This is a genomic window from Aquimarina sp. AD10 (genome assembly GCF_003443715.1).
Classification (GTDB): Bacteria; Bacteroidota; Bacteroidia; order Flavobacteriales; family Flavobacteriaceae; genus Aquimarina; species Aquimarina aggregata.
Map to the genome: position 1 here is coordinate 460,001 of NZ_CP031965.1, position 57,671 is coordinate 517,671.

52 protein-coding genes and 1 other RNA gene (1 of these 53 cut by a window edge) are annotated in these 57,671 nt (G+C 31.8%); 24 read left to right on the forward strand and 29 right to left on the reverse strand.

The features are described 5' to 3' along the window. Positions 1 to 26: 26 nt before the first annotated feature. The 5 genes from D1816_RS01640 to D1816_RS01660 form a co-directional block, all read right to left on the reverse strand. Positions 27 to 827, reverse strand: coding sequence for a hypothetical protein (locus tag D1816_RS01640; protein WP_066313091.1), 801 nt, complete (start codon positions 825 to 827; stop codon positions 27 to 29). 160 nt (positions 828 to 987) lie between these two features. Further along, complete coding sequence (locus D1816_RS01645) at positions 988 to 3,201, reverse strand: ATP-binding protein (RefSeq protein WP_118500922.1); 2,214 nt, start codon at positions 3,199 to 3,201, stop codon at positions 988 to 990. A gap of 261 nt (positions 3,202 to 3,462) precedes the next feature. After that, the gene (locus D1816_RS01650) at positions 3,463 to 3,891 is read right to left on the reverse strand and encodes a DUF4268 domain-containing protein (RefSeq protein WP_118500923.1); all 429 of its coding nucleotides are present in this window, start codon (positions 3,889 to 3,891) and stop codon (positions 3,463 to 3,465) included. A 1-nt stretch (position 3,892) separates the two neighbouring features. Then, on the reverse strand, positions 3,893 to 4,570 hold the full coding sequence (locus D1816_RS01655; protein ID WP_066313083.1) for a ZIP family metal transporter: 678 nt from the start codon (positions 4,568 to 4,570) through the stop codon (positions 3,893 to 3,895). Then, the gene (locus D1816_RS01660) at positions 4,570 to 5,301 is read right to left on the reverse strand and encodes a bifunctional 2-polyprenyl-6-hydroxyphenol methylase/3-demethylubiquinol 3-O-methyltransferase UbiG (protein WP_066313080.1); all 732 of its coding nucleotides are present in this window, start codon (positions 5,299 to 5,301) and stop codon (positions 4,570 to 4,572) included. The genes D1816_RS01655 and D1816_RS01660 overlap by 1 nt, the downstream gene beginning before the upstream one ends. Positions 5,302 to 5,427: 126 nt before the next feature. Here D1816_RS01660 and D1816_RS01665 point away from each other — a divergent pair, with 126 nt between their 5' ends. Beyond that, on the forward strand, positions 5,428 to 6,570 hold the full coding sequence (locus tag D1816_RS01665; protein WP_118500924.1) for a class I SAM-dependent RNA methyltransferase: 1,143 nt from the start codon (positions 5,428 to 5,430) through the stop codon (positions 6,568 to 6,570). Between the two features lie 16 nt (positions 6,571 to 6,586). Here the strand turns inward: D1816_RS01665 and D1816_RS01670 are convergent, their stop codons facing one another. From D1816_RS01670 to rlmD, 3 genes are read right to left on the reverse strand one after another with little or no spacing between them, the layout of a single operon-like run. Next, positions 6,587 to 7,300 (reverse strand): DUF6048 family protein, encoded by a 714-nt coding sequence (locus D1816_RS01670; RefSeq protein WP_066313076.1) that lies wholly within the window; start codon positions 7,298 to 7,300, stop codon positions 6,587 to 6,589. Beyond that, positions 7,266 to 7,802 (reverse strand): DUF6452 family protein, encoded by a 537-nt coding sequence (locus tag D1816_RS01675; RefSeq protein ID WP_118500925.1) that lies wholly within the window; start codon positions 7,800 to 7,802, stop codon positions 7,266 to 7,268. Before D1816_RS01675 ends, D1816_RS01670 begins: the two co-directional genes overlap by 35 nt. A 3-nt stretch (positions 7,803 to 7,805) precedes the next feature. Continuing rightward, positions 7,806 to 9,215, reverse strand: coding sequence for a 23S rRNA (uracil(1939)-C(5))-methyltransferase RlmD (gene rlmD / locus D1816_RS01680; protein ID WP_118500926.1), 1,410 nt, complete (start codon positions 9,213 to 9,215; stop codon positions 7,806 to 7,808). A 115-nt stretch (positions 9,216 to 9,330) separates the two neighbouring features. On the opposite strand from rlmD, the gene D1816_RS01685 reads away from it, so the two are divergent. The 3 genes from D1816_RS01685 (at position 9,331) to rocD (ending at position 11,661) form a co-directional block, all read left to right on the forward strand. Next, positions 9,331 to 9,891: an RNA polymerase sigma factor gene (locus tag D1816_RS01685; RefSeq protein ID WP_118500927.1), complete on the forward strand. Its 561-nt coding sequence runs from the start codon at positions 9,331 to 9,333 to the stop codon at positions 9,889 to 9,891. Next, the gene (locus tag D1816_RS01690) at positions 9,881 to 10,267 is read left to right on the forward strand and encodes a DUF6768 family protein (RefSeq protein ID WP_118500928.1); all 387 of its coding nucleotides are present in this window, start codon (positions 9,881 to 9,883) and stop codon (positions 10,265 to 10,267) included. Before D1816_RS01685 ends, D1816_RS01690 begins: the two co-directional genes overlap by 11 nt. Before the next feature lie 116 nt (positions 10,268 to 10,383). Next, positions 10,384 to 11,661, forward strand: coding sequence for an ornithine--oxo-acid transaminase (rocD, locus tag D1816_RS01695; protein WP_118500929.1), 1,278 nt, complete (start codon positions 10,384 to 10,386; stop codon positions 11,659 to 11,661). A gap of 59 nt (positions 11,662 to 11,720) precedes the next feature. Here rocD and D1816_RS25510 read toward each other — a convergent pair whose 3' ends face one another. The 6 genes from D1816_RS25510 to D1816_RS01720 form a co-directional block, all read right to left on the reverse strand. Beyond that, the gene (locus D1816_RS25510; protein WP_158597789.1) at positions 11,721 to 11,891 is read right to left on the reverse strand and encodes a hypothetical protein; all 171 of its coding nucleotides are present in this window, start codon (positions 11,889 to 11,891) and stop codon (positions 11,721 to 11,723) included. Positions 11,892 to 11,908: 17 nt separating this feature from the next. Beyond that, positions 11,909 to 12,115, reverse strand: coding sequence for a hypothetical protein (locus tag D1816_RS01700; RefSeq protein ID WP_118500930.1), 207 nt, complete (start codon positions 12,113 to 12,115; stop codon positions 11,909 to 11,911). 193 nt (positions 12,116 to 12,308) lie between these two features. Further along, positions 12,309 to 12,617, reverse strand: a complete 309-nt coding sequence (locus D1816_RS01705; protein WP_066313059.1) for a CCC motif membrane protein — start codon at positions 12,615 to 12,617, stop codon at positions 12,309 to 12,311. Positions 12,618 to 12,622: 5 nt separating this feature from the next. Continuing rightward, entirely contained in the window at positions 12,623 to 12,916 is a 294-nt protein-coding gene (locus D1816_RS26255) for a DUF2752 domain-containing protein (RefSeq protein WP_118500931.1), read from the reverse strand. A 67-nt stretch (positions 12,917 to 12,983) separates the two neighbouring features. Beyond that, positions 12,984 to 13,313, reverse strand: coding sequence for a CCC motif membrane protein (locus D1816_RS01715; RefSeq protein WP_066313056.1), 330 nt, complete (start codon positions 13,311 to 13,313; stop codon positions 12,984 to 12,986). Positions 13,314 to 13,325: 12 nt separating this feature from the next. Beyond that, positions 13,326 to 13,598, reverse strand: a complete 273-nt coding sequence (locus D1816_RS01720) for a DUF2752 domain-containing protein (RefSeq protein ID WP_066313054.1) — start codon at positions 13,596 to 13,598, stop codon at positions 13,326 to 13,328. Between the two features lie 123 nt (positions 13,599 to 13,721). On the opposite strand from D1816_RS01720, the gene D1816_RS01725 reads away from it, so the two are divergent. Together D1816_RS01725 and D1816_RS01730 are read left to right on the forward strand one after the other, a co-directional pair. Continuing rightward, positions 13,722 to 13,916: a hypothetical protein gene (locus D1816_RS01725; RefSeq protein ID WP_118500932.1), complete on the forward strand. Its 195-nt coding sequence runs from the start codon at positions 13,722 to 13,724 to the stop codon at positions 13,914 to 13,916. 2 nt (positions 13,917 to 13,918) lie between these two features. After that, positions 13,919 to 14,467: a DNA mismatch repair protein MutS gene (locus D1816_RS01730; RefSeq protein WP_118500933.1), complete on the forward strand. Its 549-nt coding sequence runs from the start codon at positions 13,919 to 13,921 to the stop codon at positions 14,465 to 14,467. A 10-nt stretch (positions 14,468 to 14,477) separates the two neighbouring features. On the opposite strand, the gene D1816_RS01735 is transcribed toward D1816_RS01730, so the two are convergent. Both D1816_RS01735 and D1816_RS01740 read right to left on the reverse strand, forming a co-directional pair. Continuing rightward, a complete protein-coding gene (locus D1816_RS01735; protein ID WP_120702460.1) occupies positions 14,478 to 15,005 on the reverse strand; it encodes a hypothetical protein in 528 nt (175 codons plus the stop codon). A gap of 13 nt (positions 15,006 to 15,018) precedes the next feature. After that, complete coding sequence (locus D1816_RS01740; RefSeq protein ID WP_118500935.1) at positions 15,019 to 16,050, reverse strand: hypothetical protein; 1,032 nt, start codon at positions 16,048 to 16,050, stop codon at positions 15,019 to 15,021. 265 nt (positions 16,051 to 16,315) lie between these two features. Here D1816_RS01740 and D1816_RS01745 point away from each other — a divergent pair, with 265 nt between their 5' ends. Next, the gene (locus D1816_RS01745) at positions 16,316 to 17,464 is read left to right on the forward strand and encodes a cysteine desulfurase family protein (protein WP_118500936.1); all 1,149 of its coding nucleotides are present in this window, start codon (positions 16,316 to 16,318) and stop codon (positions 17,462 to 17,464) included. A gap of 5 nt (positions 17,465 to 17,469) precedes the next feature. Here D1816_RS01745 and D1816_RS01750 read toward each other — a convergent pair whose 3' ends face one another. Genes D1816_RS01750 through D1816_RS01760 form a run of 3 tightly spaced genes read right to left on the reverse strand, consistent with a single transcriptional unit; the run spans position 17,470 to position 22,753 of the window. Further along, positions 17,470 to 19,944, reverse strand: a complete 2,475-nt coding sequence (locus D1816_RS01750) for a carboxypeptidase-like regulatory domain-containing protein (RefSeq protein ID WP_118500937.1) — start codon at positions 19,942 to 19,944, stop codon at positions 17,470 to 17,472. 13 nt (positions 19,945 to 19,957) lie between these two features. Then, positions 19,958 to 21,646 carry a M23 family metallopeptidase gene (locus D1816_RS01755; RefSeq protein ID WP_118500938.1) on the reverse strand — a complete coding sequence of 563 codons (1,689 nt, stop codon included), beginning with the start codon at positions 21,644 to 21,646 and terminating at the stop codon, positions 19,958 to 19,960. Positions 21,647 to 21,706: 60 nt separating this feature from the next. Continuing rightward, the gene (locus D1816_RS01760) at positions 21,707 to 22,753 is read right to left on the reverse strand and encodes a beta-1,6-galactofuranosyltransferase (protein ID WP_118500939.1); all 1,047 of its coding nucleotides are present in this window, start codon (positions 22,751 to 22,753) and stop codon (positions 21,707 to 21,709) included. 284 nt (positions 22,754 to 23,037) lie between these two features. Between D1816_RS01760 and glf the strand changes: the two genes are divergently transcribed. From glf to rny, 5 genes are all read left to right on the forward strand, one after another. After that, the gene (glf, locus tag D1816_RS01765) at positions 23,038 to 24,090 is read left to right on the forward strand and encodes a UDP-galactopyranose mutase (protein WP_233565313.1); all 1,053 of its coding nucleotides are present in this window, start codon (positions 23,038 to 23,040) and stop codon (positions 24,088 to 24,090) included. Between the two features lie 89 nt (positions 24,091 to 24,179). After that, complete coding sequence (locus D1816_RS01770; protein WP_066313028.1) at positions 24,180 to 24,470, forward strand: hypothetical protein; 291 nt, start codon at positions 24,180 to 24,182, stop codon at positions 24,468 to 24,470. 7 nt (positions 24,471 to 24,477) lie between these two features. Continuing rightward, a complete protein-coding gene (locus D1816_RS01775; RefSeq protein WP_066313025.1) occupies positions 24,478 to 24,768 on the forward strand; it encodes a cell division protein ZapA in 291 nt (96 codons plus the stop codon). Between the two features lie 52 nt (positions 24,769 to 24,820). After that, a non-coding RNA gene (ssrS, locus tag D1816_RS01780) (6S RNA) lies at positions 24,821 to 24,927 on the forward strand. 54 nt (positions 24,928 to 24,981) lie between these two features. Then, on the forward strand, positions 24,982 to 26,547 hold the full coding sequence (gene rny, locus D1816_RS01785; protein ID WP_066313024.1) for a ribonuclease Y: 1,566 nt from the start codon (positions 24,982 to 24,984) through the stop codon (positions 26,545 to 26,547). An 88-nt stretch (positions 26,548 to 26,635) separates the two neighbouring features. Here the strand turns inward: rny and D1816_RS01790 are convergent, their stop codons facing one another. The 3 genes from D1816_RS01790 to D1816_RS01800 all read right to left on the reverse strand — a co-directional run bounded on the left by D1816_RS01790 (position 26,636) and on the right by D1816_RS01800 (position 30,168). Then, positions 26,636 to 27,013, reverse strand: a complete 378-nt coding sequence (locus D1816_RS01790) for an STAS/SEC14 domain-containing protein (protein ID WP_066313021.1) — start codon at positions 27,011 to 27,013, stop codon at positions 26,636 to 26,638. 97 nt (positions 27,014 to 27,110) lie between these two features. After that, the gene (locus tag D1816_RS01795) at positions 27,111 to 27,488 is read right to left on the reverse strand and encodes an STAS/SEC14 domain-containing protein (RefSeq protein WP_120702458.1); all 378 of its coding nucleotides are present in this window, start codon (positions 27,486 to 27,488) and stop codon (positions 27,111 to 27,113) included. Positions 27,489 to 27,612: 124 nt separating this feature from the next. Next, positions 27,613 to 30,168: an ATP-dependent Clp protease ATP-binding subunit gene (locus tag D1816_RS01800; RefSeq protein WP_118500942.1), complete on the reverse strand. Its 2,556-nt coding sequence runs from the start codon at positions 30,166 to 30,168 to the stop codon at positions 27,613 to 27,615. Between the two features lie 372 nt (positions 30,169 to 30,540). Here D1816_RS01800 and gyrA point away from each other — a divergent pair, with 372 nt between their 5' ends. Beyond that, complete coding sequence (gyrA, locus tag D1816_RS01805; RefSeq protein ID WP_118500943.1) at positions 30,541 to 33,084, forward strand: DNA gyrase subunit A; 2,544 nt, start codon at positions 30,541 to 30,543, stop codon at positions 33,082 to 33,084. Positions 33,085 to 33,111: 27 nt separating this feature from the next. Continuing rightward, the gene (locus D1816_RS01810; protein ID WP_118500944.1) at positions 33,112 to 34,386 is read left to right on the forward strand and encodes a tetratricopeptide repeat protein; all 1,275 of its coding nucleotides are present in this window, start codon (positions 33,112 to 33,114) and stop codon (positions 34,384 to 34,386) included. Between the two features lie 402 nt (positions 34,387 to 34,788). Here D1816_RS01810 and D1816_RS01815 read toward each other — a convergent pair whose 3' ends face one another. Both D1816_RS01815 and pheT read right to left on the reverse strand, forming a co-directional pair. Continuing rightward, complete coding sequence (locus D1816_RS01815; protein WP_118500945.1) at positions 34,789 to 36,651, reverse strand: PQQ-binding-like beta-propeller repeat protein; 1,863 nt, start codon at positions 36,649 to 36,651, stop codon at positions 34,789 to 34,791. Positions 36,652 to 36,793: 142 nt separating this feature from the next. Beyond that, positions 36,794 to 39,220: a phenylalanine--tRNA ligase subunit beta gene (pheT, locus tag D1816_RS01820; protein WP_118500946.1), complete on the reverse strand. Its 2,427-nt coding sequence runs from the start codon at positions 39,218 to 39,220 to the stop codon at positions 36,794 to 36,796. A 233-nt stretch (positions 39,221 to 39,453) separates the two neighbouring features. Between pheT and D1816_RS01825 the strand changes: the two genes are divergently transcribed. Beyond that, a complete protein-coding gene (locus tag D1816_RS01825) occupies positions 39,454 to 39,816 on the forward strand; it encodes a hypothetical protein (RefSeq protein ID WP_118500947.1) in 363 nt (120 codons plus the stop codon). A gap of 69 nt (positions 39,817 to 39,885) precedes the next feature. Further along, the gene (locus tag D1816_RS01830) at positions 39,886 to 41,115 is read left to right on the forward strand and encodes a peroxiredoxin (RefSeq protein ID WP_118500948.1); all 1,230 of its coding nucleotides are present in this window, start codon (positions 39,886 to 39,888) and stop codon (positions 41,113 to 41,115) included. 73 nt (positions 41,116 to 41,188) lie between these two features. Here the strand turns inward: D1816_RS01830 and D1816_RS01835 are convergent, their stop codons facing one another. Continuing rightward, entirely contained in the window at positions 41,189 to 44,158 is a 2,970-nt protein-coding gene (locus D1816_RS01835) for a PKD domain-containing protein (protein WP_118500949.1), read from the reverse strand. A gap of 455 nt (positions 44,159 to 44,613) precedes the next feature. Between D1816_RS01835 and D1816_RS01840 the strand changes: the two genes are divergently transcribed. From D1816_RS01840 to D1816_RS01860, 5 genes are all read left to right on the forward strand, one after another. Further along, complete coding sequence (locus tag D1816_RS01840; RefSeq protein WP_118500950.1) at positions 44,614 to 45,714, forward strand: DUF2911 domain-containing protein; 1,101 nt, start codon at positions 44,614 to 44,616, stop codon at positions 45,712 to 45,714. A 207-nt stretch (positions 45,715 to 45,921) separates the two neighbouring features. Then, positions 45,922 to 46,305 (forward strand): lipocalin family protein, encoded by a 384-nt coding sequence (locus D1816_RS01845; protein WP_118500951.1) that lies wholly within the window; start codon positions 45,922 to 45,924, stop codon positions 46,303 to 46,305. A gap of 9 nt (positions 46,306 to 46,314) precedes the next feature. Continuing rightward, positions 46,315 to 47,397, forward strand: coding sequence for a hypothetical protein (locus D1816_RS01850; protein WP_118500952.1), 1,083 nt, complete (start codon positions 46,315 to 46,317; stop codon positions 47,395 to 47,397). A 240-nt stretch (positions 47,398 to 47,637) separates the two neighbouring features. Next, on the forward strand, positions 47,638 to 49,731 hold the full coding sequence (gene pta, locus D1816_RS01855) for a phosphate acetyltransferase (RefSeq protein WP_066312977.1): 2,094 nt from the start codon (positions 47,638 to 47,640) through the stop codon (positions 49,729 to 49,731). A 54-nt stretch (positions 49,732 to 49,785) separates the two neighbouring features. Continuing rightward, positions 49,786 to 50,970 (forward strand): acetate/propionate family kinase, encoded by a 1,185-nt coding sequence (locus D1816_RS01860; RefSeq protein ID WP_118500953.1) that lies wholly within the window; start codon positions 49,786 to 49,788, stop codon positions 50,968 to 50,970. 251 nt (positions 50,971 to 51,221) lie between these two features. On the opposite strand, the gene D1816_RS01865 is transcribed toward D1816_RS01860, so the two are convergent. The 4 genes from D1816_RS01865 to D1816_RS25515 form a co-directional block, all read right to left on the reverse strand. After that, positions 51,222 to 51,404 carry a hypothetical protein gene (locus tag D1816_RS01865; RefSeq protein WP_118500954.1) on the reverse strand — a complete coding sequence of 61 codons (183 nt, stop codon included), beginning with the start codon at positions 51,402 to 51,404 and terminating at the stop codon, positions 51,222 to 51,224. A 100-nt stretch (positions 51,405 to 51,504) separates the two neighbouring features. Beyond that, positions 51,505 to 51,690 (reverse strand): hypothetical protein, encoded by a 186-nt coding sequence (locus D1816_RS01870; protein WP_066312967.1) that lies wholly within the window; start codon positions 51,688 to 51,690, stop codon positions 51,505 to 51,507. A gap of 274 nt (positions 51,691 to 51,964) precedes the next feature. Continuing rightward, positions 51,965 to 52,171 carry a hypothetical protein gene (locus tag D1816_RS01875; protein ID WP_118500955.1) on the reverse strand — a complete coding sequence of 69 codons (207 nt, stop codon included), beginning with the start codon at positions 52,169 to 52,171 and terminating at the stop codon, positions 51,965 to 51,967. 208 nt (positions 52,172 to 52,379) lie between these two features. Then, positions 52,380 to 52,553 (reverse strand): hypothetical protein, encoded by a 174-nt coding sequence (locus D1816_RS25515; RefSeq protein ID WP_158597780.1) that lies wholly within the window; start codon positions 52,551 to 52,553, stop codon positions 52,380 to 52,382. A gap of 153 nt (positions 52,554 to 52,706) precedes the next feature. Here D1816_RS25515 and D1816_RS01880 point away from each other — a divergent pair, with 153 nt between their 5' ends. The 3 genes from D1816_RS01880 to D1816_RS01890 all read left to right on the forward strand — a co-directional run. Further along, positions 52,707 to 53,438 carry a nitroreductase family protein gene (locus tag D1816_RS01880; RefSeq protein ID WP_118500956.1) on the forward strand — a complete coding sequence of 244 codons (732 nt, stop codon included), beginning with the start codon at positions 52,707 to 52,709 and terminating at the stop codon, positions 53,436 to 53,438. Positions 53,439 to 53,650: 212 nt separating this feature from the next. Further along, on the forward strand, positions 53,651 to 56,224 hold the full coding sequence (locus D1816_RS01885; protein ID WP_118500957.1) for an endonuclease: 2,574 nt from the start codon (positions 53,651 to 53,653) through the stop codon (positions 56,222 to 56,224). A gap of 139 nt (positions 56,225 to 56,363) precedes the next feature. Next, a protein-coding gene (locus D1816_RS01890) for an AIM24 family protein (RefSeq protein ID WP_118500958.1) crosses the window boundary here: on the forward strand, positions 56,364 to 57,671 show its 5' portion. The gene runs 654 nt beyond the window's last position; 1,308 of the gene's 1,962 nt are visible here — the first part of the coding sequence; its start codon is at positions 56,364 to 56,366; the stop codon falls past the right edge of the window.

Here is a 57,671-nt window from a genome sequence, read left to right on the forward strand (position 1 = left end):
TTTTATATGATTTTTGATTATATATTTTACCCTCTACATCCTCGAATAACTCCAAAAATGTAATCATCGGCAGCTTCGTTAAACTCATCACCACAGTTACGATCACTACCGCCACCACTTGCATTGTTTACATTACTGCATTGGTCATGATCCATACAATCTTTGGTCCATGCACTTGGAATCCACCATCTACCGCAATCACCACCACATCTACCCATACATCCATAGTTCGCTCTAGGCTTACTTCCAACTTTTACTCTATCACGATGATTTCCTCTTGAGTCATCATATTCGGCATTAACATAAGAGTTCTTTTTTATACAAGTAATACCTTCATTTCTACTTTTAAGATTGGTTGTGTTTAAGGGAGTTGTAACCTTTCTTTTTGAATATTGATAATTTTTAGGTGATTTGGACCAGTATTCCAGAAAACTTAAGAGCGTATACTCTGCCATCGATATATCTCCTTCCTTTGTATCTAAAAGATAATCTGCGATTGTTTTACCTAGTAAAAGTGTATGGTCTTTTTCTTGCTCTGTTAATATATTATCGTAACCATTAATACTAATACTTTCATCTTCAAAGTTTACAGAGGCTTGAATTTCTTTTTTATTAATAACTAAAGAAACATTAAATAGTAGTTCTGATTTTGCAATTATAGAGTATGATATTACAGAGTTATCAATAGTGGTTTTACCATAAAATGCATCCTCGTTTTGTTGTTCAATACCTATTTCCTGTGCCTCAGGGCTAACAGAATTTGTTGTACATTTTGTAAAAGCGAATACTAGTAGCAATAGAGATATTGCCCTTTTAAGAAATTTCATAAGTGTTGAGTTTGTATTAATTATTCTTAAAAATAACAAATAATATAACAAAAACTTAAATTATAGTTAATATAATTAAGAATATGATATTTTAAATATCAACAAACAAACTTGATTTGTAAGGAGTATATAGGTCAAAAAAGACTAGTGTACTCAGTTTTTAAGAAGCCTTAGAAATAGTGGTAGTTATAAGGGATTCTATTTTTATAAAAAATTCTTCCTTTTTGTAAGGCTTCCTCATATAATCACTAAAACCAGAATCAGGATTCAGTATTTGATTTATAGTATCTTTAGTGTCCGAGGCTGTCAGAGCAATGATTGGTATATCAAGATTAAATTCTCTTATTTTTTTTGTTGACTCAATACCACCCATTTTGGGCATGTTGAGATCCATTAAAATAAGATCGTAAGTATTGTTTTTTACCATATCAATGGCAATAAGGCCATTATCTGCAATTTCAGAACTATAACCTCTAGTTTTCAGAATGTTTTGTGTTACTATTTGGTTTATTTTGTTATCCTCAACCACTAGAATATTATAATCTTCATTATTTTTTAAGGAAATGAAAGTTTGCGGAACGTCTTTTTCGATTTTTTCTTCTTTGGATTGATTAATTTCAAATGGAATAGTGAAATAGAATGTAGATCCTTTTCCTAATTCGCTTTTTAGTTTAATCTCACCTCCATGTAGGTTTACTAATTTTTTTACAATATTTAACCCTAGACCGGTTCCGTTAGTATGGTCTTTGGAACTTGCCTGGGAAAATTTTTCAAATATTATTTCTTGTTTATCCGCAGGAATTCCTCTTCCATCATCCCTTATTTCAAATGTGATATCTACTTTGTTTTGTGTAATCACAGGGTTTTTAAAGTTTAACCAAATATTTCCATTTTGAGTAAATTTATTAGCATTACTAATAAGATTAATAAAAATTTGAGATAACCTTACAGAATCTCCTATTAGCATTGTCGGAATAGAAGAGTCAAAATTTAGATGTAGTGTATTTCCGTTTTTTTCAGCTTGATACTCAAATGAATTTTTAATGTCGTCTGCTAGACTTTTTATATTGTAAGTTGATTTATCTAGACTTATTTCGTAAGACTCCATTTTAGTGACTTGAAGTACATCATTAATAAGATTCAGAAGATGGTCTGCAGAAAACTTCATGAGCTTAATAAATTTGTGATTTTCTTCATCGTGGATTCTTTCCATTAGTATAGATGACAAACCTATTACTCCATATAAAGGTGTTCTAAGTTCGTGACTAACGGTAGATATAAATTTGGTTTTTACAGCAGCTAAGCGATCAGATTTTTCTTTCGAAATTTTAAGTTCTTTATTTCTTAATGCTAATGATTCTCCAAGTACTTTTGTTTTTTTATGATTATAGATAAAAAAACAAAATAATATTAAACATAATAAAAGTAATGAAAGCGTAAATATTGATATGGTTTTGGATTGTTGTGCTTTTTGGGTTTCAATAGTATTTTTTTCTTCACTTACAATTAATTGTTTTTTAAATTGATTTGCCTCTAGCTTTTCATTTTCAAGTGCAGTTTGATGATGTTTAGTGTATTTTTTTAGAATAACATAGGCTTTGTCTTCTCTGCCTATTTTGATTAATAGTTCTTCGTATTTTTGATAAATAATCATCGCTTGACGGTACAATTGATTTTTTTCGGCAATAGACGCAGCTACTTCAAAATATTTAATTGCTTGACTATAATGTCTATTACCATCATAGTATTCACCAAAACTAGTATACGTGATTGCTAATTTTGATGCATGTTGTTGATTACTACTAAAGAATTTTTTGCACTTTTCTAACAACTTATAGGCCTTTCTGTAGTGTTTGGTTTTTATATAGATATTAGCAAGATTTAACTCAAGAATATGTTGAGAATAATCATTTAAATCCTCAGAGTTTTCATAGATATATTTTATTCTTTTAAGAGCTCGTCCTGGTTTATTAAATCCATTTAAATATACTAATGCTATATTGTTGTTTATATCTATAGCCAATTCTGAAAAGCCCTTAAGTTCTTTTACAAAGAGATCAGCTATTTTGTAGTTTTCGAGTGCTAATTTATATTCTTTTGATGAAAAGTAAACTTTGCCAAGTAGATTGTATAAACTTCCTTTTAGGTAATATTCTTGTTTAGTGTTGAATTTTTCTGAAACATCTATAATTGTTTCAATAATCATAAGGCTATTCGCTCTTCCAATAGAATTTAGATGTTCTTCGGTATGAATAATTGCACTTTCTAATTCAGAAAATGACATTTCTTCATATTGTTGAGCTGTAGTGATAGAAAAAAATAGATGTATCCATATAAAGCATATATGATGCTTCTTAATTTTAAGACTATTCATTTTTTAATTCAGATTTGGGGCACGTAAATATATTCAAAAAATATTAAATATTAGATAAAATACATAAAAAACATGATGAATAACCGTAATATTTAGATTTTTAACGTAAATAATGTAGGATTTAAGCTTCTTTTGAGTTAGGGAAAGCAAAATCTAGTGTTACCAAATGATAGACAACTTGTAATCTTATAATCTATTGTTTATAAATATATACGAACTGTAAATGAAGAAGAGATGAAAATTAAATTTTCAATAAACTGTTTAGCTTTTAATGTAATCTGAATATTCAATAAAGAATTCTTCAAGTTTTGTCATGTTTTGAGATAAAAATTGCATGGTTTTCTCCCAGGTATTCCTGTTATGAATACTTACATTATCTAATACGACATAAACACGTGAAATAACTTTTTCGTTATCCAATTGGTAGTTTTGATCATAAATAATGTCAGAAATATATTCTGAAATTAATATATTTTTTAGACTTACTAGTTTATCGTAGTAATACTCTTTAATAATTTCATCATACGGTTCTACGTCTATAGATACCAGAGCTTTTTTGGTTGTAAATGTAAATTTTAAGGATAAATCTTTGATTTTGGTGTTGTACAGAACCCATTTTTTTGGATATTCCTTGCCAAAACTTGTCCAGAATTCTTGACGTATTTGTTTTGATTCGTCCTTGCTAAACATATTAAATAATATATGCGGTGGCTGTTGCTGCTAGAATAACTAACAGTTTGGTAATATTAAATTTATGCCCTTCATTACTTTCAAAAAGTATGGTAGTTGAGACATGCAAAAATATTCCTATTACCAAAGCATTTATTTCTCTATAATATTGTAGAATAGCTTCAAAGTTTTCACTAATAAATGTTCCTAAAGGAGTCATTAATGCAAAAATAACCAATGTAATAATAACGACTGACTTTTTTATTTTTGTATTTAGTAAAAAAGTGGATAAAATCATCGCTATTGGAATTTTATGAATGATTATTCCAGCTAAGACACCATCATTATGATGTATAGGGAATCCCTCTAACAATGCATGTAAGCCTAAGCTAATAAAAAGTACAGTAGGAAGTTGATTAGTTTCTTTATTTAGATGAATATGACCATGTTCGGCTCCTTTAGAGAAATACTCTAATATTTTTTGTAACAAAACTCCAATCATTATCCATACTCCAGTTCGTTTTGCAAAGGGGTTGTCTTCAAAAACTTCCGGTAGTAAATTAAAAATTGTGATCGCTAATAGAAAAGCACCACTAAAAGCTAATAGTAGTTTTAGATTTTTCTGATTAGAGGGTTTGAAAATAAAAACAATCAATGCTCCTATGAAAACGGCTGCTATGGATAAAATATAATTATACACTACTTAAATATCAGTATAAGTCTAGTTGAAGTCTTTTTGTTAAACTTTTGTAATTGATAATCACCAAAAACATCCAGTAGGTTTACGTCGGCTTGGTCGAAATAATTTTCAAAGTCTGACATGGTAATAGCTTTAACACGTTCGGTAAAGAAGAAATCTTCATTATTGTCATTAAATCTAATTTCTTTATAAATATAACCGTCTTCTAAGAATCGTTTTATTTTAAACTTAATGCCATTGACTTCTTTTACCTCTTCAGGAACCAGATTTTCAATAACATATTCTGAATTCATAAAATCTATTACACCAAAGCCATGATCGTTAAGATCTGATTTAATAGCTTTAATAGTATTTAGATTATCTTCTTCCTTATCAAAATACCCAAAACTAGTAAATAAGTTAAAAACAGCAGAAAACTTTTCACTGTAAGGTTTGCACATATCATGTACCTTAAACCTTAGAGTTTTGTTAGTATATTGAGAAGCATACTCAATACTGTTTTTAGAAAGGTCTACTCCAGTTACATCATACCCCAATGTATTAAGATATATACTATGGCGACCTTTGCCACAAGCAAGATCTAAAATTTTTTCTCCTTGTTCTAGACTAAGATAATTGGTCAGGGTATCCATAAAACTCCTAGCCTCAATGTCATTTCTGTCTTTATATAGTATATGATAGTATGGTGTGTCAAACCATGATGCATACCACATTTTTGAATCTTTTAGCATAAGGCGCAAAATTAATGTATTTTTGCGGTTTAATTACAGAAGAAGTTTACACTTTTTACAGTACCAATTATAAAATTTGTAAACCACTTTACTTTGAATCAATAAATAGTGAACAATTCATTTAAAATGGTAGCCAAAACCCTTTTCGGTTTTGAAGAAGTCCTTGCTAGAGAACTTAGGCATTTAGGAGCTCAAAAAGTACAGATAGGCAACCGAATGGTTAGTTTTTATGGTGATACAGGGTTTATGTATAAAGCGAACTTATGTTTAAGAACTGCAATTAAAATACTAAAACCAATAACTTCTGGAAGAGTACGAAATGAAAAAGATTTATATAATTTTATTCAACGTACAAAATGGGAGGAGTATCTAAGTAACCATGATACTTTTGCAATTCATGCTACTGTTAATTCAACTATTTTTAGTCACTCGCACTATATATCCTTAAAAACTAAGGATGCTATTGTCGATCAATTTAGAGAAAGAACGGGAGAAAGACCTAGTATAGAACTTGATCATCCTGATCTTGCTATAGATGTTCATATTCAGAATGACATGTGCACAGTATCCTTAGATAGTTCAGGTGGGTCATTGCATCATAGAGGATATCGAACAGCAACTAATATTGCACCTATTAATGAAGTTTTAGCAGCAGGGTTGCTATTACTTTCGGGATGGGATGGGCAATGTGACTTTTTGGACCCTATGTGTGGTAGTGGTACTATGGCTATAGAAGCGGCTATGATTGCATGTAATATCCCTGCGAATCTTAATCGTAAAGAGTTTGCTTTCGAGAAATGGTTAGATTGGGATATGGATTTGTTTGAGAAAATTGAAGAAGCATGTCTTAATAAAACCAGAGAATTTAACCATTCTATTATTGGGATGGATAGGGAATACTCTGCAGTAAGAAAAGCGAATGTAAATGTAGAAAATGCCAACCTTACTGATTTTATAAAAATCAAAGAAGGAGATTTTTTTGAAAGCAATAAAGAAGTAGAAGGACCATTACATATGATATTTAACCCACCATATGATGAGCGATTAGAAATTAATATAGAAGAGTTTTACTCTCAAATAGGGGATACGTTAAAAAAGAGTTACCCAGGAACTAATGCATGGTTTATAACAGGAAATTTAGAAGCTCTTAAACATGTAGGGTTAAGACCTTCTCGAAAGATAAAAGTATTTAACGGTAAACTTGAATCTCGCTTGGTAAAATATGAGATGTACGCAGGTAGCAAAAAAGCAAAATTTCAAAATAAATAGTTTAGCGAATAGTAGGTTAGTTCTTCCTTTTAAAAAATGGAATTAGATAACTTAACGAATACCCATAGCCTACACCTATACTATTTATGTCGTTCGTTTTTCCAAATCCAGGAATGTAGAGATTGTCAAACCTTTCTGGAGTTTTTTCGCTGACCATACTTCTTAGGGATACATTAATTCCTAAATACAAATTTGCAAAAAGTTCTGCTTTAATACCTACTACTAATTCTATCCAACTGGCTGTTAAACCATCTTCAGAAATACTATCCGTAATTCTATTTTCACCAAAAAAATTGGTTCCTGTAAAAACAGCGTACTCGTTTAGTGTTTGATCAAAGGTTGAAAAGCCATAACGCAAACCTGCATATATACTGTTTTGCATCCCGTACCAATTACTATAACTATTATAATCAGCACCAATTCTTATGTAACTACCAGAACCTTCTGCATTTACATTATCTTCTTCTCGTAATAAAGATTCGTTTCCGATCTCTGCAGCAATAAAAAACTTTTTGGAAATTCTGTAGTCTCCTACAATTTCGAAACCTTTATACTCATCTTCAGCAGCTGTTCTTATAAGTCGACCAATATCTGCACCAACTCTAAGTCCATACTTTTCTGACGGAGGCAAAGTATCTCTAGGAGAAATCTTTTTTGGCTCATCTTGTGCTTGAATTAGACAAGTAAAAAGTATATTAATGAAAAATAAGTATATGTGCTTCTGTTTCATTTGTTACGTCTTCTGTTTGTATTGTAATATTTTTAATCCAATTGGCGCCTCCTGTTTCAATAACCAAATCTCCATCGAAATCTCTAAAATTAACTTTAAATCCGCATGCACTACTTACATATTCATCATCTGTGGTATACGTAAAATTAATAGTATCTGAGTTTGAAGGAACGGGAGTGGTACCATCATTTGTTGTAATAGAATTGATTACAAATTCATAGCCTGTAGTGGTCATGTCTGTTCGTAAGGGAATAAAAATAGAATCTGTTAAAGTGGGTAATGGAAAAACAGGATCTATACCTTCACCAAGATCTCCAAGAGCTCTCACCTCTAACTCTGAAGGCGTTTTGATTTCAGTTTGGGTATCATCATCTATAAATTTGATAATTAGAAATGGAGTAGTACCATCTCCTGTACAGATATCATCTCGCTCACAACTATAGTTAAGGTTGATCATAATCATAATACCAACACAAACAAACAGGTTTTTAAATAGTTTCATGCATTATCTTTTTTCTAATAGTACTACATTTTCTACATGATATGTTTGCGGGAACATATCTACAGGTTGCACTTTAGTAACTTTGTATGTCTCATCTAATAACGCCAAATCACGTGCCTGTGTTGCACTATTACAACTTACATAAACAATTTTGTTGGGCGAAATGTTTAATAGTTGTGCAACAACGTCTTTATGCATTCCATCTCTTGGCGGATCTGTAATCACCACTTCTGGTTGTCCATGTTGGGTAATAAAATCTTTTGTAAATACTTTTTTCATATCACCAACATAAAACTCTACATTACTAATATGATTATTTTTTGCGTTCTCTTTTGCATTTTCTATAGCTTCAGGAACTGCTTCTACACCAATTACTTTTTTTGCTTTTTTGGCCACAAATTGGGCAATGGTCCCAGTACCAGTGTATAAATCATATACTAATTCTTCACCAGTTAGTTGGGCAAAATCTCGGGTAACCTTATATAACTCGTACGCTTGTTTAGAATTTGTTTGGTAAAAAGATTTGGCATTAATTCTAAATCGCAATCCTTCCATTTCTTCTTCGATATAATCTTTTCCTTTGTAGCAAATAACTTCTTGATCGTAAATAGTATCATTGCCTTTAGGGTTTACAACGTATTGTAAAGATGTAATTTCAGGGAATTCTTGAGCGAGATAATCTAATAAAAGCGTACGTTTTTCAATATCTTCTTTAAAAAACTGTACAAGAACCATTATTTCTCCTATAGAAGAGTTTCTTATCATTAGTGTTCTTAAAAGACCTTCCTGTTTTCTTGGGTTATAAAATGCAAGTTCGTTTTTTGTTGCAAATTCATTTACACTATTTCTAATAGCATTGCTAGGATCAGCTTGTAAGTGACATTGATCGATATTTAGAATCTTATCCCACATACCAGGCATATGAAATCCCAGGGCATTACGATTTTCAATTTGAGTATCGCTTTGGATTTCTTCTAAGGTTAGCCAACGACTATCACTAAATGAGAATTCCATTTTATTTCTATAGAAAAACTGCTCTGATGATCCTAGTATCGATGTAACCTCTGGTAATTCGATTTTACCCAGTCGCGTAAGATTATTTATAACTTCTTGTTGTTTGTAACCAAGTTGATGTTCATACCCCATAAACTGCCACTTACAGCCACCACAAGTTCCAAAATGTTCACATTTAGGAGCAACGCGTTTTTCAGATTGTTTATGAAATACGGTTGCTGAGCCTTCGTAAAAAGATTTCCTTTTTTTTGTAGTTTGAATATCTACAACATCTCCAGGGACTGCATTATTAATAAATATTACTTTTCCGTCAGGAGCTTTAGCTATACTTTTACCTTTAGCGCCTGCATCAATCACTTCGATATTTTCAAAGATTTGTCTTCGATTTTTTCTTGCCATAGCGCAAAAATAAGAATAGAAAACGTATTGCACTTAATTATTGAACATATCTTACAAAAGAAATATAAAAAATGAACCTATTTAAAATAGTAACGTCTATAGTATAAAGGACCTAATGATCAACACCAATAAAACATATGATTCTTTGTTGGTATTACGATACCAATCCGGAAGTAAAAAAGCATTCGCAATTCTTGTTAAAAGATGGCATGCAAAATTATGTAAACAGGCATATTGGTATACTAAAGATATAGAGGTGTCAAAAGATATTGCACAAGAGAGTTGGCGTGTCATTCTTTTAAAAATAGAGATGTTAAAGGATCCTAATAGTTTTGGGAGTTGGGCATTAATGATTGTAAATAGAAAAGCTATTGATTGGTTACGAAAACAAAACAAAGAACAAGAAAGGTTAAGAAACTATACACATTATTGTAATAATGTGGTAAATGATATTACCGAAAATGATACTCAAGAAGCTATTATAGTTTTACGAAAAGCTATAAATAAACTACCTAATACCCAACAGCAAGTATTAAACCTTTTTTATACAGAAGAGTATAGTGTAAGACAGATAAGTGAAATTATGGGCGTTTCAACAGGAACGATTAAATCTCGTTTGTTTACTGCTAGAGAAAAATTAAAGTCAATTTTAAAAAGTAAAAATCATGAAAAATAAAATGGAAGATATTGATCGATTAATAAAAGAAACGCTCTCTCGCGAAGAAGCAAAATTTTATGATGAGTTAGATGAGCAAAACCTTTTAGAAATGATAGGAGGGTTATTTAAAACAAAAAATCGATGGTTAATTGTCGTTATGAATATAGTAAATATAGTAGCATTTATTACTCTTATTTATTGCATTGTTCAATTTTTGAATACAAATACTACGGATATGTTAATTAAATGGTTTGCAGCTGGATTTGTTTGTATTACATTCATGATAATGATAAAATTATTTTCTTGGATGCAAATGGATAAAAATGCCCTATTGAGAGAAATTAAAAGGCTGGAACTTCAAATCTCATCTTTGTCCGGAAAAATACCTGAATAAGATTTTAAGGAGAAACTTATATTTAGTACTTTGCGGCTAACTTCATTAGGATGATTTCTCTCCTGAGTTATTGAATCAAAGTAGGAATTGTAAAGTTTTATTTTAATACGTGAATAATGGCAATTTTAGAGAAAAAGTCATCACAACATTCAATTGAATTAGAAGACAAGTACGGGGCACATAACTATCACCCACTACCCGTTGTTTTAAACAAAGGAGAAGGTGTATATGTTTGGGATGTAGAAGGAAAAAAGTATTATGATTTTTTAAGTGCATATTCTGCAGTGAATCAAGGGCATTGTCATCCAAAAATAGTTGGTGCTATGACGAGCCAAGCACAAACTTTGACTTTAACCTCAAGAGCATTTTACAATGACAAACTAGGAGAATACGAGAAATTTGCCAGTGAGTATTTTGGTTTTGACAAATTATTACCAATGAACACTGGTGCAGAAGCTGTAGAAACAGCTTTAAAAATTTGTAGAAAATGGGCGTACGAAGAAAAAGGTATTTCTGAAAATGAAGCACAAATTATAGTTTGTGAAAATAACTTTCATGGTAGAACGACCACAATTATTTCATTTTCTAATGACCCTATTGCCAGAAAAAACTTTGGTCCCTATACTGCGGGATTCATTAAAATAGAATATGATAATCTTAATGCTTTAGAAGTTGCTTTAGAAAATAATGCTAATGTTGCAGGTTTCTTAGTAGAACCTATACAAGGAGAAGCGGGTGTTTATGTTCCATCTGATGATTATTTAGAAAAAGCAAAGGCACTTTGTAAAAAACATAATGTACTTTTTATAGCAGATGAAGTGCAAACGGGTATTGCACGTACTGGTAGATTATTAGCCACATGTGGTGATTGTTCTTGTTCTGATAAAAATTGTTCGGGAACTCCAAATGTTAAACCAGATGTGCTGATATTAGGTAAAGCACTAAGTGGTGGTGCTTATCCTGTATCTGCAGTATTGGCAGATGATCATATTATGAAGGTTATCAAACCAGGAAATCATGGAAGTACTTTTGGTGGTAATCCTGTAGCAGCTGCAGTTGCTATTGCTGCTTTAGAAGTAGTTAGAGATGAAAAGTTAGCAGAAAATGCTTTTGTTCTGGGAGAATTGTTTAGATCTGAGTTAAATAAATATATCGAAGGATCTAAAATAGTGAACCTTGTACGAGGAAAAGGATTACTTAATGCTATTGTAATAAATGATGATGAAGAGAGTGAAACTGCTTGGAATATTTGTGTAGCTCTTAAAGAAAACGGTCTTTTAGCAAAGCCTACTCATGGTAATATTATTCGTTTTGCACCTCCTTTAGTAATGAACAAAGAACAATTATTAGAGTGTGTAGCTATTATAACAAATACATTGAAAGAGTTTGAATAGTTTTTAAATAGAAGTAAGGGAACTCAATTCAAGAATTCCCTTACTTTTCAAATATTATCTTATTGCTGATTTTCTTCTATTGCATCAAGGATACCTTCTCCAAGACCAACAAGGGCGGCATGACTTAAACTTACATACTTTAGTAATTTTCCAGCTTCTCTTAGTGCTCCTATAAGATCTCCACCATTAATAATGTTAAGTTCTTCTTGATTAAGACTTTGTAATTTCATAATTGTTTTTTTTTAGATTAATTGATTATTTCTGTTGCAATACCGTTGCCTGCTGCATATGCAGCATCGTATACTGCATCTACTGCTTTATCCCACGCTACTACAAAACCAACTATGGCTGCAGCAATACCAAGACCTGCTGAAAATCCAAAATCTCCACCATTAATATTGTTAACTTCTAAAGAGTCTAATTTCTGTACTCCAATTGTTTCTAAATTTTCCATAAAAATTTGTTCGTAATTAATAATTATTTTAAGAATATCATTTTGTGCACTTTGATTTCTTATGGCAAGATTACGAAGTTAGCGTCTCAAATTATGAGATAGAATTATGAATATAAAAAAGAGAAGAGTATACAAAAAAAGAAGCTCTTAAAAAGAGCTTCTTTTTTTTGTATATTATGTAATTAAAATATCTTTATTGATTTATAATTTCAGACCACGGCATCATAGCGCCTAAAAAGATGATATACACAGCAATAATAAGCAAGTATATTGAACTTAATATAGTACCCACTATGGCACAAATTCTACCTGCTTTTAGATTTTCATATCCAGTATATAATTCAGGATTTGCATGATATATTTCCTTGGCTTTTTTAGCAAGAACTAATGCTATGATTCCAAAAATTAACCCCAGAATCCCGTAACAAAAACAGGTTACTATAGATGCGATTCCAAATATTAAAATTAAAGTAGCATTTGGCAATTGTTGCTTGATTTCCATAAATATTAGTAGAGTTTCATAAAATAATTTACAATGATAAGTATACTATTTAAAATATAAAAATAGGTTAATATTTTAGCCCCGTTTTTAAAATTAAATAGGATATGTAATATTAGATACCCAATCATGATTAATAAGGGTAATATAGCAGGGTACATTAAAAGAGATGATATAATATCTCCTTTTAGAAGGAGAATAAAACTTCGCTGAAGACCACAACCCAGACAGTTAATATCAAGTAACTGTTTAGTTGGGCAGTATAATAAGTTAGATTCAAGAAAATCAATAAAACTTTTCATGATACTACTTCTTCTAAAATAAAAAATCCTGTCTTAAATGGACAGGATTTTTTACTAGTGTAACAAACTATTGTGCGTTACTATATCCTTGAGAAAAATCTTCAATCATTTGCTGATATCCATCTAAACCTACTGTTGATAACACATAGATACTCCAGATGAAACTAATTGCACTAAGAATTAATCCAATTATAGCTAGTATTTTTCCTGTTTTTACGTTTTGATACCCAGAGTAGATTTCTGGATTTTCAGTATACAGGGCAGTAGCTTTTTTTGCCATAATAATAGCAATAATAGCAAAAATAATTCCTAAAATTCCATAACAACAACATCCTACAATAGATAGAATACCAAAGACTAAGATTAGGGTAGAGTTAGGTAATGTCTGTTTTTCCATAATTTAAATTGATTAGTTAAAAATTAAATTCATTTTTACAACATAACTTACAATCATAGTAACTGCAGTTAAAATCATAAGGGTCACTTTAATGTACCAATCATTTTTAAATTGTACAAAAAAGTTAAAACCAATAAATATAAGTGATAATAATAAAGGATATATCGCAGGATACATGTAAAATGCGTCTATAAATTCTCCTTTAAATAGAAGAGAAATTGATCTTTGCATACCACAACCTAAACAATCAACACCAAATAGTTTCTTGTTTAAGCAAGGGAGCATATACTTTTCCAAAGGCAAAAATTTTCTGTTTCGTTTGTGCAATATACATAATTAAGTTATTTCTGCTGTTTTTCACCTAGAAATTCTAATATTTGATACTTTTGCAAAATCAATTATTCAAAAATGAAAAAAATAATAAGTGTAGTCCTAATTGCGATTGGAGCAATAGCTTTACTCTCAGAAATAGCTACAAGTACAAAGAACTATTATATACAAATTGTAGGAGTAATTGCATTAATGTTGGGGGTGTTTATGGTTAATTCTAAGGTGAATTCTAAGACCAAACACGTTCAAGATGAATATTTTGAAGAAGAATAAGTATGATTACTATTGGAGACATGGTGTCTGTATTAGATGAACCCATAACTGGCAGGGTTTTAAATATTAAAGACAGTGAGGTGGTTATTGAAACTGAGGATGGTTTTGATATGACATTTCATATTAAAGAGGTTGTAAAGGTTCAATCAGGAGAAATGGTTATTCCTTCTTATGATGAAATACATAAGAACCTTCAGGAAAAAGATGTCTTTAAGAAAAAACCAAAACGACCAATTCAACGACCAAAAGAGAGAAGTGTACCGGCTATGGAAGTGGATTTACATATTCATAAACTAGTAAAATCTACTAAAGGTATGGCAAATCATGATATGATTATTTTGCAACTAGATACCGCAAAGAGACAGCTTGATTTTGCAATCCATAAAAGAATACCTAAAGTGATTTTTATTCACGGAGTTGGTCAAGGGGTGCTTAAAGAAGAATTAAAGTACTTATTTGGGAGATACGACAATGTTAGAGTTTCTGATGCGGATTATAAAAAATACGGTCTAGGTGCGATGGAAATCTATATTATTCAAAATCCAAGATAGTGCGTTTGTATTATGGTTTTGGAATTGTAAATTGATCAGTTCCTAAATTGAAAACTTCTTGTCGTAGTTCTATATCTTCACCTTCAAAAGTAACACTAGAAAACATAAAATTTCTATCATAAACAATTTCAGTATCCGTTTCTGATGCTATAGTGTAGTTTATAGATAAGGTTCCGTTATTACTTATTAGTTCTTGAGTCACGTTAACATTAGCAGGTGGTATACTTGCGCAAAAATATGTAGCATTAATTGCAGTGTCAAATTGTCTTGAGATTAATAAGTTGGTTGTGGTGTTTAATTGAATTGTTAAGGGTACAGTGATATCCGCAGGAACTGTATTGAGTTCAAAAGTAGTACTAGTAAAACTTAATGATATTGCCTGATTAATCGCACTATCTATTTTAAAAATCACAAAGTTATCGCCATTAGAACAGTTTTGTAATGGAGCAGTAAAATTAATGTTGTTTTCAATTATGTCACCTTCACTACAACCAATAATCATTAAAATTAAACTAAAGAGGTAAAATGATTTTTTCATGTTTTTATGATTATTATTCTAATAGGTTCCTAGTTACTTCAACATCTCTTGTTCCAAAAATATCGTTTTCGAAATTTTGTTCATTACCATCAAACATCATATTCGTAATTCTGATTATGGTTCTAAATGTAGTTCTTACTGTGCTGTTAGCTAGACTGGGAGTAGCTGTATCATTTCTTTCTGTAGAATCAGCATCAAGATAATTATCAATACCATCTTCGTCACTATCGTCATCTCTGGGATTATTATTTCCTATAGAGCCATCTGCATTAACGGTTAGATCTTCATTAATAGTTGGAATACCATCAGCATCATCATCATCATCTAAATAATCTGGAATCATATCACCATCCGTATCCTGAAATACATTATTATTTGCGGTTAAATTTCCTAATTCGGCACTAGTTAGTACATTGTCATTGTCGTCATCTTGATCTTTAAAGTTAGGTAAGCCATCTCCGTCGGCATCAAATATTTTTTCTAGGGTATCACAAATGCCATCATCATTTACATCTGGACAAGAGGGAGCAGTGCCACTTCCATTATTTTTACTGTCTTGGTAATTTGGTATTCCATTACCATCGATATCTGCAGTGGGATCAATTCCACCTGATTCTTCTATAGGATCTACACCATCTTGATCATCTTCAGCGACAATTTCAGTTGTGATTGCTGCATTTCCAGAAGTAGCGATAAGCTCATCTGTTACTCTTATTGAGCTAGAAGGTATATTTGCACAATAGTAATCACTTGTAACGGTAACATTAAATTTTCTGTAAATTAAACCATTAGATTCTCCTGTAGCTAAGTCTATATTTATAGGCATTTCCGAAACAACATTTTCTTGATATGCTCCTATAAAATTAAAGGATATTGCTTCATTATTTGTAGGATTAATTTTAAAAAACACAAATTCGTTTTCTTCTGCTCCGCTACAAACTTGAAGAGCCACATCGTCAAACTCAAAACTGGTGACAATAATGTCTCCGTCATCACATGAGACTATAGATACTAAAGAAAAAATAAGAAAAAACAACTTTTTCACACGTTCAAAATTTATGAATTATTAGACTAGACATTACATACTTTCATTCTAAAGACGAAAGAAAATATAAAATGTTTTTATCAATGTATTTTTTAACATTATTTGACAAAAATAAAGTAATTGAAAGATTATAACGTATGTGCTCTAAAATAATTTCAATTAACTATTTTTGTAACCATAAAAATTACGAATATTGTAATAGATTCAATTCGTTGTTATGAATACCTTTTATTTTTCTTATTAAGCTTCTAATTATTTGATTTTTATGCAAAAAGTTTATTTTGATAGTGCCGCAACAACAAAGGTAAGACCAGAGGTTATTACCAAAATGGTATCAGTTTTGGAAGAAGATTTTGGAAACCCTTCTTCGACTCATGGTTTTGGTCGTTCTGCCAAGAATCATATCGAACAAGCTCGTAAAAATATCGCTAATTATTTAGGTGTTAGGGCATCAGAGATTATTTTTACTTCAGGAGGTACAGAAGCGGATAATTTGGTACTACATAGTGCTGTTCGTGATTTAGGAGTAAAACACATTATTACTTCTAAAATAGAACATCATGCAGTTTTACATACTGTACAGGAAATAGAGTCTTTTACAGGAGTAGAGGTAAGTTATGTAAATATTACAGAAAAAGGTGCTATTGACTATACTCATTTAGAAACGTTATTAAATAGTTCTCAAGAAAAGGCTTTAGTTAGTCTTATGCACGTTAATAATGAAGTTGGTACTTTATTAGATATTGATAGAGTAGGTGATTTGTGTAAAACACATGATGCCCTTTTTCATAGTGATATGGTACAATCTATTGGGCATTTAGAAGTAAAACTAAATGAACTAAATGTAGATTTTACAGCAGTAAGTGCACATAAATTTCATGGTCCAAAAGGGGTTGGTTTCGCATATATTAGAAAAAATTCTGGATTAAAACCTTTGATTTTTGGAGGAGAACAGGAGAGAGGGTATCGCGCGGGTACAGAAAGTGTTCATAATATTGCAGGAATGGATGAAGCGCTGCGTCTGGCCTACGAAAACCTAGACGAAGAAAAGGCTTATGTATTAGACTTAAAAAAATATTTCATAGATGTATTAAAAAAAGATATTCCTGGAGTTAAATTTAATGCTAGTTGTTGTGATCATGATTACAGTACGTATACTTTAATTAATGTTTGTTTACCAGTTTCTCAAGAAAAAGCAGGGATATTATTATTTCATTTAGATATTAATGGAATTGCTTGTTCTAAAGGTAGTGCTTGCCAAAGTGGCAGTAGTAAAGGGTCGCATGTGTTAACCGAGATTTTATCTCCTGAGGATTTAGAAAAACCATCTGTTCGTTTTTCTTTTTCAAAATACAACACCAAAGATGAAATAGATTATGTTGTTGATGTATTAAAGAAATTTATGAATGAATAGAAATATTAAAATTTCATTCCTAGACGTACATTGAATACGCGAGGAGTTAAAAAATTAGGAACAGCAAATTGCTGCTGACTAGATGCATCACGCACAAATGTATTTGTTATAGCATTTTGAGAATCAAATAGGTTATAAATTACAAAACCAAGGCTTAATTCTTTAAAATTGTTAAAGAAACTTCCTTGGGATAATCGTTTGTCACTATCTACTACAATATATGAAATTCCTAAATCAGCTCTTCGATAATCTCTTAGTCTTGATTGATCTGCAAAATCATATGGATCTGCAAAACCGGGCGAACCACTAGGTAACCCTGTTTGATATACCATGTTTAAATACATTTTTAGGCTTGGTATAGTAGGAACGTAGTCCTGAAAAAGGACACCAACTTTTAAACGCTGATCTGTTGGTCTTGGGATGTAACCTCGATTATCTATATTTTCTTCGGTTTTTAAATAACCAATACTTACCCAGCTTTCAGTTCCTGGAACAAATTCACCATTCAGACGTAAATCTAAGCCATAGGCAAATGCTTCAGCATTATTATTAGCACGATACCGTATTCTAACATTTTCGATAGTATATGGGTTTACATCTGTTAGTTTTTTATAATACCCTTCTGATGACAGAACGAAAGGGCGTTTCCAAAGTTTAAAACTATAATCATGGCCAAGTACTGCGTGGATAGATTGCTGTGCTTTGACTTCGGGAACTACAACTCCAAATTGATTTCGTAGCTCTCTGTAAAATGGCGGTTGATGATACCATCCTCCTGACAGTCTAAAAATCATATTTTGTTTCCAATTTGGTTTTATGGCAAATTGTGCACGCGGGCTAAATACTATTTGAGAATCACTACTCTCTACAGTAGGTCCCGAAATATTCCAGTTGTGTGCTCGAACTCCTATATTTGTCCAAATCTCATGATCGTTAATAGAAGAACGTAGGTTGTATTGTGCATATCCTGAAATTCGATCAATTTTGGCATTATTAATAGCTCTTACACTCTCGAAAGGTACAATAGGAGAGGCAAAAGGAGTACGAGGTTCATCATTTCGAATATCTAGAATAATAGGTCGCAATGAGAAACCAGCAGAGTCGATAATCTCGAATTCCTCTAAACGATCTCTAATATCTTCAGAAGTATATTTGATACCCCAATCAAACTGATGTTGATCCTGAATATAAGTTCCTTTATGTTCTGCATTTACAATTACAGCATCCAAATCATTACGAGCATGCGTTAATTGTGAACCTACTCCTTCACTAAATTCGATTTCTCCTACATTTTCACTTCCAATATCCGTGTTTACTGTTCCTAGTGCATAATTTGCAAAAATATCAAAATGCTCTTGCTCTTGGGTTTGATAAGCAGATGCTATAAACTTTAAGGTTAGATTTTCGTTAGGTCTATACGTTCCTTTAAGTGCTCCAAAATAAGTTTCGTACTTATCATTTTCTTGACCTTGATATGAAACCGTTAATGCTTGTACAAATTGTAAGGTACCAAAATTTACCTGTTCAGTTAATGGTTCGTAGTCGTATGTGTTTAAAGCCAAATTTCCTAAAAAACCTAATTCAAATTTATCTGTAACATTGTAAGATATATATGTCTGAATATCCGCAAAACTAGGTTTAAAATTAACTTCAGTATTTCGGGAGTTTACCAATAAACTATTGTCTCTATATCTTAAACCGATAATAGCTGCTAACTTTTTACTTTTAGATATACCTCCGGCAGATACACTTGCTCCTAACAAGCTTAAATCTGCTGTAGCTCCTAGTTTTGTAGGTCTTTTGTACGTAATGTCAAGCACAGATGATAGTTTATCTCCATATTTAGATTGAAACCCTCCTGCAGAAAAATCAACATTACGAACCAGATCAGTATTAACAAAGCTTAGTCCTTCTTGTTGTCCAGATCTAATTAGAAAAGGCCTGTATACTTCAATTTCGTTAACATAAACAAGATTTTCATCAAAATTACCACCTCTTACCACATATTGAGTACTTAATTCATTATTAGAACTTACCCCAGGTAAACTTTTAAGTAAACCCTCGACACCTGCATTTGCAGAAGGTGTAGCTCGTATAGTTTCTGGGTCTAAAATAGTGATTCCTTGTACCGTTTTTCTTTCCCTACCGGATATAACGACTTCACTTATTTGTTCTATACTTGTTTTTAAAACCGGATTAAGTTCATATTCTTGATTTTCATCAAGTTTGATGATGAATCGAAGGTTTTTTAAGCTTATATGTGAAATATTTACTTGAATCTCTTGATTTGCAGGTATAGTTAATTCATAAACACCATTTTTGTCGGATTGTGTACCAGAGTTATCATAAGATATGTTTGCTCCTGCTATAGGTGTATTATTTTCATCTAAAACAACCCCTTTTAGTGTGGCCGTTTGTGCTGTTGAATAAATGCTCGCAAAGAGTAATGGGATCAGAAAAAGGAAAAATTGATTTTTCAAGAATTAAGAGTATTTAAGGTTTTCTATAGAATGTCGTTTCGAATGTTGCTCTATTATCTAGATTATCTAACACAACAAGTTTAAAATTATTTTCTGAATCTGAAATAATATCATCGTTAAAGTCATAAATTAACATTCCTGTTTTGTAATCATACTCCATAAGGATAAACTTCCCATTAAGAGTACCTCTATAACTTTTAATACCAGATTCTGAATCATTGATTTTTACTTTTAAATGTGTTGCTTTAGAAATCCATTTTTTACTTGAAACATTTATCGGAACAATTGTTGGTTTTTGCGTATCTGTAAATAAAGAATATTTCCCGAATGTACGAGTTCGAGTAGAGAATCGACTTCCTTTTTTTGAAGTCCTTGAATATGAAATTTTGTCATTATTATACATACGACCGATATACAACTTTTTTTTATCCTCTTCTTTATAATGTGAAACATCAAAAACTAAAGTCATATTTTTGTGAAGCGGAGTTTGGTCGTTATGTATGTGCGCAATTTCTCCTGTGACAGACAAATCCAAATATGTATCATCATATAAACTTCCTTTCGGTATGAGTAGGTCAACAATACCTGAATTAAATGTATAATTCTCTGAAGTAGTTGCAAGATTTGGTGTTATATTTTTTTCTTTTTTTATAATAGAAGAGGAGTGTTTACCTAGTATAGGAACTTCGATCGTAGTGGTATTATTTTTAAAATCTTTAATATGAATTTTATAATTATAAGAAAGACTATCTTCTATATTTAGAAAACCATTATTTGATTTGGTTTTATAGACCGTTAAAGGGTTGTTTTTTTCAACAAACAATTTACTAATTCTAGTGCGGTTCTTTTTGTAGTACGAGTAATCTATTAGTCTATTAGCATATCGAGTTTCTGAAAAAGAAAAACGATTCATTTCTAGTTTTAGATTTTCTTGTCCATTAATTTCTGTGGTAATCTGATATACACCATTATTGTTGTTGGCGAGATCTTGTTTGTCTATTGTTGAAACGCCAAATCCAATTTTACCTAGCGCTTCTATATTTTCAGCTATAAAAGTTCCATTTTCATTGGGTGACAATTTAAGTTGAAATGTTTTTTGATGCCCATTTACATGTGCGTTTTTATCTAGAGTATATGCCCAAAGACCTTTTACAATTGGTTTTCTAGTATCCTTTACTTCGATTCCAAAATTCATTGGGTTCATAGGGCGGGACCTTGTATCTCTGATTTCAAAATGAAGATGAGGCCCAGAACTACCTCCGGTATTTCCACTATATGCTATAATGTCTCCTTTTTTAAGTAACAAAGAATTGGATTTAGGAAAAAGTTCTATCTCATAGGATTCTTTGGCATACTGTTTTTCTTTTACAAAATCTTCAATTTCTGGAGCGAATTTTTTTAAATGAGCATATACGGTAGTATAGCCGTTGGGGTGCACAACATAGAGAGCTTTACCATATCCCCCATGAGAAATTTTTATTCTACTGATTCTTCCATCTGCTGCTGCATAAACATTCAAACCCTCTTCGCCATTGGTTTTCATATCTAATCCAGAATGAAAATGGTTAGATCGTAACTCACCAAATGTACCAGATACAACCATAGGTATATCAAGGGGGTTCATGAAATAATCTTTAGTGACATCTTTTTGTCCATAACAAAAAGTCAAACTAGATATAAATAAAAGTGTAATTGCACGCATAGACGGTTGTGTGGATGATTTTTTATACACAAAGTATAAATCTACTTATTTTTTTTGAAGTTAGATGCTCTGTAAAGCTTCATTAACTGCATTATTTAAATAACCTCCTGATATTATTTTAGATCTTACTTGATTTACGTTATTTTTCATGGTTTGATATTCTTCAGGAGATAAGTTCTCTAATTTCTCACTTAAATCTTTTAAATTAGAAATGGTTAATCCTAATTTATTTTCCATTATAAATTTGCCAATTGCTGCTTTCTCCCATACGATAACCGGAAGTCCACATAAGATGTAGAGTGAAGTTTTGTGCGGGTTGTTAAATTTTAAATATTGTCCATATTGCCCACTACATTCTTCTGTAGAGTTGCCGTCCCATACTAATCCGAATGATCCTTCAATATGATACGCAACTACATCTGATGGAAAAGCACCTTCATAAGATAATATTGATTCTTCTTTATTTACTTTAAGCTTATTGTGATCAAAACCTAAGCCATAAAGTTTCATTTTAAAGTTATTCTTGGCAAGAGTGTCAAGGTCAAAAATATAAGAATTTTTACCATCTCCAAAACCACCGGCATATACTATTTCATATGGTTGTTGACCTGTGTTATTGTTATTTTGTGCAGGTAATCCTTTAGTTAAAGTATAGTCAAATATACCTAGAACAATTATCGGTATTTGCACATTTTGGGAAACAAACCAATCTTTCATCGCAGGATTATGAACAATAATTGCATCAGAAGTGATGATTTTTTTTAATTCCTTATCGGCACTGCCAGTTCTGCCTTTTAGGTATCTTACATCATGGACAATGGTGATAATTTTGCATCGCTTTAAATGAGCGATAAATAAAACATATTTTCTGAATTTGTTCAAAGGGTATTGCGTACATAAAACACTTTTAAATGGCAACCGAAATAATGCCATGGTAATTCCGAAGAAATTTTTAATCGTTCCCATTGCAGAATTAGGAATAGATGATTGCTTAAACCCCAGGTTTTTAAAGCCCATTTCTTGTAAAACAAATTCACAATCGGTTTTTGCTTTTCCGGCTGCGTTAAAAAGAGATTTGTAATTTCTTGAGATATAATACCCTATCATAATTATAGTCACATTTCTGGTAGGAAAGATACATACATTTTATTTTTTGAGAACATTTATTGTTAAGATAATTATGGCAATTACAATTTGATTTAGGTAAATCATTATAAAGTATTAGCTTTGACCATTATTTAATCTAGAAGGTGAATGATGAAATAAGAGATGATCTATGAAGTACCTTAAAATACGTTTGAAAATAACTTAAAATAGTAAGAGTGGCTAATAAAAAGTATGATTACCTTATTGTTGGGGCTGGTTTGTTTGGAAGCGTTTTTGCTCATGAAATGACAAAGCGAAATAAAAAGTGCTTAGTTATCGATAAGAGAAATCACTTAGGAGGTAATGTATATTGTGAAGAACAAGAAGGGATTAATGTGCATAAATATGGAGCACATATTTTTCATACAAACGACAAAAGAATTTGGGATTATGTAAATCAATTTGCTGAGTTTAATAATTATATAAATTCCCCATTGTCTTTATCAAAAGGTAAACTCTATAATTTACCTTTTAATATGAATACATTTTATCAATTATGGGGTACAAAAACACCAGAAGAAGCCCGAGATATTATAAATAAACAAATAGCAAAATACGGAACCAAATCTCCAAAAAATTTAGAAGAACAAGCGCTTTCTTTGGCAGGTAAGGATATTTATGAGACTTTTATAAAAGAATATACAGAAAAACAATGGGGTAAAAAGGCAAAAGAACTGCCTGCTTTTATAATTAAACGCTTACCAGTACGTTTTACGTTTAATAATAATTACTTTAATGATAAATATCAAGGTATACCAATAGGAGGGTATAACGTTATTATTAATGGATTATTAAAAGGAATAGATACCAAAACGAATATTGATTTTTTTGAAGATAGAGAACAACTAGAGTTACTAGCCGATACCATTGTGTATACAGGTAAAATAGATGAATTTTTTGACTATAAATACGGACAATTAGAATACCGATCACTACGTTTTGAAAATGAATTATTAGGAATTGATAATTTTCAAGGTAATGCAGTAGTGAACTATAATGATGCTTCTTATGATTTTACACGTATTATAGAGCATAAGCATTTCGAATTTGGAACTCAAGATAAAACGATTATTACTAGAGAATATCCTGAAGCTTGGGATAGAAGTAAAGAGGCCTATTACCCAATAAATAACGATGAAAACCAAAAACTGTTTAAAAAATATAAAGCAGAATCTCAAACTTTAAAAAATGTGATTTTAGGAGGTAGATTAGCCGAGTATAGATACTATGATATGCATCAAATTATAGCCTCTTCATTGGCTAAAGTAGAAGAAATATCTTCAAATAGTAACGAATAAAACACGCTATCAAAATTAGTTTAAAAACTATTGGGTTTTTTCAATTGGTATGTTAACTTTGTGTAACGTGTATTGTGTAAAACATATTAATGAGTGATTTAATTGAAATTGTTGATTCTCTTGAGAATAGGATAAGTAAGCTGCTGCATAAGTATGAATTAATGAAGCAACAGAATGCAGATTTAAAGCTTAAAATTCAGGAATTAGAATCAGAATCATCACTTCAAGTAGATCAGTTACAGCAGTGGGAAGAAAAATTTAGCTCACTTAAAAATGCAAACGCAATGCTGGGCAGTGATAAATATAAAAGGGAGACCAAGCTCAAGATAAACGCTTTAATAAGAGAGATTGATATGTGTATAGCACAGCTCTCTGAATAAGTATACTATGGCAGATAAGCTTAAAATTAAACTATCAATTGCGGATCGTGTATATCCATTAACCATTAATCCTGATCAGGAAGAGGGTTTACGTAAAGCGGCTAAAAAGATAGAAGCCATGATAAAACAGTTTGAGCAGAGCTATGCGGTAAGAGATAAACAAGACGTATTAGCCATGTGTGCATTGCAATTTGCAGCACAAGTCGAACAAAAAGTTATAGATAAAGATGATGATAAAGATAATGTTGCAAATAGATTAAACGCATTAAGCGATTTGTTACATGAACATTTATCATAACGTTCATTAAATTAAATAAGGTTACTGCCTGCACTAGTTGTTATTTTGATAAACTCAACAAGAATTAATTAAAAAGGGTGAGTTTAAGTTGTAAAAGCGCGCCGCCTTGAGCGGATTCTTGAGCAGCTTGTTAGCCCTAAACCTGTTTTTACAGAGTTTATACAAAACCTTTACTAATGCAGGCTTTTTTATATATAAATACTAACACAAATTATGGATAATATTATATTTTTGATTATAGCTTCAATAGCCGGTTTAGCAATAGGTTTTGTTATTGCTAAGGTAATGGAGCGCAACAGAGCATCAGAAATTATTAAAACAGCAAAGAAGAGTTCAGAAAGTATTTTAAGAGAAGCAAAAAGCGAAGGGGAGACCATCAAAAAAGATAAGATACTACAAGCTAAAGAAAAGTTTATCGAATTAAAATCTGAGCATGAAAAAGTAATTTTATCAAGAGATAAAAAAATTGCTGATGCAGAAAAGAGAACGAGAGACAAGGAATCTCAAGTTTCTAACGAATTATCAAAAGGTAAAAAACTAAATAGTGAGTTAGAAGAGAAGATAAAAAATTATGATAAGCGCAATGATTATCTTGAGAAAAAGCAAACAGAGCTAAAGAAACTTCATAAAAGCCAAGTACAACAATTAGAGGTCATTTCTGGCTTATCAGCAGAGGAAGCTAAAGAACAATTAGTAGAATCTCTAAAGGGTCAAGCAAAAACAGATGCAATGTCTCTTATTCAAGATACAATAGAAGAAGCAAAATTGACCGCGCAGCAAGAAGCTAAAAAGATTATAATTAACACTATTCAAAGAATCGGTACCGAGGAAGCGATAGAAAATTGCGTTTCGGTATTTAATATTGAAAGTGATGATGTAAAAGGACGTATTATTGGTCGGGAAGGTAGGAATATACGAGCTATAGAAGCTGCTACGGGAGTTGAAATCATAGTAGATGATACGCCTGAAGCAATAATTCTATCATGTTTTGATTCTGTTAGAAGAGAAGTTGCTAGACTTTCTTTACATAAATTAGTTACCGATGGAAGAATACATCCTGCCCGAATAGAAGAGGTTGTAAGAAAGACTAGAAAGCAGATAGATGAAGAGATAATCGAAGTAGGTAAACGTACCGTTATAGATTTAGGGATACACGGATTACATCCAGAGTTGATTAAGACTATTGGTCGAATGAAATATAGATCATCTTACGGACAAAATTTACTACAACACTCTAGGGAAGTGGCAAAACTTTGTGGTGTAATGGCCGCAGAATTAGGGTTAAATCCAAAGATGGCTAAAAGAGCTGGTTTATTGCATGATATTGGTAAGGTTCCTGATACAGAAACAGAAGTGCCGCATGCTATTCTTGGGATGCAATGGGCAGAGAAATATGGTGAAAAACCTGAAGTTTGTAATGCAATAGGTGCTCACCATGATGAAGTAGAAATGACATCTTTAATTTCTCCAATTATTCAAGTTTGTGATGCAATAAGCGGAGCAAGACCAGGAGCTAGAAGACAGGTGTTAGATTCTTATATACAGAGACTTAAAGATTTAGAAGAAATTGCTTTTGCATTTGATGGTGTCAAAAAAGCATATGCAATTCAAGCGGGACGAGAATTACGTGTTATTGTAGAGAGTGAGAAAGTAAATGACGAAAGAGCGTCGAGCCTTTCTTTTGAGATTTCTCAAAAGGTGCAGACAGATATGACATATCCTGGACAAGTAAAAGTTACCGTAATTAGAGAAACAAGGGCTGTGAATATTGCAAAATAAGCCTTAGAATAGCATTTTTTAATAGAAAAAAATATTTAGAAAGAGTGGTGAATGTATTTCATCACTCTTTTAGTTTTAAGTCAAAAATTTAATCTGCTACTTTTTTTATAATTTCATCTTTCCATACCAATGCTTCTTGTATTGTGGTAAAATGTTTAAACTCTTTTTTGAAAAAGACTTTTTCAACTTGGGTTTGTATCTTTTGTAATGGATCTTCAGATACCACAGCTATACCAATAAGATTAGGTATTTTGGAAGACTCTGCATGTATAGCAGGATTTATAGAAAACGAATGGATTCTATGTGATATGTAAACAAAAGGCTTGTTTTTATAATGTATGTCAATAAGTTTTAAGAATACTTTTAAGTTTTCTGGGGTAGTAATCATTCCTTCATGTATTCTGGCAACAGTATAATCTTCGTATACATCAATATCACAAAACTCCAAATTATACGATGTAATCATTGTATATGTGAATTAAGAGAAAGATTATTAATATACGAATAATTGTTGAGAATCGTAAATATACCAAGCTATGTTTTTAAGAGATAATCGATATTGACTAGTGAGAATGGTTCTTAATCATGCTATCTTTCCATTGTAAAGCTTCTTTCATAGTGGTGAAATACTCAAAAGCTTTACTAAAAAAAGCTTTTTCAATTTTAGTTTGATTTTTTTGTAGAGTATTATCAGATACTACAGCTATGCCGATCAAATTTTCGATTTTTGAAGATTTTAAATGAGTAGTAGGATTTACAGAATAGGAGTGGATTCTATTGGATATATAAACAAAAGGTTTGTTTTTAAAATGCTGCTCTACTAGTCCAGGCATTATGTTTTGATGTTCAGGAACAACAGTAATCCCTTCGTTCATAGTAACAACTAGGTAGTCGTTGTATATTTGTATGTGGCAAAAATCTAAATCGTATGTGGCAATCATTATTTGTACTAGCATTACATAAAAGCCTCTAATTTACAAATATATTGTTAACTTATGTTAATACTTAAAAAGGCTACTATCAAATTGGTAGTAGCCTTTTTATATTTTGGTAATTCTATAGAATCTAAGATTCTGTAGATTTTTCTGCTTTTTTTATGTTGATAGTCAACTCTCCTGAGCTTTCGTCCATATCCATAAAAATACTATCACCCTCTTGTAGTTGTGCATTGATGATCTCTTCGGCGAGTGCATCTTCGATATATTTCTGAATAGCTCTTTTAAGAGGTCTTGCTCCGTATTGTCTATCAAACCCTTTTTCGGTAATATAATCTTTTGCTTTTTCGCTTAAAGATAATGTATAACCTAGTCCTTTGATTCTGCCATATAATTTATCAAGTTCGATATCGATAATTTTATGAATATCTTCTCTTTCTAAAGCGTTAAAAACTACAACATCGTCAACTCGATTTAAGAACTCTGGTGCAAAAGCTTTTTTCAAAGCATTCTCTATCACGCCTTTAGCGTAATCTTCGGCTTGAGTTTTCTTTGCAGATGTTCCAAAACCAACACCTTGACCAAAGTCTTTTAGTTTTCTGGCTCCAATATTAGAGGTCATGATAATAATTGCATTCCTGAAATCAATCTTACGTCCAAGGCTGTCAGTTAAATATCCATCATCTAATACTTGTAGCATCATGTTAAAAACATCTGGATGTGCTTTTTCGATTTCATCTAATAAGACAACTGCATAGGGCTTTCTTCTTACTTTTTCTGTAAGTTGTCCGCCTTCTTCGTATCCAACATATCCCGGAGGTGCTCCAATTAATCTAGAAACAGCAAACTTTTCCATGTATTCACTCATGTCAATACGTATAAGAGCATCTTCACTGTCAAAAAGTTCTCTTGCAAGCACTTTAGCTAATTGTGTTTTTCCGACTCCCGTTTGTCCTAAGAAAATGAAAGAACCAATAGGTTTATTAGGGTCTTTAAGTCCAGCACGATTACGTTGGATAGCTTTAACCACTTTTTTAACGGCTTCTTCCTGACCAATTACTTTACCCATGATCAGTTCTGGTAGCTCTGCTAATTTATTGCTTTCTGTTTGCGCGATACGATTTACAGGTATTCCTGTCATCATAGATACAACATCAGCTACGTTTTCTTCGTCAACGGTTTCTTTATGAAGTTTAGATTCTTTCTCCCATTGTTCTTGAGCAGTTCCTAATTCTTTTTCAAGATTTTTCTCATCATCCCTTAACTTAGCTGCCTCTTCATATTTTTGTTTCTTGACTACACTATTTTTAAGTTCTCGAACTTCTTCAAGTTTCTTCTCGAGATCGAGTACTTTTTTAGGAACATCAATATTTGTAATATGAACTCTAGAGCCTGCTTCATCTAAAGCATCTATTGCTTTATCTGGTAAGAACCTATCTGTCATATATCTATTAGTTAGTTTTACACAAGCCTCAATTGCTTCTTTAGTATAGCTAACATTATGATGATCCTCATATTTTTCTTTAATATTATTAAGGATTTCTATAGTTTCTTCTATGTTAGTAGGTTCAACAATTACCTTTTGAAAACGTCTTTCAAGGGCACCATCCTTTTCTATATATTGTCTGTATTCATCTAGGGTAGTGGCACCTATACATTGTATTTCTCCTCTTGCCAGAGCAGGTTTAAACATATTTGAAGCATCAAGACTTCCTGTTGCGCCACCGGCACCAACTATTGTATGAATTTCGTCAATAAAAAGGATGATATCATCATTTTTCTCTAACTCATTCATTACAGCCTTCATCCGTTCTTCAAACTGTCCACGATATTTAGTTCCTGCAACTAAGCTGGCTAAATCCAGTGTCACTACTCTTTTGTCAAATAGGATTCTAGAAACTTTTCGTTGTACTATTCTTAGTGCTAGTCCTTCTGCAATAGCAGATTTACCAACTCCAGGTTCCCCGATTAAAAGTGGGTTGTTTTTTTTACGTCTACTTAATATTTGAGAAACACGTTCAATTTCTTTTGATCTTCCAACAACAGGATCTAATTTACCTTCTTCCGCCATGGCAGTCAAATCGCGACCAAAATTATCTAAAACGGGAGTTTTAGATTTTTTTCCGGCTTTGGCTCCAGATGGAGAGTTAAAAGGATTTTCTTTGGAAGAATCTCCAGTTAAATCATCATCGTCTTCTGAGAAAGATTCTGCTTTTGGGTTGTCTATGTATTCTTCGTCGTTAGCAATCATATACTTAAATTGGTCTTTAACGTTATCATAATCTACTTTTAAACGATTTAAAAGTTTTGTAGTTGGGTCGTTTTCATTTCTTAATATACATAAAAGAAGATGCGCTGTATTAATCGATGAGCTCTGAAAAAGTTTTGCCTCTAAAAAAGTTGTTTTTAAAGCTCTTTCTGCTTGTCTTGTTAAGTGTAAATTCTTTTTTTCATTTGAAGCTATTGCAATATCAGGATTTGCGGGGCTTAAGATCTCTACTTTTCTTCTCAAGTTAGTTAAATCTATATCCAATGCATCCAGAATACTAATTGCTTTTCCACTTCCATCTCTCAACAAACCTAGCATTAAATGTTCTGTACCAATAAAATCATGCCCTAATCTTAGTGCTTCTTCTTTGCTGTAGGCAATAACATCTTTAACTCTAGGTGAAAAATTATCATCCATAAGATTAATCTCTTTCTTTTCTTTATAACTAAAATAGTAATTTTTAGGATTACTATGACAAAAACTATTCCTTTTAGTCGATCATTAACAAATATCTGACAGTAAAGTAATATTTTGTCATGTTATTATTATGTTATTCAGTAAAAAATACTACTGAAATACGAGCTATTTGATAGTGGGTTTGTCCAATTATCGGTAAATAGACAAAAAATGCTTTAATAATCAAAACCTATAGAACTAGACTTATTAACTATATGCAGTATTCCTTTTGTTAATAAATTACGTATATTACATAGGTAATTGGTTGTTAAAAACGTCTTAATTTACTTAAATTAGCCCGTTTATTAATTCAATTTTAGAAAAAAGTTTTTTATGACAGAAGGAGAAAAACTTATACCTATCAATATAGAAGATGAGATGAAATCGGCATACATTGATTATTCAATGTCTGTAATTGTGTCTCGTGCACTTCCTGATGTTAGGGATGGTCTTAAGCCTGTGCATAGACGTGTTTTGTATGGGATGCACGAACTAGGTGTTAGAGCTAGTAGTGCCCATAAAAAATCGGCAAGAATCGTTGGGGAAGTTTTAGGGAAGTATCACCCACATGGTGATACCTCTGTATACGATACTATGGTGCGTATGGCTCAGGAATGGAGTTTGCGTTACATGCTTGTTGATGGTCAAGGTAACTTTGGTTCTGTAGATGGGGATAGTCCAGCAGCAATGCGTTATACAGAAGCCAGAATGCGAAAAATATCAGAGGATATGTTAGCAGATATCGAAAAGGATACTGTAGATCATACCTTTAATTTTGATGATACCTTACAAGAACCTACGGTGTTGCCTACCAGAATTCCGGGATTGTTGATTAATGGAGCTTCTGGTATTGCGGTTGGTATGGCGACAAATATGCCGCCACACAACTTAAGTGAAGTAGTTGACGGTACTATAGCATATATAGATAATAATGATATTGAAATTGATGAGTTAATTACTCATATAAAAGCACCAGATTTCCCTACCGGTGGTATCATTTATGGTTATGACGGTGTTCGTGAAGCCTTTAAAACAGGTAGAGGTAGGGTTGTCATGCGAGGTAAAGCCACTTTCGAAGAAGTAAATGGTAGAGAGTGTATTATCGTAAGTGAAATCCCATATCAAGTCAATAAGGCAGATATGATTAAGAAAACTGCCGATCTTGTTAATGATAAGAAGATTGACGGTATTTCTTCTATTCGTGATGAATCGGATAGAAAAGGTATGCGTATTGTATATATCTTAAAAAGAGATGCTATACCAAATATCGTTCTTAATCTTTTGTATAAGTATACTGCATTACAATCTTCTTTTAGTGTTAATAACATTGCACTTGTTAATGGAAGACCGCAGTTGCTTAATGTAAAAGAGATGATTCATTATTTTGTAGAGCATAGACATGATGTTGTTGTTCGTCGTACAAAGTATGAACTTAGAAAGGCAGAAGAAAGAGCTCATATATTAGAAGGATTAATTATTGCTTCTGATAATATAGACGAAGTAATTGCATTGATCAGGGCGTCTGCTAATGCAGAGGAAGCTCGAGAAAAACTTATAAAACGTTTTAAGCTTTCTGAAATACAAGCAAAAGCTATTGTTGAGATGCGTTTGCGTCAATTGACTGGTCTTGAGCAAGACAAGCTTCGTGCAGAGTATGAAGAATTGATGAAAACTATCGAGGATCTTAAAGATATTTTAGCGAAGAAAGAGCGTAGAATGAATATCATCAAAGAAGAGCTTATCGAAGTAAAGGATAAGTATGGTGATGATAGACGATCTCAAATAGAATATGCAGGTGGAGATCTTAGTATAGAAGATATGATCCCAGATGAAAAAGTTGTAATTACAATTTCTCATGCGGGTTATATAAAAAGAACTTCTCTTAATGAGTATAAAAAACAAAATAGAGGAGGAGTAGGTCAAAAGGGAAGTACAACACGTAATGAAGATTTCTTAGAGAATCTGTTTGTAGGAACAAATCATCAATACATGTTGTTTTTTACTCAGAAAGGAAAATGTTTCTGGATGAGAGTATATGAAATTCCTGAAGGTAGTAAAACTTCAAAAGGAAGAGCAATACAAAATTTGATCAATATTGAAAGTGATGATAAAGTAAAAGCATTTATTTGTACTCAGGATCTTAAAGACGAAGAATACATTAATTCTCATTATGTCATAATGGCAACCAAAAAAGGTCAAGTCAAAAAGACATCATTAGAACAGTATTCTAGACCTAGGACTAATGGTATTAATGCAATTACGATCAAAGATAACGATGAGTTACTAGAAGCAAAGTTAACTGATGGTAAAAGTCAGGTAATGTTAGCTGTTAAATCAGGTAAAGCAATTCGTTTCGAAGAAGAGAAAACTAGACCAATGGGTAGAGGAGCATCTGGAGTTCGAGGTATTCGTTTAGCAGATGAAAAAGACGAAGTAGTAGGAATGGTTGCCGTTAATGATATGGAGAGTAATATCTTAGTGGTTTCAGAAAACGGATTCGGAAAACGTTCTAAGTTAGAAGATTACAGAATTACTAATCGAGGCGGTAAAGGTGTTAAAACTATTTCAGTTACGAAAAAAACTGGTAACTTAGTGGCGATTAAGAATGTAACTGATTTAGATGATTTAATGATTATCAATAAATCCGGAATAGCAATTCGCTTATCTGTAGAAGATTTACGAGTTATGGGGCGTGCAACTCAAGGTGTACGTTTGATTAATTTAAAAGGTAAAGATTCTATCGCGGCAGTTGCAAAAGTGATGCAGGATGAAGACGATTTAGAGGAAGAAGAAGGTGTAGATGAAACAGCTTCTACTACTTTAGATACTGACACTACATCAGATGGCACGAATATTGATAGTGAAGAAAAAGAATAAATATATCCCATTTTAAAAACACAAGTAATGAAGACTAAATTTTTCGTAGTATTATTTCTAACGATTAGTGCTATTGGATTTTCTCAAAAACAAGCTTTAAAAGCAGCGGCTAAAGCCCTTAAATCAGGAAATGTAGAAGTAGCAAGTGATGCGCTTAAGGCAGCAGAAGGACAACTGGAAGCAGCTGATGAAAAGATGAAAGCACAGTATTATTTCTTAAAAGGACAAGTAATGTCCGCTTCTAATTCTGATTCTTTAGAGAAAATAGAAGGAGCAGCAAATGCATATAATAAAGTTATCGAAATTGAAAAAAAATCTGGTAACTCTAAATACACTGCAGAAGCTGATAAGAAAATTCTAACATTGCGTCAAGCTTTAGTAGAAAGCGCAATTAAAGATCAAAATGCTAAAGACTTTAAAAGTGCGTCTGAGAAACTATACTTAGGGTATAGCACGAATAAACAAGATACTACGTATTTGTACTATGCAGCAGGTAATGCTGTCAATGGTAAAGACTATGATACTGCTCTTAAGTATTATGAAGAGTTAAAAACTATTGGTTTTAACGGTGTAACTACAGAATACTACGCTACAAACAAGGAATCAGGAGTTGCAGAAGCTTTTGGTGATAAGCAAACAAGAGACCTTAGTGTAAAATCTGGAACTTATATTAAACCAGAAGATCGTTTGACTGATTCTAAAAGAGGTGAAGTAGCAAAGAACATTGCTTTGATTTATATTAGTCAAGGTAAAGATGAAGAGGCTATGAAAGCTATCGAAGATGCTAAAAAAGATAATCCTAATGATTCAGCTTTACTACAAGCAGAAGCTGATGTGTTTTATAAATTAGGTAATATAGCTAAGTATAAAGAAATAATGGAAAAGATTGTGGCTAACGATCCTGAAAACCCAGATTTACTTTATAATTTAGGTGTTAGTGCATCTCGTCTAGGAGATAACGATCAAGCATTAAAATATTATGAAAAAGCATTAGAATTAAGACCTGATTTTAATGCGGCTCAAATTAATATAGCTTCTATTATTTTAAATGGTGAAGTTGCTCTTAATGAGGAAATGAACAACTTAGGAACTTCAAATGCAGATTATAAAAAGTTTGATGAGCTTAAGAAACAGAAGCAAGACTTATACAGAAAAGCAGTACCTTATTTAGAAGGAGCTTTAAAGACAAAGCCTGATAATGTAGAGGCAGTTCGTACGCTTATGCAGATTTTCTATCAATTAGATGATCCAAAAGCAGACGAAATGAAAAGCAAACTTAAAGCTTTAGAAGGAGGCAACTAAGTTTCTAGATAAAAGCAAAAGAATAAAAACCAGAATCATTTGATTCTGGTTTTTTTTATGGAATAATATGAGATGTAAATATTAATTTGTTAGTTCATTCCTTTTGATGAAGTATATTACTTTTTTAGGCTGTCTGATGAATGTTATCGTAATTTCTTAGCGCATTACAATCAAATACAATGAGAATTAATCGCTATGATTAGAAACTTCAATTCTAGGTGAATGGAGAGTGTAGCAGTTCTGTCTGCGTTAAAGCTTATACTATTCTGTTTTAATGTTATTTATGTTTTAAGTGATTTATAACATAACATCAAAATAACTTGTTTAAAGAGGGGTAAAAGTCTTGTTAAAATAAAAAAGAGGCTATTTAAATAGCCTCTTTCATAAAATATATTTTATCTACTAAAACTTATAAGAAGAAATCAAATGATTTTTTTCATTAATAAAAATAACATTATCAATTTCATCTATTAAATAATTAGGAGTTTTGTCTAACAAATCAATTTGTTTATCAATAGCTCCCGATGTTTTGTTAATCATATAGATTGAATGTTTAGTAGGAGCGGTATCACTTTTAATTTTTGTAACTATAAATTTGTGATTTTTAACATTTTTAGAGTTAGAATATCTTTGTTTTGTGATTTCAAAAACAGGAGTCATATTTTGCCCATCTCCAACATATAGTCCTGCTACCATACTTTCTGTGGTTGTTCCGTCGGTTTGATCCTGAGATCTTTGTACAACTCCATTAGATAATGCAGATAATTGATCAATATTTTCTAGTGCACCACTAATATCTAAATCTACACCTGCAACAGCTAGTCCAACTTCAGCAAGTCCTATTAAACCTTTAAGACTGGATGCCGGCTCATAATATTTAGTGTGTTTAACTTCACCAGAAGGAGATAATAAAGAAATATGCTGTCCTGTATATAAAAGGTATCCAGCATCTTTTACATACTCTGCTAGTAAAGGAGTTTTTCTTTTAACGTTTTCTAAAACAATGTCTTCAGCAAAAAGGTCTATTTTTCCCGATGCCAAATCAAATTTATACCCTTTTTTGTTTTCAAATAAAATAACCTTGCTTTCCTTTTCATCATATGTTACTGCAGGTATAGACTTAAATTTCACATCTCTGTCCCATACATCTTTTCCTTTTTCATAGTCTAAAATGTTTGATCGTTCTGTAGATACGTACATTACACCTTTATCGGTAGGAGTAACGTAGTATGCATATCCTTTTACTTTACTAGACCATATTTTCTTTCCTTCTCCATCGACTAAAGATATAGTACCGTCTTTCTCGTCTTTACCTATAGCAATTAAACCTTTTTCGTGAGGAATTACTTCGTCTAAGTATTCTATCTTGAAGCTTTTCTTCCATTTAAATTCATTTGTACTAGGATCAATAATATTAAAACCTTCTGTTTCTACCAGAATTAGATTATTTGCTTCGTCAGGACGCACATCGATTAATGTCCCTCTTAATTTTAGTTTACCAGGAGTGATATCTGTTCCATCGGTTGGATTAAGTACAGTTAGCTTTTTTGATTTTTTAATACCCAAATACAAACTATTATTGTTTGCAGAGTATACTAGAGCTTTAATTTTTTTGTCAGTTTCGTGATCCCACATTACTCCGCCATTTGAACCGTTAATGGCAAAAATTTCATTTTTTATTCCTAAAATTAGATTATTTTCTTTGGTAAAATATGGTCCGTGATCGATAAAACTTTTACCAGATACTAGACTTTTGATAAAACCGCTACTTTCACCAAGTGGGGTTACCCATAATTTTTTCCAAGTTTTAAGACTGAAACTCATTAAATAACGTTCGCTATCCTTAGTTAATTCGAAAAGAATGATTCCATTATCAGGTAAGAGAGTGAAATTTTTGATTCTATAACCGTCATCTTTGGTATCGTATACAACATCTCCTGTACTAGAATTAATAATCATTCCTCTAGTTTTTCCAGCAAGAGGAGTGTATTCTATGTAAAACAGGGGTAATCCATCTATAGTAAGAAATGAGTTTTTATCAATACCCTTAAGTTCTTCATTATGCCACTTGATTACACCAGAAGTGTTATCCATAGCCAATAAACCTTTAGCCCCAGAGGCTATGATCAAACCGTCATTAGATTGCATAATCCAACCTACTTCGTATAACGTTTCTTTTAGGTTTACTTCCCAAAGTTTTTCTTGAGTATACCCGTATGCAAGATTAAGAAATGCGAGGACAAATAAGAGATAAATTTTTTTCATAAAGGTGTTTTAGATTTAGATAATAAATTAGATTTAATAAAGTAATCTTAAAAAATTATAAGTTGCTAATTTACAACAATCCAAGATAACTGTTAAAAAAAACTAAAATACTATTTTATAAAAACTAAAACAACTAGAATATTTATCTTAACTCGGCCCCTAGTTTACTTTCAAAATTATGCTGTAATTTATTCATAATTTTGTCAATCTGTTTGTCGGTAAGTGTCTTGTTATCATCTTGTAATGTGAAACTAACAGCATAAGACTTTTTCCCTTTAGGTAAGTTTTTACCTTGGTATACATCAAACAAACTCACTTCTTTTAAAAGTTGCTTTTCTGATTGTTTTGCGATAGTATAAATTTCTTCAAACTTAATACTATCATCTAATAAAAGAGCAAAATCTCGACGAACTTCTGGAAACTTCGGAATGTCTTTAAACTTAATTTTGTTATGTTTAGCATATTGTAAAACATTGTCCCAGTTAAAATCTGCGTACAATACTTCTTGAGAAATTGCAAAATGCTTTAAAATAGATTTTTTTACAATTCCAAAGTCAACAAGCTTAGCTTTGCCAATACTTAAAGAAATACCTTCAGAAAAAACATCGGTTTTAACAGGCGATGATTTTAATTTTGTTAATCCAAGACGTTCTAAAACAGCAATTACTATTCCTTTTAAATAAAAGAAATCACTAGCTTCTTGACTGATTTTCCAACTTTCTTGATTTCTGTTCCCAGTAGTTAGAATACTTAAATGCTTGTTTTCTACAGTTTTATCCTCGTAATTGTGATACGTTTTACCAAACTCAAACAACTTTAGGTCAGAACGTTTTCTGTTGCTGTTATAGGTTATAGCTTCTAATCCTGAAAATAATAGCGATTGACGCAATACTGCCAAATCATTACTAAGAGGATTCAACATTTCTACATTATTTTCAGACTTTAATTGATCACTTAACTGGATATAATCAGCACTAGTTAAGGAATTGGCCATCATCTCATGAAACCCTTGTCCTACTAATTGATTAGATATGGTATTTTGAACATTGTGATCTGCAAATTTGTCAATGTTAGAAATAGACGCATTTAATTTTTCTTTAAAACCAATATTATTGTAACCATATACTCTAAGAATTTCTTCAATTACATCTGCTTCTCTTTGTACATCGTTTCTATATGCAGGAATAGTTAATCCTAATCCACTTTCTGTAACATTATTGACTTTGATATCTAATGAAGATAAAATACTTTTAATAGTTTCTTGTGGAATCTCTTCACCAATTAATTTAGTTGCATTATCATAGGACAAAAGAACTTGATAATCTTCAAACTTTTTAGGGTACAAATCAGTTATTTCACTAGAAATAATTCCTCCAGCAAGTTCTTGAATAAGTAATGCAGCTCTTTTTAATGCATATTCTGTAATGTTAGGATCGATACCGCGCTCAAATCTAAAAGAAGCGTCGGTGTTTAATCCATGTCGTTTGGCTGTTTTTCGCACACTTACAGGATTAAAATAAGCACTCTCTAAAAAGATAGAGGTAGTAGACTCAGAAACACCAGAATTAATACCTCCAAAAACACCGGCTATACAAAGTGGTTTAACAGCATCACAAATCATTAAATCTTCATGATGTAATTCTCGTTCTACCTCGTCGAGTGTTGTAAATTTGGTTCCTTTTTCTAATGTTTTGACTTCTATTTTGTTGCCTTCAATATAATGTGCGTCAAAAGCATGTAACGGCTGGCCTAATTCATGCAAAACATAATTAGTAACATCTACTACATTATTCTTTGGTGTAATACCTATAGCCTTAAGTCTATGTTGTAACCAAGCCGGGGAATCATCTATTTTGATATCAGAGATAGATACACCACAATACCTGGGAGCAAGATCTGCATTTATAACTTCTACATCTATTTTATTTAATCTATTTTCTACTCTAAAATTACTTACAGAAGGAGTAATAAGTTCTAGATTAATATCTTTTTGCAATAATCCAGCCTTTAGATCACGGGCAGTACCCCAATGACTCATAGCATCAGCACGATTAGGCGTTAATCCAATTTCAAAAACCTGATCATTTTCTATATCGAATACTTCAGAAGCTTTAGTACCTACTACAATATTTGGATCTAAAACCATGATACCATCATGACTCTTTCCAAGGCCAAGTTCATCTTCGGCACATATCATTCCATGACTTTCTTCTCCTCGTATCTTACCTTTTTTTATTGTCCATTCTTTTCCATCCTCATCATAAAGCTTCGTTCCTATGGTAGCTACAGGTACTTTTTGACCAGCGGCAACATTAGGAGCTCCACAAACTATTTGTACAGGATCTCCAGTACCCAAATCTACTTTTGTGATTTTTAATTTGTCGGCATTTGGATGTTTGTCGCAGTTTAATACTTGGCCTATAACAACACCAGTTAAACCACCTTTTACACTTTGATAAGTTTCTATTCCCTCTACTTCAAGCCCTAAATCTGTAAGTAACTCACCTGCTTTTTCAGTTTCCCAATCTAAGTTGATGAATTGCTTTAGCCAGTTATATGAAATTTTCATTGATACTATTTCTAAATTCAGTTGGTAAAGATACTATATTGAACAAAGGTTACAAACAAGAAATGTACCTTATATTACATATAAATAACATTTTTGATGAAAGAATAATTATGAGATTTGATTAGATTTTATAGGTGTGTTCAGAAAAATTAAGATACTGAAAAGGGCAATTGAGGGTATAATTGCTTATTTTTGGATTACTTAAGTAATATTTTGCCCTAAATATAAAAGTTATGAAAATAGTTAAAATACTTTTGGTAACATTAATTGTTTTTCTTTTTGGAAGTAATACATTGATAGCTCAAAGCAAACAAAATGCTAATAAAAGTACACATGTTGTAAAAAAGAATAAGAAGAACAATAAAAAAAACAATAAAAGTAAAGTTAATAATAATGCCTCAAGAAGAAGAGGTTCTGCAGAGGTTTTAGTAAATCCTAAAGCCAAAACAATGAATGATAAAAAGGAAGCAAAAAGACAACGTCAGGCTAGAATTGATGATGTTATAGAGAAAAATAAAAGAAGGAAGAAAAAAAAGACACAAGGTTTGAGAGAAGGGAAAGTTGAAGGAAAGAAAAAAACCAAAACAGACAATTAATACATAATTAATAAATACATACTAATGTCTAGATAGAATTCTCTTTCTAGGCATTTTTTATAATTACCTATGAAACAACAAATTATTTTAAGCATCTTACTGGTACTGATAATTTCATCCTGTAAAAAAGAACAAACACAGGAACGTATAAATTTTAAAAGCGGTCCTTGGAGAGCAGAACTTGAGCTTCAGGATAACAAAAAACTTCCATTTTTATTTGAGGTTATGGAAGATCAAACATTGAAAATTTTTAATGCAGAAGAAATTATTGATGTAGAGGATATATCTATAGATAAAGATTCTATTAGAATCAATTTCCCTGTGTTTGAGGGGTATGTTGCAGCTAAATTTATAGATTCAATAACAATTTCTGGTAGTTTTATTAAAGAGAGTTTAAATAGGATTGTTCCTTTTAAAGCTGCTTATGGAGTACAAGATCGTTTTAAAGTTAATGCTAAACCATCATATGATATCACAGGTAATTGGGAAACTATATTTAGTAAAGACTCTGATGAAGATCGATATATTGCTAAAGGAATATTTAAGCAAAATGGAAATATAGTTACAGGAACTTTTAGAACAACAACAGGAGATTATAGATACCTTGAAGGGGTTCTTAATAATGATATACTAGAATTATCAGCTTTTGATGGAGCACATGCTTTTTTGTTTACCGCTAAGGTAACAGATAGCACATTAAATGGACACTTTTATTCAGGTAACCACTGGAAAGAACCTTTTACTTCAAAAAAGAATGCTTCTTATGAATTACCATCTGCAGATTCATTAACATTTCTTAATGAGGGTTATGATAGTCTTGCATTTAGTTTTCCCGATGTTAATGGTAATATAGTTTCGCTAAACGATGATCGATTTAAAGATAAAGTTGTTATTGTTCAAGTTATGGGAACTTGGTGTCCTAATTGTATGGATGAGACTAAATATTATGTAGAGTATTACAATCGTAATAAAGATAAAGACGTAGCCTTTATTGCACTTGCTTTTGAATATGCTAAGACACAAGAAAAAGCTTTTACATCCATAAAAAGGTTACAAAGTAAATTAAAAGTAGAATATCCTGTTTTATTAGCGCAATATGGTACTTCAGATAAAAAGAAAGCACAAGAAAAATTACCAATGCTTAATCACGTTTTATCGTATCCTACATCTATATTTATAGATAAAAAAGGTCAGGTACGTAAAATTCATACAGGTTTTAATGGCCCGGCTACAGGAGATAAGTACTTAGATTTTAAGAAAGAATTTGAGAGTTTTATAGATCAACTATTATCAGAGTAATCAAAAGAATACTTTAAAAAAGTCATAGTAAAGCAGTACTGCTTTACTATGACTTTTTTATGAAATTTTAAGTTCAATTAATTGTGATGGTACGCGTGACTAATTTTTTTTCTTTATTTGTGATTGAAATTATATAAACCCCATAAGAAATTTCAGAAAGATCTATAGTCGTTGTTTTTGAAATTATAGGTTTAGATCTTAATATCTTCTTTTCGGTTGTATTGATTATATGCATAACCGAATTTTCAGGAAATTCTCCCTCTAGTGTAATAGTGTTTTTTGCAGGTACGGGATAGAGTTTTATTTCTGAATTTTCAAGAATGCTATTCGTATTTAAAGCCTCTTGATTTGGGCCTCTTAATTCTATTTCGGCAATTTGAGTGAGCGAAACATCATCTCTGTTTTTTGTGGTTTCAAGTCTATAATATGAATAAGCTTTAGTGTTTGAAAAGGGTAGAACTTTTTTTTCAAATGGAATAATGAAAAATTGCTCATCCCAATTTTGTAATAATGTAAAATCAATACCATTATTTGACCCTAATAGTCTAAAATTTTCTGGATCTCTATCTGGCGCATCATTTGGACTAGTAAGCGTAAGGGTATTAACAATTTTTGCTTCAGGTAGTTGAATTTGTATCCAACTTGGGTCATTTTGGCTGGGAGTTCCGCCATTATCAAGCCACTTAGTAAAATTAGAAGGCCCAGATAGGTTATCAAAAGCTTTTTCTTTAGACTCAGCTTCATTTATCTCTGCTCTAGCAGTTATTACACCAGTTCCTACAGGGTCTGTATGATCAATAGCATTATTATCAGAAACAGCGATTAAAAAAGGTTTGGTAAGCGTATTTGATCCATCTTGATTGGTTGTAGTAAGAGAAACATCAAACGCTCCAACGGTATTGTAAATCACTGTAGGGTTTTCTTGAGTACTAGTAGAAGGTGATCCTCCTGGAAAAGACCAAGACCAAGAATTATCATTAGTAGATGTGTTAAGAAAATCAACAGATTCTCCTACTTGTATAGTTGATGTATTAACAGTAAAATCGGTAATAGGATCATTATCAACTGTTACGTAGTCTATTTTCTTTTCAATATCAAATCCTCTATGGTTAACAGTAATTAATTTCACAGTATAACTTCCTATTTTATTATATGTTACCGTTGGGTTTTCTAAAGTACTTCTGCTTGGAGATCCTCCCGAAAATTGCCATATTTTATAAAATGCTCCTGTAGATGAATTACTCAGAAATGTAATGGATTCTCCCAATTTTATGGAAGTAGCGTTAGCATTAAAATTGGAAATAGGAGGATTTAAATCACCTGCGGGGCCATTAAAAACTTGTAATTCTCCGATATTGATTTTATAGTCATCTACATCATTATCAGAAGAAAATTGAAATCCTATAAGAGCCAATTCTTTTCCAGCGTATTTCTTTAAGTTAATAGTTTTGATATTCCATCCGTTGCTTCTACTTTTTCCAATATTAAATGTTATTAGATTTGTGGGGTCATCGGTAAATGTAACAATTAGATTCATATTCGTTTTGGATTTTTTACCTAAAGAATAAGTAATATCAATTTTTGTATCTGATGTCACAGGAAGTTTTGTCTTATACAATTTTAAATTTGTAAGTCCTGTACCTTTTAAAACACCTTCGATTTTTAATGAATTACCCCCATTATATGCTGTAGAAAAATCAAAAGATGTTGTAAGATTACTGTTACCTTGAATTGCAAATTGCCATGTAGGTAATATATCCTGTTTGGCAATATCATGCCAATTTCTTGTATTTTGTGCTCCATTTTTAGAAAAAACTCTACCATGACCAGTGTTAAAACTTGTCTTAAAAGGTAGTGCTGTGATAGACGAAGAAGCAGGGATCCAATTGCTTAAACCTTTAAAAGCAGTGTCATCTATGATTTCAGGATTAAGATCTTCCCCTCCAAAAAGATGTTTTTCAGCATTATAAAAGCGATCTCTTTCGATATCCGTATCAATGTTTCTAAAATTACTATACCTATCATTTTGAAAAACGGCGTTTGTAGCAAAAAGTGCTATTGATGTAATTGGAGAATTATCAGTATGTAGTGCTTCCATCCAACGATTCCCACCTGATTCAAAAGCACTTTGATTACGCGTAGGCCAAAGATCAACTCCAGTGAAGACATCAAAAGAACTTCTACCTATAGTATTGGCTGTTGTTTTAGAATTGTTAGGACGATTACTTCCAAACCAGAAAAAATTAATAAACATTCCATCTGATATTCTTGAATTACCATCTTGTAAAAAAGTACTATTGTTATTGTTTAGTTCATTTTGCCATCGTACTTGACCATTCGTTAACATTGCATCATACCAAATTACTTCTTGATTAGATGGTAAGATATGCTTAAGTTCTTCTACAAATTCACGCATAAGTAATCCGTTAACCGGAGTAGTATTCGTTTCCATATTAATAAACCAACCATCGAATTTATAATAAGTAGACATTTCTTTTAATTTTTGCGCAGTAATAAACTTGCCATTACTATCTTTTTCAAGAAAATTAGTAACTGTAGAAGTATTTCCTCCAAATACATTAGGAGCAAAAAAGACATTACCATAAACTTTAACTCCGTTTTTATGAGCTGTATTTGTCCATGGAGCAGATGGTATTTGTATAGTCTGATCTGCAGTTCCGCCAAACCAAATAAGCTTATCGATATAGCTCCAGTGCTTAAAATTGTATAAGTTAAATTTCGACTGTTCTTTAGTGTAATTGGCTAAACCATTCATCCCATCTGGAGCATACATGATCTGCATATCATTGCTTAATGTGGGATTTAATTGTGTGCTGTTTAAAGTAAAACGGGTAGCCAAAGGCGTTTCAGAAATGTTATTTGCATCTGCAGTGGGACCATCAGAAGTCCAATTTTTAAGTTGTTCTATAGTTAAAACAAATGGTGGAGCATCTGCTATTACTTGAGAATGAACTTTAGATGATATACTTATAATAAGTAGTACATAAAAAACACTGGTGGATAATAAAGGTTTTAATTGCATGATATTATTTTTTTGAGTCTGTAATTATCTAGGAAATCTGGAATAATTGATTTTGTGTTTTTTCAATTATAAATTGTTTCTAGACTTATTTGTAAGAAGTAAGATTTGATCAACATATCTTATGATCTCAATTTCAAACTATTAATTGTTATGTAATTTTTTTTTCGACCAATGACATAACAGCATGGGTGAAGGTATATTACAAGTCTTGTATATAATTCTATTCGACTAAAAATTATATTAATAAACATTGTAATATATGATATTGTTGAAAATTCAATAATTAAATGTCTTTAATTTCATAATAAACCAGAGTTTAACAATCTATTATTACTTTTCTTTTGAGTTTAACACTACGCTAACATGAGGATTGATGAATAGCTGCTACATTGTTCGAGTTAGGAATTAGTCAGATTTCTACAAGTAATAATACGTAACTCAAAAAAAAGTCAGTAATGAAAAAATTCAATCTGTTTACAACCTGCATAGCTGCGGCCATGCTGTTGTTTGCAACTCAATCCAGTGCTCAACTACAAACACCAGAAGCAAGTCAACGCGCAACAGTTTCTCAACGAGTGGGAATAACTGATATTACCATAGACTACGGTAGACCAAGTGTTAAAGAACGTGAAATATGGGGTAAATTAGTACCATATGGTTTTAATGATCTAGGTTTTGGGACTTCGAAATCTGCTCCTTGGAGAGCGGGTGCTAATATGAATACTATTATAGAATTTTCGCATGATGTAAAAGTAGAAGGTAAAGATCTTAAAGCAGGAGAATACGGTTTACATATTGCATTGAAGGAAGATGGAAATGCAACGATTATCTTTTCGGCAAACACAAGTTCTTGGGGTAGCTATTTTTATGATGAAAAAGAAGATGTTTTACGAGTAGATGTAAAAACGAAAGAAACTGGACATACTGAGACATTGACTTATCTATTTCCTTCTTTTGAAGCAAACAGCACTGTAGCCGCATTACGATGGGAAAAAAAGGAGATCCCTTTTAAAATAGAAGTAGATGTAAAAAACCTTGTAATGAAGGGGATTAAAGATGATCTTAGAAATACTAAAGGGTTTACACAAGCAACTTGGGATAATGCAGCAGGGTATGCATTTAATGCAGGTGATTTAGATCAAGCATTAGAGTGGGTTAATACATCAATTAGTGGTAGTTTTTTTAGTAAAGAAACTTTTGCTAACCTATCTCTTAAGTCTCAGATTTTGATGAAACAAGGTAAGACTGATAAAGCATTACCGCTTGTAGATAAGGCAGCTAAATTAGGTAGTGCTTCTCAAGTATTTCAATTAGGAACAGGACTTATCGGACAAGGGCAAAAAGAAAAAGCCTTAGCTATTCTAAAAAATAATGTTAAAAATAATAATGGAGCTTGGCCTTCAAATTTTGGTTTGGCAAGAGCATATTCTGCAAATGGAGATTATAAAAATGCAATTAAATCAATAAATGTTGCTATGACTAAAGCGCCAGAACGTTTTAAACCAAGATTAAGTGGAGCCTTAGAAAAACTTAAAAAAGGAGAAGATATAAATTAGGAGATTATATATACTACTAAATGTAAAGACCGTCTAAATCATATTAGACGGTCTTTGTATTTAATTTTAGATATACTTCAGTACTTTAATTTTTACATTATCTATTAAATAGGTGTATACTTTGTCTTAATTGGACAAACATGGTAGTATCCAGAGATATTATTTTTGATTAAGATTTAAAAATAAAATTTAAATAGTAATCATAAGATGATCAGGACAATTTTAACCACGTTAGTATTTATTTTTTCAATTCACTATGGCAATGCACAAAAAATAGATAAAAAAGATCTTTTAAAAAATTGGCACTTATATGTCTACAAGATTAAAAATAAGGAATATTCACCCTCAAAAAAGGAGAAAAATGACTATATCTTTTTTAAGGATGATATGACGTATACATCTTTATCAGAAGGAAAGAAAGAGTACGGCGTCTGGATGTTTAATACTAATGGAGGCTATATAATGATGAATGATCAAAAAAAAGAGAAGGTAAAAGCCTATATCATTTCTTTGACATCCAGGACGTTAGTGTTACGTTTTGATATTGATGAAATTAGAGCATTTGAGGTTCATTATACTTCTATTTTATAAATCAGGTTTATGATAAAATTTACCTGTTGTATTTCGATATTTTTGGTGTATTCGATAATTTTTGCTCAGAAAGAAATTGTTTTAAAAACTGTTCCATTTCAAACAGAAGACTCATTGATATATATCAAAAAAGTTTTTGATACGAGAAAAGAAAAATATTTAGGACATAGTATTACTAGATTAGGAGAAAAGATTCCTTTTAAATTATCTCCTGATGCATCTACAGCGGTTCTAAATTTTACGAAGGCGTCTTTGTTACCTTCCAAAAATGCAAAACCGGTGTATATCGAAATTCAAAATTTAGATATACAACAATCTCAAATTAGTGTAAAAAATATACTTACAAGGGTTCATGTTAACTTGGTTTTTTATGAAAAAAAGAATAATAATTTACAGAAACTTTTTAATGTACGTCATTACGAAGACGAGGTCTTTGACATAGCTAATGAGTCAAAAATATTTGAAACTCATGAAAAAAGAGTTAGAGCTGCATTAGAATATTGTGTTTTAAGTTTTATGAATAGGTACACAAAGAATATCAAGTCTAAAACCAATCTTTCATATAAACAAACAAATGCAAGCGATGTTTTTTACACCGAACCAGAAGTAAGACAAAGTGAATTAGGCAATTGGTATAACATACTAACTTTTAAAAAGCGATATAGTAAACATATGGATGGATGGAAAATCAGTTATATAGGTTTTGCCGATAATGCCAAGGATTTCCTGATACCCTTTGTTATATCTTATGATCAATATAAAATAAAACCAGAATCACTACAAAGTAAAAGATATACATCTGTAGACGCATTTACACTTGGAGGAGGTTTTGATGGATATCTTAAAATAGGAAAAGGAGTATATGTTAACCTTGGTTTAAATATACCCGTAGGACTAGAAATGACTAAAGATGAGAACGATAAAAGACAGCATAATTTCCTTGTAGGAATAAGGTCATCACAAGGTATAAAAATAATTCCATGGCAGAATTTTGGAGTAGTATTAGGAGCAGGTCTTTTTCAACAAATACAAACCTCTAAAGTATATAGTAAGAATTTTGGTGTCGAACTGGAGTTAGGTATTAATTTTTGAGATAAGAATTTCTATTTAAAAGAATTACATCTAAGTAATACAGATTTATAAGAACTAATTAAATCGTTAAAATTTGTATGATATCATAAAATGATGGGGTTAATTCAGGGTCTTTTTTTATGTAAAAGAATGCAAAATTATTAATATCATAATAGTATTGTAGAAAGTAGTTTTAACAGCTTACGATTTTATGTTACATTAGTACATTACTGTATCTTTGTATACACCAAATTTATGTACATGAGTAAAGCTGTTTTTATTGCTACTATTGAACCCAATAGTGGTAAATCAATTGTTGTTTTAGGGATGATGCGTATGCTACTTGGTAAAATTGCTAAAGTAGGATATTTTAGACCTATTATTGATGACCCTGCCCAGGGAGAAGTAGATAATCATATTAATACCGTTATATCCCATTTTGAATTAGATATTAATTTCAAAAATGCATTTGCTTTTACCAGAAGTGAAGTTCTGCAGAAATACAATCAAGGTAAATCCGGAGAAATTATTGATGGAATTATTCGAAAGTATAAAAATCTTGAAGAAAAATTTGATTTTATATTAGTAGAAGGTACCGATTTTTCTGACGAGGGTAGTATTATAGAGTTCGATATTAATGTAGTCATAGCTAAGAATTTAGGTATTCCTGCGGTCATTGTGGCTAGTGGAGCTGACAAAAAAAATGATGAATTATTAGGAAACTTAAAACTAGCCTTTGATACATTTCATGGAAAAGATGTAGAGGTTTTAGCCCTTGTAGCTAATAAAGTAACTCCTGGATGTGAATTAGAATTAAAAGCAGATTTTAAAGAACATTTTGGCGAAAATGTAGATAGTATTGTTATTCCAAAAATAGACATGCTAAGTAATCCTACGATTAAGGAAATAGTGCACAAACTTGATGGAAATGTACTCTTCGGAAAAGAATTCTTGAATAACCAAGCAGGGAGTTTTGGAGTAGGAGCTATGCAATTACGAAACTATCTTACTCATTTAAAAGATAATAGTTTAGTCATTACACCTGGAGATCGTGCCGATATTATTTTAGGAGTTTTACAGGCTAATATTTCTGATAATTATCCAAAAATTTCAGGAATTATTCTTACCGGAGGTATTATTCCAGAAAAATCTATTTTGAAACTAATAGAAGGAGTCTCAATTTCGTTTCCTATTATATCTGTCCCAAGCGGAACATTTTCAATTACGAACCAAATAGGATCCATTAAGTCCAAGATTTACCTTGATAATGTTCAAAAGATAGATACTTCAATTAGTACCTTCGAAAGATATGTAAATGAAGACCGATTATCCGATAAGCTAATTACTTTTACTTCAGAAGGATTAACACCAAAAATGTTTCAATACAACCTTTTAAAAAGGGCATTACAACATAAAAAACATATTGTTCTTCCTGAAGGTTCAGATGAAAGAATCTTACGTGCTGTTTCTAGGTTGTTAGCTTCAGAAGTTGTTAAAATTACTTTGATAGGAGATGAACGAAAGATTAAAAATAAAGCAACGAAACTTGATATTTCGATAGATTTTGAAAAAGTGGCGATTATAAATCCAACCACATCTGTTCATTATGATGATTATGTACAGACATTTTATGAGCTAAGAAAACATAAAAATGTAAACTTGGATATGGCCAAAGATATGATGGCAGATGTATCCTATTTTGGAACAATGATGATCTATAAAGGGCATGCCGATGGAATGGTATCGGGTGCTGTACATACAACTCAACATACCATTCGACCAGCATTACAGTTTATAAAAACGAAACCTGGAGTAAAAGTAGTCTCATCGGTGTTTTTTATGTGTTTAGAGGATAGAGTATCCGTATTTGGAGATTGTGCTATAAACCCTAATCCTAATGCATTAGAATTAGCCGAAATAGCTATTTCCTCTGCGCAATCTGCAGCCGCTTTTGGTATAGAACCAAAGGTAGCCATGTTATCATATTCATCTGGCACATCGGGTAAAGGTGAAGATGTAGAAATTGTTAGGTCAGCAACAGAAATTGTTAAAGAAAAACATCCCGATCTTAAAATTGAAGGTCCTATACAATATGATGCTGCTGTTGATATGAGAGTAGGGCAAAGCAAACTACCAGATTCTGATGTGGCGGGCCAAGCAAGTGTTTTGATATTTCCGGATCTTAATACGGGAAATAATACCTATAAAGCAGTTCAAAGAGAAACTGGTGCATTGGCAATAGGGCCGATGTTACAAGGTTTAAATAAGCCTGTTAATGATTTAAGCCGAGGTTGTACTGTTGATGATGTTTATAATACAGTAATCATTACCGCAATACAGGCGCAAGGGTTGTAAATGTGATTAAAAATAATAAGCTGGATCATGATTTTGTGATTCTAAAGTAAATCTATGCAAATACTAGTATTAAATTCAGGAAGTTCATCTATAAAATTTCAATTGTTCAAAATGCCCGAAGCTTATGTTATTTGTTCGGGACTGGTAGAACGTATTGGTTTAGATAATGCAAAAATAAGTTATAAAGCCAAAGGTAGTACAATAGAAAAGGTTGATGAAATAAAAAACCATAAGCAAGGACTACAGCTTATTTCTAAATATCTAATGGATTCTAAAGTAGGGGTAATCCAATCATCTTCAGAAATTCAAGTGGTCGGACATAGAGTGGTTCATGGAGGAAGTACCTTTTCTAAGACTGTCGAAATTACCAATGAAGTAAAAGACAAAATAGAGAAACTCTCGGCATTAGCACCTTTACATAACCCTGCTAATCTTCAAGGTATTTTAGTAGCAGAAGATATTTTTTCGGACGCTAAACAAGTAGCCGTATTTGATACCGCTTTTCATCAAACAATTCCTGTTGAAGCGTATAAGTATGCTATTCCGAATAGCTTATTAGAAGAAGATAATATTAGACTATATGGATTTCATGGGACCAGTCATAAGTATGTATCTCAAAAAGCAATAGCACATTTAAAAAAGGAAAACTCTACTATTATTACGATTCATCTTGGCAATGGTTGTAGTATGACTGCCGTTAAAAACGGAAAAAGTATTGATCATACCTTGGGATTTGCACCAATGAATGGATTAATAATGGGTACAAGGTCTGGAGATATTGATCCGGCAATAATTTTTTATATGGTGAATACTTTAGGATATACCTTAGATGAAGTTAATACTTTATTGCAAAAGGAAAGTGGTATGCTTGGACTAACAGGGTATAGCGATCTTAGAGATATACAGACTGAAGCTGAAAAAGGAAATCCAGAATGTATACTAGCGTTAAAGATGAATGCATATCGCATTAAGAAATTTATAGGCGCATATGCAACTGTAATGAACGGATTGGATGCAATCGTATTCACAGCAGGTATAGGTGAAAATTCTGATGTAATGCGAAGATTGGTTTGTGAAGATTTAGACTTTTTTGGAATTAAATTAGACGATAAAAAAAATGTAATCAGATCTAAAGAAGTACGAGATATAAGTTCATCTACTTCAAAAGTAAATATATTGGTTATTCCTACTAATGAAGAGTTAGAAATTGCTCGACAATCTTGGGAATTACTTTCTTAAAAAAAGCATATAAATTAGGCGAACCATGAATTTATGATTCGCCTAAATGTAGTAATGTGTTGATATTTAATTGATTTGTGTTGTTTGTGTATTTAGCAGGAGTATCTTTATTATCTAAATAATGGAAGAACAATGAGATAATTATACTAAGATTTAGATGGAGTAAGCGTATACAATATTTTCGATTATATTTTATTGTGTAAAGCAAAAGCGGGCAGTACCCGCTTTTGAACATTTTATATGTATCGTTCTTAATAGAAAATACATCCTCCATATGGAAGACAACGGCCTGGCTCGCAAAAACTTCCTCCTGGAAAGCTAATAAGGCATCCTCTTCCTGAAGGACAGCATCCTATTCCAATAGCTCCTTTGATTTGTTGTTTTTGTTTTTTAGAAAGTACTTCTACTCCTTTTAATGCTAAGATTTTTTTCATTGTATGTGTATTAAAAATTAATATTAGAATCTCAAAAATGTATTGTCAATCTAAGAATTAGTATAAAATTTTAGAAAAATCAGGAATATCATTTTAGGGATTATGCCCAGGTACATCGCCCGTTATTGCAATATCCAAAGTCACACCATTCTTGCCCATTCGGAAGTCGAACACAGCACATATTTGTTCCTTTGCAATAAGGTCTATTAAAACCTTTTCCTTTAATTTTTTCTTGTTCAAGTTTAGATAACTTTTGAACACCAGAAAGATTTAAGATTTTTTTCATTTTAGTGATAAATTTTAAGAGTTAGACATATAGACTGCATATAGCTTCGTTGAACATACAGTACCTTTAAATTTATCAGAATATCCTCTGGTTTGCAAGGCTCTGTTCTTTAGATTTATAAATTTAAAGAACTAATAATAAGAGATAAAGTACTGTTATTTCTACGTTTTTTAGAGTTTTTCAAAATTAGCTCCGTCTTGAAATTATACTAATTATATAGAATTAGTAAAGGATAAAAGTAGGGGAGTTTAAAGTTCCTTTCTTTTGTGTTTTTTTAATAAAAAATACAACCTCCACCATATTGTCTGCAACGTCCGGGTTCACAAAAGCTAGCTCCTCCAGGAAGGCTGATACGGCAATCTCTGCCTCCACCTCTTGGATTAGGGTGACAACATGAAATGTGCCCCATTCTTCCTTTGATTTGTTTTTGCTGTGTTTTACTTAATTCTTGTACTCCTGTTAATTTTAAGATTTTTTTCATTACGTAAATATTTATAGTTAGTAAAATTAGCATGAAAACAAGCAAGGCATCTTTTGATAGATGCCTTGTTGATGTTAGTTCTTAATTCTTATAATTTTCTAACCCAAATAAATTATCGCTGTGGTTTTTTATTTAGATAGTGGTTTTTATAAGTTTTAAGATTTTGTGGTGTGTTTACTATATTTATGTTGGTGTTTAAATTTAAAGTTTAATAAAATATACATCTGCCATAGCCATAACACCTTCCTGGTTCGCAGTACCCAGCTATGATACAACCTCTACCGCTTGGGCAACATGTACCCCTGTAAGAAGCTCCTTTTATAAGGCTTTGATTTTCTCTAGAAAGCTTTTTAACACCTTGCAGCTTTAATATTTTATTCATTTGTGAGACTCTTTTAGTTAGCCCTTAAATTTAGTTTAAATTATTGGAAATCAGTTGACTAAAAACCACATAATTTGTATGGTATTCAAGGATTTTTATAAGGACTTTTAGGATAAATAATAATTAATACTTTAGTGGTAATTAATTGATACTATGAAAGAAAAAACAGTAACAGAAGCTATAGCGTATAGAAGATCTGTTCGTGTGTTTAAGCATGATAAAGAAATAGATTCGGAAAAAGTAAAGGATTGCATAAAAAATGCCACACTGTCTGCAACCAGTAGTAATATGCAATTATGGGAATTTTATCATATTACAAATTCAGAGGTACTAAAGAAAATGACTAAAGCATGTCTAGGACAGAATGCTGTTAAAACAGCAAAACAATTGGTGGTAGTTGTTGTTAGAAAAGACTTATGGCGAAAAAGAAGAGTCTCAAACATTGAATTTTTAAAACAATTGTTTGGAAACAAACCAGTTGAACAATATACTAAAAGAGAGAAATTTGCGATAAATTACTATCAAAAGTTAATTCCGACTATATATTTTGATTTTTTAGGAATATTAGGATGGTTAAAGTACATTATATTTTGGTGCTTGGGGTTATTTAAACCAATATACAGACAGGTGCGCCAGAGTGATATGCGAATAGTGGCACATAAAAGTGCTGGATTAGCAGCGCAGAATTTTATGATCGGCATGGCAGCAATAAATTATGATACCTGCCCAATGGAAGGTTCTGATACCATATTGATTAAAAAGATTTTAGATCTACCAATAGGAGCAGAAATAAATATGGTTATCGGTTGTGGAGTACGAGATGAGAAAGGAATCTATGCTCCGCAGTTTAGAATTCCTTTTGAAGAGGTGTATTTTGAAATCTAAATTTGATAAAATTGTAAGAAATAACTTGTTAACATATTTTTTTATAGGTATTTTATTGATAATCATAATGTTAAGTCTTTTTTAACTCTTAAAAAACTGATTATCAACATACCAAGTAACTATTTGATAACATTTTAGGCTAGTATGTTTATAGAAATAATTTTAGTTTCGAATCCATATTTTAAATTATAAGATTACTAACTCACAACACAATGAAAAAATTTACCTTATTGGCATTACTTATATCTGTAATTGGATATAGTCAGATTCCCGCATATTATAATGATGTAAATCTTACGCTCTCTGGTGATGCCTTAAAAAACGAACTCAGTAATAAAGTTATCAATACACATACAACCTTTATTAGTTATACACCAGGAGTTTGGGATGCATTAAAACAAGCAGATTTAGATCCAAACGATCCCTCTAAGGTAATTCTTGTTTATGGATATGATGATACCGACGGAAACTTAACAACCGATAGAACTCGAGGAGTAGATAATAATGGTGGTGGCTCTACAGATTGGAATAGAGAACATACCTATCCGAGATCATTAGGTAATCCTAACTTAGGTTCAAGTGGTCCAGGTTCTGATGCGCATCATTTGCGTCCGGCAGATGTACAACGAAATTCTAATAGAGGAAATAGAAAATTTGCTGACGGCTCTGGAAATTCAGGAACTACTGCTCAAGGACATTGGTATCCTGGAGATGAATGGAAAGGTGATATAGCTCGTATGATGATGTACATGTACATTCATTATGATAATCGTTGCTTACCAACAAATGTTGGCGTAGGAGCAGCTGCTACTAGTGATGCTAATATGCTTCAGTTGTTTTTAGAATGGAATGCAGAGGATCCGGTTTCTCAATTAGAATTGCAACGTAATCCTATCCTTGAAGGAATACAAGGTAATAGAAATCCGTTTATTGATAACCCTGCTTTTGCAACCCAAATATGGGGAGGACCTCAGGCTGAGGATCGATTTGGAAATACAGGTGGAGGAACAGATACAACAGCACCAAGTATACCTTCAAATTTAATAGCTAGTAATACAACAGATACTTCAACCAACCTTTCATGGAACCCATCTACTGATAATGTAGCAGTAACTGGGTATGATATATATAGAAATGGAACATTATTAAATACTACTAATGCAACCAGTTTTGCTATCATGGGTTTGACAGCAAACACTACATATGCATTTTCTGTAAGAGCTAAAGATGCAGCAGGAAACATTTCGGCTTTAAGCTCAAATTTAAATGTTACAACACAGGATAATACCTCTGGAGGTGGTGCAGCAACTGCATTGTTTTTTTCTGAATATGTCGAAGGATCTTCAAATAATAAGGCTTTAGAAATAGCTAATTATACAGGAGCATCTATAAATCTATCAGGATATTCAATTAAAAGACAAACAAATGGTTCAGGAGCATGGTCACCAGGACTTGCATTATCGGGAACAATTTCAAATAATGATGTATTTCTAATAGCTAATAGTTCTGCTACAAATACTATACAAAATATAGCGGATATAAGTTCTGGATCATCTGTAATGACTTTTAACGGTAATGACCCTGTAGGATTGTTTAAAAATGATGTATTAATTGATATTGTAGGTACATTTAATGGTGGGTCGTCAAACTTTGCTAAGGATAGAACGCTTAGAAGAAAAGAAAATGTATCTTCTCCAAATACTACATATACAACATCAGAATGGGATACTTTTCCTCAAAATACATTTGATGATTTGGGAAAGCACAGTTTTAATGGAGGAAATACTCAAACTGATACAGAATCACCTTCGGTACCTAGTAATTTAAATGCCTCTAGTATAACTCAGACAAGTACAATACTATCATGGAATGCAGCTACTGATAATGTAGGAGTTACCGCATACAATGTATATAGAAATGGATCATTATTGACCACCGTAACAAATACAAGTTATACCGTTACGGGACTAAGCGCTGGAACTACATATGGTTTTGTAGTAGCTGCAGTAGACGCGGCAGGAAATTCTTCTGCAAATAGCAATGTTTTAAATGTAACTACTTTGGATGTTGTTGTTTCTTATTGCTCCTCGAAAGGAAATACAGTCAATTATGAGTTTATAGATTTTGTAGGTATAGGAGGTATCTCTAATGTAACTTCTGCTAATGGTGGATATGGTGATTTTACATCACAAGTTGGTAACCTTTCTTATGGCTCAAACACTATTGTATTAAGCGTTGGATTTGTTAGCGCTTCTTATACCGAACATTGGGGCGTTTGGATTGACTACAATAAAAATGGAACATTTGAAACATCAGAAAAAGTAGTCACTGGTGCTACTTCGAATTCTGGTAATCTATCATATTCTTTTGATATACCATCAAGTGCGCAATCAGGAACAACTAGAATGAGAGTTTCTATGAAATGGAATGGACCAGCAACACCATGCGAAACCTTTGGTTATGGTGAAGTAGAAGATTATACAGTTAATATTGGCACATCTACAGCTAAAACTACAACAGAAATACAAATCGATGGCAGATTAGGAAATGAGGAGAAAGTGTTTTCTGCAAAAGTATATCCTAATCCTGCTACACAATTTATCCAACTTAGGGTAAGAGATGATCGTACAACCAATTTTACGTTAACAGATACGCAAGGTAAAGTAATAAAATCAGGAGTAGTAACTCAAAATAGGATATCGCTAGACGGATTAGTATCCGGTCTTTATTTTGTAAAAATATCAGACGGTAACCGTAGTATTTCAGAAAAAATAGTGATCAAATAAGAGACTCCTTTTTATAATTATAAAATAGCCCTGTATAGACAGGGCTATTTTTTTGGGGTATGATAGACTTGTGTAATTCGTAATGTTTAAAATGTAATTACTTATCTTGTAGAGGAATTACTAACACAAATTCACGGGGATGTCTAATTTTACGCTATCAAAACTGCGCCTTAAAAAAGAGGGGCCTACTATTCTTTTTCTGTTTATTGTATTGATCGGAATACTTCCGGCCGTAGAAGATTATTCTCTTTTTGCAGTGTTTGGCTTTTCAATAACAAGTTTTCAAGTGCATGAAGAGTTTAAACTATTGTATGCAATCCCATTATACCTTATTCCTATTGGATTAATTTTAGTGATGGGCGGAAAGAATTACTACCGCATATTAGGCTTATTACCAGTATTTTTTGCAGCATATGTACATTTAATAGCAAATGCTGATGAGGTTGCATTAGAGAAATATGAAGCTCTTATTGGAATTTTACATTTTTTATGCTATAAAATTGCTTTTCTTTATTTTATTGTAAAAGGTAGACTACGTTCTTTGCCTTTTATTTTAATCTTGATTTTAATTTGGTCAGTTTTAGATATTCAACATCTTATTTTGTTTTTTACATATACTGTGTTAGTTCGATTTTTGTATTTGGCTATTATACAAAATATTGTAGTTTTTAAAGAAACTGGTCTAACTAGAACAGGAAATCTCGTATTAAAATCTTTTCTATACTGGTCACCCTTGTTAATTTTTATTATTCCGGGAGCTATACTCAATAGTAAAATGAATAAGGCTTCGATCGATAAGATTTATGATAACACTTTTATAGAAACTACTAATGATGAGCGAAAGTATAAAAGGGATCAGTTTGAGAAAGATTTAAAATTTTCTCTTGAGGCAGAGGTAATCTGTATGCAAGAATCGATACAAAATGGGACATTACAAATGACCAAAGTGGTTGCAAATAAAACCGATAAGCTACCTCAAGAAGTATCGCAAATCTATAAAGGGATATTTAAACCGACTTTACCCGAAATGGCACCAGTTTTTAAAGAAGAAGATTGCGGGTTTTGGGGGAAATTAAATTTTCCTTGTCAGGCAAAAAATAGCGCAAAAAGAAGCGTAAATGAATCATATCATACTCAAAGAAGTGAGATGCTTACTAGTTTAATAGGTCAAGTAGAAAAATCAGTAAATGGAACTCAAGAAGAAGTACAAGCGTCTACTGCGCAGATAAATGAAACTTTAAAGAATCAAGTAGATACTGTGATAAGTAGATTAAAATTTACTATTCAGTCTTCTTTTGATATGATTACATTTATAAACTTACTATTAGATATTGCCTTTGCTTTTTTAATATTGAAAAGTTTCTTGTATGTGTTTTCACGTGTCGCGTTTTCGTCTGATGATGAAAACTATGTTACATTACTATCTTCGAGTTCAAATACCTCTAAG

What these genes read in the sequence shown, in the direction of transcription:
- rny (WP_066313024.1), top strand. Translation starts at nt 24,982, where the DNA reads ATGGATAATATTATATTTTTGATTATAGCTTCAATAGCCGGTTTAGCA.
- D1816_RS01685 (WP_118500927.1), top strand. Translation starts at nt 9,331, where the DNA reads ATGATCAACACCAATAAAACATATGATTCTTTGTTGGTATTACGATAC.
- D1816_RS01645 (WP_118500922.1), bottom strand. Translation starts at nt 3,201, where the DNA reads ATGAATAGTCTTAAAATTAAGAAGCATCATATATGCTTTATATGGATA.
- D1816_RS01790 (WP_066313021.1), bottom strand. Translation starts at nt 27,013, where the DNA reads ATGATTACATCGTATAATTTGGAGTTTTGTGATATTGATGTATACGAA.
- D1816_RS01860 (WP_118500953.1), top strand. Translation starts at nt 49,786, where the DNA reads ATGCAAATACTAGTATTAAATTCAGGAAGTTCATCTATAAAATTTCAA.
- D1816_RS01640 (WP_066313091.1), bottom strand. Translation starts at nt 827, where the DNA reads ATGAAATTTCTTAAAAGGGCAATATCTCTATTGCTACTAGTATTCGCT.
- D1816_RS01810 (WP_118500944.1), top strand. Translation starts at nt 33,112, where the DNA reads ATGAAGACTAAATTTTTCGTAGTATTATTTCTAACGATTAGTGCTATT.
- D1816_RS01830 (WP_118500948.1), top strand. Translation starts at nt 39,886, where the DNA reads ATGAAACAACAAATTATTTTAAGCATCTTACTGGTACTGATAATTTCA.
- D1816_RS01705 (WP_066313059.1), bottom strand. Translation starts at nt 12,617, where the DNA reads ATGGAAATCAAGCAACAATTGCCAAATGCTACTTTAATTTTAATATTT.
- D1816_RS01865 (WP_118500954.1), bottom strand. Translation starts at nt 51,404, where the DNA reads ATGAAAAAAATCTTAGCATTAAAAGGAGTAGAAGTACTTTCTAAAAAA.
- D1816_RS01670 (WP_066313076.1), bottom strand. Translation starts at nt 7,300, where the DNA reads ATGAAACAGAAGCACATATACTTATTTTTCATTAATATACTTTTTACT.
- D1816_RS01845 (WP_118500951.1), top strand. Translation starts at nt 45,922, where the DNA reads ATGATCAGGACAATTTTAACCACGTTAGTATTTATTTTTTCAATTCAC.
- D1816_RS01745 (WP_118500936.1), top strand. Translation starts at nt 16,316, where the DNA reads ATGCAAAAAGTTTATTTTGATAGTGCCGCAACAACAAAGGTAAGACCA.
- D1816_RS01835 (WP_118500949.1), bottom strand. Translation starts at nt 44,158, where the DNA reads ATGCAATTAAAACCTTTATTATCCACCAGTGTTTTTTATGTACTACTT.
- rocD (WP_118500929.1), top strand. Translation starts at nt 10,384, where the DNA reads ATGGCAATTTTAGAGAAAAAGTCATCACAACATTCAATTGAATTAGAA.
- D1816_RS01650 (WP_118500923.1), bottom strand. Translation starts at nt 3,891, where the DNA reads ATGTTTAGCAAGGACGAATCAAAACAAATACGTCAAGAATTCTGGACA.
- D1816_RS01665 (WP_118500924.1), top strand. Translation starts at nt 5,428, where the DNA reads ATGGTAGCCAAAACCCTTTTCGGTTTTGAAGAAGTCCTTGCTAGAGAA.
- gyrA (WP_118500943.1), top strand. Translation starts at nt 30,541, where the DNA reads ATGACAGAAGGAGAAAAACTTATACCTATCAATATAGAAGATGAGATG.
- glf (WP_233565313.1), top strand. Translation starts at nt 23,038, where the DNA reads ATGACAAAGCGAAATAAAAAGTGCTTAGTTATCGATAAGAGAAATCAC.
- D1816_RS01775 (WP_066313025.1), top strand. Translation starts at nt 24,478, where the DNA reads ATGGCAGATAAGCTTAAAATTAAACTATCAATTGCGGATCGTGTATAT.
- D1816_RS01770 (WP_066313028.1), top strand. Translation starts at nt 24,180, where the DNA reads ATGAGTGATTTAATTGAAATTGTTGATTCTCTTGAGAATAGGATAAGT.
- D1816_RS01735 (WP_120702460.1), bottom strand. Translation starts at nt 15,005, where the DNA reads ATGAAAAAATCATTTTACCTCTTTAGTTTAATTTTAATGATTATTGGT.
- D1816_RS01840 (WP_118500950.1), top strand. Translation starts at nt 44,614, where the DNA reads ATGAAAAAATTCAATCTGTTTACAACCTGCATAGCTGCGGCCATGCTG.
- D1816_RS01800 (WP_118500942.1), bottom strand. Translation starts at nt 30,168, where the DNA reads ATGGATGATAATTTTTCACCTAGAGTTAAAGATGTTATTGCCTACAGC.
- pheT (WP_118500946.1), bottom strand. Translation starts at nt 39,220, where the DNA reads ATGAAAATTTCATATAACTGGCTAAAGCAATTCATCAACTTAGATTGG.
- D1816_RS25510 (WP_158597789.1), bottom strand. Translation starts at nt 11,891, where the DNA reads ATGAAATTACAAAGTCTTAATCAAGAAGAACTTAACATTATTAATGGT.
- D1816_RS01755 (WP_118500938.1), bottom strand. Translation starts at nt 21,646, where the DNA reads ATGCGTGCAATTACACTTTTATTTATATCTAGTTTGACTTTTTGTTAT.
- D1816_RS25515 (WP_158597780.1), bottom strand. Translation starts at nt 52,553, where the DNA reads ATGAATAAAATATTAAAGCTGCAAGGTGTTAAAAAGCTTTCTAGAGAA.
- D1816_RS01850 (WP_118500952.1), top strand. Translation starts at nt 46,315, where the DNA reads ATGATAAAATTTACCTGTTGTATTTCGATATTTTTGGTGTATTCGATA.
- D1816_RS01815 (WP_118500945.1), bottom strand. Translation starts at nt 36,651, where the DNA reads ATGAAAAAAATTTATCTCTTATTTGTCCTCGCATTTCTTAATCTTGCA.
- D1816_RS01795 (WP_120702458.1), bottom strand. Translation starts at nt 27,488, where the DNA reads ATGATTGCCACATACGATTTAGATTTTTGCCACATACAAATATACAAC.
- D1816_RS01720 (WP_066313054.1), bottom strand. Translation starts at nt 13,598, where the DNA reads ATGCTCCCTTGCTTAAACAAGAAACTATTTGGTGTTGATTGTTTAGGT.
- D1816_RS01880 (WP_118500956.1), top strand. Translation starts at nt 52,707, where the DNA reads ATGAAAGAAAAAACAGTAACAGAAGCTATAGCGTATAGAAGATCTGTT.
- D1816_RS01700 (WP_118500930.1), bottom strand. Translation starts at nt 12,115, where the DNA reads ATGGAAAATTTAGAAACAATTGGAGTACAGAAATTAGACTCTTTAGAA.
- D1816_RS01675 (WP_118500925.1), bottom strand. Translation starts at nt 7,802, where the DNA reads ATGAAACTATTTAAAAACCTGTTTGTTTGTGTTGGTATTATGATTATG.
- D1816_RS01825 (WP_118500947.1), top strand. Translation starts at nt 39,454, where the DNA reads ATGAAAATAGTTAAAATACTTTTGGTAACATTAATTGTTTTTCTTTTT.
- D1816_RS01690 (WP_118500928.1), top strand. Translation starts at nt 9,881, where the DNA reads ATGAAAAATAAAATGGAAGATATTGATCGATTAATAAAAGAAACGCTC.
- D1816_RS01725 (WP_118500932.1), top strand. Translation starts at nt 13,722, where the DNA reads ATGAAAAAAATAATAAGTGTAGTCCTAATTGCGATTGGAGCAATAGCT.
- rlmD (WP_118500926.1), bottom strand. Translation starts at nt 9,215, where the DNA reads ATGGCAAGAAAAAATCGAAGACAAATCTTTGAAAATATCGAAGTGATT.
- D1816_RS01760 (WP_118500939.1), bottom strand. Translation starts at nt 22,753, where the DNA reads ATGATAGGGTATTATATCTCAAGAAATTACAAATCTCTTTTTAACGCA.
- D1816_RS26255 (WP_118500931.1), bottom strand. Translation starts at nt 12,916, where the DNA reads ATGAAAAGTTTTATTGATTTTCTTGAATCTAACTTATTATACTGCCCA.
- D1816_RS01870 (WP_066312967.1), bottom strand. Translation starts at nt 51,690, where the DNA reads ATGAAAAAAATCTTAAATCTTTCTGGTGTTCAAAAGTTATCTAAACTT.
- pta (WP_066312977.1), top strand. Translation starts at nt 47,638, where the DNA reads ATGAGTAAAGCTGTTTTTATTGCTACTATTGAACCCAATAGTGGTAAA.
- D1816_RS01730 (WP_118500933.1), top strand. Translation starts at nt 13,919, where the DNA reads ATGATTACTATTGGAGACATGGTGTCTGTATTAGATGAACCCATAACT.
- D1816_RS01875 (WP_118500955.1), bottom strand. Translation starts at nt 52,171, where the DNA reads ATGAAAAAAATCTTAAAATTAACAGGAGTACAAGAATTAAGTAAAACA.
- D1816_RS01885 (WP_118500957.1), top strand. Translation starts at nt 53,651, where the DNA reads ATGAAAAAATTTACCTTATTGGCATTACTTATATCTGTAATTGGATAT.
- D1816_RS01660 (WP_066313080.1), bottom strand. Translation starts at nt 5,301, where the DNA reads ATGCTAAAAGATTCAAAAATGTGGTATGCATCATGGTTTGACACACCA.
- D1816_RS01715 (WP_066313056.1), bottom strand. Translation starts at nt 13,313, where the DNA reads ATGGAAAAACAGACATTACCTAACTCTACCCTAATCTTAGTCTTTGGT.